Below are 56,181 nucleotides of genomic sequence, written 5' to 3'. Positions count from 1 at the left end.
GCGCGGTTGTCGTCGTCCTCGGCGCCGGCGGCGTCGCGGAGTCGGTGCTCTTCCTCGACCAGTGACTGGATTCGCTCCAAGAGATCCTGGTTGTCCATGGCTGTACTCCTCTGTGTGGTTTGCGAGGTTATCTAGAACGTAGTCCTGCCGATGGGGTGCGTCTACTGGTGGCCACCGGCATACTGGCCACATGAAATTCACAACCACCATCGTGGGCGATGGCAACAAAGCGGGCATCGAAGTTCCGGACGAGATCGTTGGCGGGCTGGGTGCCGGCAAACGGCCACCGGTCGTCGTGACCATCAACGGGCAGAGCTACCGCAGTAGCATCGCCGTGATGGGCGGAAAGTACATGGTGGGCGTCAGCTCGGCCAATCGTGAGCTCACGGGTGCTTCGGCGGGGGACACTGTTGAAGTTGGCTTGGAAGTGGACACCCAGCCCCGCGTCATCGAGGTGCCCGAGGACCTGGCCGCTGCCCTCGACGCCGAGCCCGAGGCGAAGGCCTTTTACGGAACCCTGAATTACAGCTCGCAGCGGCGTTACGTAGAGCCGATCGGGGACGCCAAGACGGAAGAGACCCGTGCACGGCGGATTGCGAAAGTGGTCTCGGACCTGAAGGCGGGAAAGAAGTAGCGCCGCACTAGTCCGGCCTATCCATCAGCAGGCTTCGGCACGCCAGCTGCAGTGCCAGCCGGGCTTCGGGCGTTAGGCTGGGGTTTTCAAACCGAGGGACTGATGGTGGTTTACGACCGGGAGCGTGAGCGTCGCGACGATGCAGTGTATGCCGAGCATAAAGCTGCCGTCGCCAGAGGTGAGGAACGCGTCCTCCGCAGGACCAGCACCGGCGAACTCCACAGTTATCCCGGAGATGAGATCGGGTTCACACCAGGCCGCGGCCAGGCGCAGGTGAGTTCCTGGTGGGGGATGGCGATTCTGTCGGCATTCGGGTGCCTTGGATTCGTTGCCTCGGTGGCGATGTTCCTTTCCCCGCTTCTTCACGGAGCAGGCCCTTCTTGGGGGGCTCTCTGGGTTGTGGGACTCGCGGGATTCATTGCTTGGTATGGGTTCAACTTGTCCAAGGACGAGTACAAAGCCATGCGGATTCGCAAGCAACGCGGTGCTCCCAAGCCTGGCAGTGGTTACGTTGATGTGGATCTGCTGGAGCTAGGCAGGCCCCGCTCCTGACCCAGCCACCCGCCGTCGTACGTTTTCGCGGGAGTCAACCATCTGCGCCCCTGTCATCACGCCCGAAAGTCCTCGCGACTTGGTGAGGGGCACCGCCACGAACGCTGCCAGGAGCAGCAGGCCGGTGAGCGCGCCGAACGCCGTGGTAGGCAGCAATGCGCCGAGGAACGACAACACCACATAGAGCCCGCCGGTGGCGCTCGCGCGGCGCAATGCCCGACGGCGGGTGGTTGGCCAGTGGGGTTGCAGCCATACGGCGCGCTGGCCGAGGGATGCACCGGAACCCACGAGCGCCGGAAGGTAGAACACCAGGAAGCCGGGCACGAGGTGCATGAGGACGAGGGAGGTGGCGTCGTCCGCATCGGGGAGGTCCGCGCCCAGCGCGAGCAGCCCAACCCGGTAGGTGACGACGAAGGCGAAGCCGAGGAACGCCAGCGCCACATAGTCGATGATCATCCCCAGCCAGCGCCGCCAAACGGTAACAGGGCGGCTCTGGTCGCGGGCTGCACGGAGCTCGCGTCGTTGGGGCATGAACCAGAGGACAAGGGGTGCGATGAGCGCGCCGACCAAGGCGCCCAAGGTGTTGGTGATGAGGTCGTCGATGTCGGCCAGGCGGTAAGCGCAGCCGTACAAGCCCCACAATCCGGTGAACTGTGTGGCTTCGATAAGCCCGGGGGCCAGGGCGCCGGTCAGCGTTGAAACCGCGATGTTCCACGAAAGGTAGCGCCGCGCGATGATGCCCCACGGAATGAACAGCACCACGTTGAACACAACCTGGAGCGTGGCGCGGCTGGTCAGCGTTCCGGTGATCCCAAGGCCCGACGTTTCACGTTGAATGTCGTCCAGGAATTGGAACGGGATGGCTTGGAACGTGCTTCCGTGTGGCCCGCATTTCAACAGATTGGGGTCCGGCAGCGGGAGCAACGTGTAAGCCACCAGGGCTACGCCGTAGACGCTCAGCCCCGCGGCGCCCAGAAATCGACGCCACGTGAATCTGCCGTACATCCTGTACTGAACGGCCACGATCGGCACCATGAACACGCCAAAGAGGACCACCCCTCCCAGCACACCCACGTAAGCCGGCCACACCCATTCCCCCATGATTCCCCTTCACTCGTTCCCTCCATGGTTTCAGGATGGGAGGTTCAATTCCTCCGTCCGCGTGGTGATGTTGCTCGCGGCTGCCTCGTGCCAAGGGTGGAGCCCCGCGTAACGAATCAGGGCTGACTCGCACATAGAACCAAGGAGAGAAACGTGGCTTAGGGGGACAGCCAATGACACAGCAGGACTGCCGGAACGATCATTGCCTGGAGGGGTGGATTTGGAAGCAAGTGGGCGAGTTCCCTGATGGGCCGTGCCCGGAATGCTCGGACGAGGAACCCCCTCCGGAACCAAGCGCGCAGCCCGCTCTTGGCCGGCGTCGGCGGGCCCTGCGTCAACCCCGTTAGGCCGGTACCGCCGTCGTCGTGGCTTTCCGCGCTATCAGCGCGACGCCCGCCGCCGAGGCAACAAAGACCGCTCCCAGGATGGCCCAACCCAGCGTGCCATGTTCGACGACGGTAGCGGTCACCACGAGCGGTGCGAGCATGGCCCCCAGGGCGGATCCCATGCCGAACATCCCTTGGTAAGCGCCGGCTTGGAGTGGGTTGGCGAGTTCGAAGCTCAGCCCCCACGCTCCCGCTTGCGAAAGGATTTCCGCCAACGAGTGCAGGAGTGCGGCGCTGCACAGGAGAATGATGGCCGCGACGGCCGGCATGCCGCCCGCCATAGCGTAGAGTGCGCAGGCGATGGCCATCAGCAGGCCACCGACCAGCACGATCTTTCCTGCACGGCGGGGCTGTTCGGTTCCGCGGGAGAGCGGCACTTGCAGCAGGACGACACACGCAGTGTTGATCACAAGGACAACGGAAATCAGAACATCCGGTGCGCCGGTGTCCTGTGATATCCACAGCGGAACGCCCATTTCGGCGAGCCCGAACTGCATGCCAAAAATACCTGAGAGCACGGTCAGCAGTATGTACCGGCGGTCCCGGAAGGGGGAGATTCCCCGCTTCGGAGCAGGGTTGGACGGATCGTGGCGCGGTGCGTCAACGCGGCCGGGCAGGCGGCGGAGGTGCAGCGCGCTGAGGACATAGACGACGCCGGCACTGATCATCATCACGCGGAACGCGTCGGCCGTCCCGGCCAGCAACGCCAATCCGGCGATCATGCCACCCGTCGCGATGCCCAGGTTTGTGATGGTGCGGAGGACAGCGCGGGCGTTGACGCGGTTGGGGCCCTCGAATGCCCGGGCGATGATCGCTGAGCGCGTGGCATTGGCGCCCCGGTCCACGCCTACAGTGATGCAGGCAATCACGACGGCGGTGCTGAAGTTCCCGGCGAACGTATAGCTTGCGATCGCGAGACCCTGGATGGCGACCATCCCCACCAGGAGCCGACGAGCGGAGAAACGGTCAGCCAGTCGACCGCCGACATACGACATCGCAACGCCGACCCCGCTGGAAACCGAGAGGATGACGGCGATCTCCATGGCGCTCAACCCGACGAAGCGGGTGAAGTACAGGACAGTAAGGGTGAGGAAGATGCCGCGCCCCACTGTAGACACGAGAATGGCGGAAGCGAGGATCTTGAGGGTGGGATCGGAGAGCGCTGCGCGGAGGGTGCGCTGCGGAGCGGGGACGGTTTCGGCGGGGGATTTAGTCACGTACACAGTTCTGCCAGTCGCTCAGGGCAAGCGGTATTGATGTAGCGTTGTGCTTCATGTTGAAGTACGTGTTGTCTGACACCGATCTGGGCGGCGTCCGCTTCGGCATCTCGCCTCTGTGCGAACTCGGGCTTTCACTGAGGGCTGTTCGCGATCCCAGCCAGTATCCGCTTCAGTTGCCTTGGCTGCGTCGGTCGGAGGGGGCCCGTTCGCGCCTGGATCTGGACGGTTTGCTGGCCTTGGTGGATGACCGGCTGTGGACGCCCGACTTCCTGAACCCCCGGCCAGCGTCCCCTCTCACCCGGATCGATGACGAATTCGCGGCACTGGAGCGAATCTCAGCCGAGCAGTTTCATGGCGACCTGATCAGGGTGCATGGTGCAGTTCCCGCGGTCTTCGCCGGACCGGCGCGACCAGCCGTTCGGCGAATGGTCCGTATCCTCCAGGAATTTTGGGACACCTGCTTCGCGCCGCATTGGCTGCGTATGCGCACCATCCTGGAGGCGGACATCGTCTACCGCGGCCGTCAGATCGCGCAGGGCGGGCTGTTCACGATGCTCAACGATTTGTCCGGTGCCGTGGAATTCGATGGCCGCATCATTTCCGTAAGGCTGAAGAATCCGGCGTCGCGGACCGAGAAGACCGACGGCTTGGGACTGACGCTTGTGCCCACCATGTTCACCCGCAGGGCCTCTGCCCCGGTGAACCATGGCGACCCGCCGATGCTGATGTACCCGGCCCGAGGGCAAGGGGCCATGTGGGAGGCCGAGCAGGTTCGGAACCCCGCCGCTGTTGTAGCGGTGCTCGGCGAGGTCCGGACCAGCTTGCTGACTGCGCTTGCTGCTCCTGCCTCCTCCACCGAGCTTGGAGTGCGCTTTGGTGTCACCACGTCCGCAGTCAATCAACACCTCAGGGTGCTCAGGGACGCTGGACTGGTGACATCCACACGCTACGGCCGCAGCGTGCTCTACTTCAGAAGCGAGTTGGGCGCGGCGTTGCTGTTGGGGTGACCGTCTTGGTGAGCCGGCGGTATGAGACGAGTCCCGCCGTCGCGGCTCTTTAGGTCGGTGACGAACTGCTCCACGTCGCCCTCGATCAGTTGCGAGTTCTCCCATTCCAAGGGCTCGGACAGAGTGCGGGATGCGACGAACTTCTCCACCGGATTGATGAAAGCCGCGAAGTCCTCGTCCCGGGAAGCGTTCGGCCAGTAGCCGGCCCACTCCTGGTAACTGACGCGACCCAGGACCACGGTGTCAACCGTGTTGATCATCTTGGTCAGTCCCTTGCCAAGCTCGTCGTCGAAGCTGTCGAACTGGAACTTGAACGGGTCCTGAACCACGCCGTCTACTGAGTGGAACAGGCCGGCGGTGACTTTGCGCAAGGGGTCCTCCTGCTAGGCGGCGCGGCTGGTTGTCTGAAGTTCGCGTGACGGCAGGGCGGTCACATTGCCGGGTGCGGCAGGAAGGCGGACGGGCAACTCGTGGAGCTCGGCGAATACTTGGAGCTGCTGCAAAGCGTCCGCATCAACCATCGCTTCCGTCAGGTCCATCTCGACGCCCAGGCCGCCGCCCAAGCTCCTGGTGCGTTGCACTACCGGGTACAGGCCCTGAAGGCTCAGGGTGGTGACGCGACCGGTCGCGGCGATCTGGATCTGTTCGCCGTCCACGTCGACACGAACAACTACGGAGAGCTTGTCGCTGGACAATGAGTTGCCTTTCATCAGGTTGCTGCCACGCTGCAGCGCCCCCCAGCGTAGACGTCGAGTGTGACGTGCGCAACATTGCGACGGTGGGAATGCTGCGAACGGCCCCAAATCCGCAATGGGCGGTGTCCCGCCAGGAGCGTCCCAGTTCCAAAGGAAGTAGAACACGCAGATCGGTGGAACATTTCAATTGGCCCATGCACTGCCCGAGCAGCCAGTGTGGTTCTCTGTGGTGATGAGAACCTTCCGAAAAGCGACAACCGCGCCTTTAATGTCGACGGAATCGGACCAACATACTTTCAGTAGGCCGAACGAGCCGAAGGTCGGCTGGATGGTGGGGGGGCCGTCGGGTTGTTATCGGTTACGCCGTACTTACGCCGGTTTTAGTCGTGCTGCTTTCCGGGGGCGGAGGCGGTCCGCTGGGGTTCCTTCTTGCTTTGGGTTTCGTCCCCGCGGTGACAATGGTGCTAACGTCCTTGGCCGGGCTGCCCTTGCGCCGCATCCCCAGGATCCGGCACTGGTGGATCCGTCATGGCGAGATCGCCGTGGTCGGTGTAGTCCTCAGCCTCGGACTGACCGCCTACGGCTATGCCACCGGGCACAATGTAACCGTTACGGATCCGGAACTTTCCGTTCCTATAACTCTGTACCAACCTGAGTGGGTTTACTCCCTGCCCGGCTGGCTCATGCTCTCATTTTTCGCAACGCACATGTGGATCCCTCCGAGGTGGAAAAAGCAAACAGTGACGCCATAATCCGCAGCTCCGCCCTCTTCTCGGGCCATCCCAGTTCAAAGGAAGTGGGACGGCTAACTTCACTGAACACTGTCAAGGGTGACACTCGTGGAAGTCGGTTCCGAGCTGCCGCCCGTAGGCTATCGTTCAGACTTTGTCGGGGGCGGAGCCTGTTTTTGTGCGGCTGGCGGCCTTGGCGGTGGATTCCCGTTGGAGCAGGACCGGGCCGGTTATGGAGTCGGGCACTTTCTCTTCGCCGGCGAGGCGCTGCTTGAGGAGGTTGAAGGCCCTGATGCCCAGATCTTTGAAGTCTGGCGCCACGGTGCTGAGGGCCGGCCAGGTGAATTCGCTGAAGGGCTGGTTGTCCCAGCCGATGATCGAGACGTCTTCAGGAACCCGTATGCCGTTTTCGTGAAGGGCTCGCAATGCAGCGACAGCGAGCCCATCATTTGAGCAAAACACGGCTGTGATTTCGGCGTTGGCGGCTATCCGGAGCCCTTGCTCATAGCCGGAACGTGCGGTGCGTGATGCTTCAAGAACGGCAGGAGGGGTGATTCCTGCGTCGGTGAGCGCGTCGTGCCAGCCTTGGTATCTTCCCGAGAATTGGGTGAGCGGGAAGAGTCCGAGGTGGTGAACGGTTTTGTGGCCGAGCTTGAGCAGGTGCTCTGTAGCTTCCCGCCCTGCCGCGTATTCATCGATGAATGCGTAGGGGTAGCCCGGTTGGCCGGTTGGGAAACCTGACGCTGCCACGGTTGGAATGCTGGCGGGAAGGTGTTTAAGTACCTCAGCTGCCGACGGATCAAAGTCCAGAACGATGATGCCGGCCAGTTGTTGCTGCAGGGCAACTTCGAGAGCGGCTTTGACGTCTGCTTCTTCCCGTGACCGCACCGCTGAGATAACTACCGTGTAGCCGGCTGCTTGGGCGACTTCTTCTATGCCTGCCAGCGTGTTCGCGTACCCGTATGCCGAGGTGCTGGCGGCAAAAATCGCGATCATGGTCCGTTCGCCACTCCGCAGGGCGCGGGCAACGGAGCTTGGACGGTAGTTCAGTTCCTTGACTGCCGCCTCAACCCGGGCGCGCAGTCCCTCACTGACGGGAATGTTTCCGGTAAGGACGCGCGAGACCGTTGGTACGGACACACCTGCCAGGCGGGCAACGTCGGCAATGACTGGTTGGCGAGTGTCTTTGGTGATTCTCATAGTCGATCCTCGAAATTTCCGTGTGCGTCTTCAGCGAGGTTATCCCGAAACACGACTTTCAGTGTTTGGTGCCTTTCGAACCATGAGCCAGGCGAGCATGGCGGGGACCAACCCGCTGCCCAAGGGGATCAACGTCGGAACGCGCAGCATCAGGAGCAGCCAGGTGGCCAAGGCAATCACGCACCCAGCGAGGGGCAGCGGCTTGGAAAGAATGATTCTGAGCGTCAAGTCGGTCAACCCCTGTCTGGTCGTCCCGTCTTCAGCCTTCATTGCCGCCACAAGCAAGGCAATATAACCTGCGGCGAGGATGCCGCAGAGCGGGATGATCACGCAGAGGGCCACGGCGCCCAAAGCACCCGGGGTTGAGAGCCAGAACAGAATGGAAAACGCCGCGGCCGCGACGACAAAGGGCGCTGGCCAGCTGATTTTTCCCACCCGGTTCCATGCCCAGGAAAACTCCCTCATGAAAGCCCGGGCAACGCCTGGCCTGTCTTCGAGCACCGTCTTCTGCAAGGCGCGCTGCAGGGCAATCGCAGCCGGAACGACCGTGATCAGGGGCAGGCTCGTGACGAGGAAAAGCAGTTGAAGGATCAGCATATCCCCCACGACATCGAGCGCTGCCAGGAGGGCGGTCCCTCGGGGCCGGCGTTTCTGCTGTTTCATGCATCCATCCGTTCATTGCAGCGACATTGCTGATTGCGGAGCCCCGCTGGTCCCTCATTCTATGGAACCGAGTCCTGTGACTTGCATCTCTGATATCGATATCATACAGTGGTTTCACACGCTATCCAATGCCGGATGGCTAAATCAGGAGGATTGATATGGCACGTCGACGTGCAGGATTTCTCGCGCTGGCAGTGGCCGGCACTCTGGCACTAGGGGCCTGCGGCTCAGGTGGTACTTCCACCGCCCCGGCATCAAACCCGGCCGAGGTCACTGGCACGTTGCGGGTCCTCGTCCCGAGCTACCCTGCCAGCAACGAAGGCAAAGCCGCACTGGAAAAGGTGGTTGCCTCCTTCAACGCCAAGTACCCGAAAGTCACGATCGAACCGGACTTCGCTACCTTCGATACGTTGAACCAGAAGATTTCGACGTCCATCGCAGGCGGCCAGGGCTATGACGTACTGGTGACCGGTATCGGCTGGGTACCGCCCTTCGCGGCGAAGAACGTCTTTGAAGATCTGTCGACCTTCGGGGCGACGGCTGATTCGCTGGGAAGTTCCTCGAACCCGGCCCTCGTCCCCGCATCTGAGTTCAAGGGCAAGGTTTACGCTGTTCCGTTGATCGCAGGCCCTAAGCCACTTGCATTGCGTAAGTCGCTTTTCGAGAAGGCTGGTCTGGATCCGTCCAAGCCGCCGACAACAATGGCTGAGATCAAGACCGCTGCCGAGAAGCTGACGGTCAAGGACGGGGCCGGGAACATCACCCAAGCCGGCTTCGACTTCTGGGCCGCTCCCGGCGGATACCGACAGGACTTCGTGGCCCTGCTGGGATCCCTTGGAAAACCGCTCTACAACGGTGATGGCGATGCGCAGTTCGCCGGCTCCGAAGGCGTCCAGACGCTTGAGTGGATGAAGAGCATGGTGAACAACGTCCAGAAGTATGGCGCCCAGAACGCGGCCAAGTCCCCGCTGGTCAACACTGGTGAGGCGGCTATGGGGTTCACCGGCGGTTACATCGACTGCTCCGACAAGGGCGTTGGCAAGGCTGTCTGTGACGATCTTGTCTACTTCAACCTCAAGGACAAAGAAGGCTCGATGTTCACCGGCGGACAGCTCGCCTCTGTCGGCAGGACCAGCAAGCTCAAGGCCGCGGCATGGGACTTCATCCAAGAGCTGAGCAAGCCGGAAGCAGAAGCCGACATCGCTGCCCTGAACTTCGCAGTCCCGGCAGCCAAGGACGCCTCGAACTCCGAGGTCGTGAAGTCGAACCCGGCCAGCACATTCGTGGCCGCCAATCTGGGTGATGCCAAGTTCGAAGGCGGAGCGGCAAACTGGCTGGAACTGCGCGGAACATTTGGCACCAGCCTCGATGACGCCCTGCTCGGAAAGAAGTCAGCACAGGACACGCTGACCGCACTGGAGCAGCAGTCCAAGTGAGCACGCTCCAAGAAAAGACGCCTCGGGTGCGCGCGGTACGTGGGGACAAAGCCCACACCGCGCGCCCCAGAGGGCGGAACGGTTCGCGCCTGACCCGTCAGCAGTCCCGGGCAGGTTGGTTGCTGCTGACGCCCGCATTGCTGCACTCTTCGTTCTTCCTCGCAGTTCCGGCACTGGCCGCCGTCTTCCTGAGCTTCACCAACTACGATTTCTCGGGTGCCTGGCAATTCATAGGTGCCGAGAACTACGTGGAGCTCTTCCAGGACGCCCGCTTCCAAGCTGCGCTGAGAAACACCATCCTTTACACGATCGTGGTCGTTCCCCTCGCCATGATCCTAGCTTTACTCATCGCCCTTGGCCTGAACCAGAAAATCCGTGGACTGGGCTTCTTCCGGACGGTCTACTACCTGCCGGTCGTTACCGCCACCGTCGCTGTCGCGTCCGTGTGGTTGTGGATCTACCACCCAGGCGCCGGCCTGGCCAACGCCGTCGGCAGTCTTTTCGGGATGGCACGATCGGAGTGGCTGAATGACCCCGGAACCGCGTTGCCGGCCCTGATGGCCGTCGGTATTTGGCAGGGCCTTGGCGCCAAGATGATTGTGTATTTGGCCGCACTGCAGGGTGTCTCCAAGGAACTGCTGGAAGCGGCAAACCTTGACGGCGCCAACCGGTGGCAGGTATTCCGCAACGTGATCTGGCCAGCTCTCGGCCCGGCCCACTACTTCGTGCTGATCACAGCGATCGTCCAGACCTTCCAGGTCTTCGATCTCGTCTTTGTCATGACCAAGGGCGGCCCCGTCAATTCCACCACGGTACTAACCTTCGATATTTACAACAACGCCTTTGAAGGTCTCCGGCTGGGCTACGCGTCCGCTGAAACCGTCATCATGCTCATACTCGTAGCGGCCTTCATCTACCTGGGCGGTCGTTCGCAAAGGAAGAACCAGGATGCGTAAGAAGAACCTCACGCCCGGCCGAGTGGTCCTGTACGCGGTGTTGCTGCTCGGCAGCGTACTGATGGTCGGCCCGTTCATCTGGATGGTCCTCACCGCGCTGAAGTCCACCGGCGAAGTCAGCACGTTCTCATGGCTCCCCACCGAGTTCCACTGGAACAACTTCATTGAAGCGATGAACGCCGCTCCCTTCCTTCGCTATTTCTGGAACAGCCTGATCCTGACCGTCGGCGAAACGGCCCTGACCCTGGTGTTCTGCACCATGGCCGGGTACGCGCTGGCGAAAGCACCGATCCGGGGCGCGAAGGGCATCATGAACTACTTCATCGCCCTGATGATGGTTCCATTCCAGATCATCCTGGTACCGCTGTTCCTTCTGGTGAAGTCCATCCCCCTGTTCGGCGGAAACGACATCTTCGGCCAGGGCGGTACCGGCTGGTTGAACACGTGGTGGGCGCTGATCATCCCGTTGGCCATCGCACCGCTGTACACGTTCTTGGCTCGCCAGTTCTACGTCACGCTTCCCTCGGAACTTGCCGACGCGGCACGGGTCGATGGGCTCGGCGAGTTCGGGATCTTCTTCCGGATCATGACCCCGCTGATCAAACCGGCGCTGGTCACCATCGGGGTGTTCCAGATCGAAGCGGCCTGGAACAGCTTCCTGTGGCCCTTGATCGTGACGAACTCGGACGAGCTCAGGCCTTTGCAGGTCGGGCTGGCCATCTTCTCCCAAGACCCGTTGAACGTCCAGTGGCCGTATCTGATGGCTGGCGCTACCCTGGCGACCCTGCCCATGATCATTCTGTTCATCTTTGCCCAGCGTCGCTTCGTTGAAGGTATGGCAAGTGCCGGCCTCAAGGGCTGAGACAGCTTCCCCCATCACACAAGGAAACACATGATCACGCCGTCGGCCTCCACCTTGGGAGCGCCCGGAACACCACTGCCCGTTGTGCTCGGCTGGTTCACAGACGTCCAATTCCCCGGTATCGAACTGAGGTTGGCTACCGGCGAACCCGCCGATCCGGAGCTGGACGTTGCGGGCCGCCGAGCACTTCGAAACACGATTGACGCTGCCGGGATGGAAGTCACCTCCATCGCAAGCTACGTCAGGGTCGCTGCAGCCGGTGACGATGAAGCCGTTATCGCCGAACTCATCCACGCAATCGACTTCGCGCGGGACCTGGGGGCAGCCATGGTGCGCGTGTTCCCCGGTGCCGAGACAATGCCTGCTTCATTCACCACCTCACCGGCGTTGTTGGACTCCGTGGTCGAGGTGGACGAACGTGCTGCCCGCCGGCTCACCGCGGTGGCCGGATACGCCGAATCGTTGGGCGTCCTTCCCGTTCTGGAAACGCACGATTCCCATCCCTCCGGCGCGGACATCGCCCGGATCCTTCAGCGCGTCGAGGGAAACGTCGGCGCCGTATGGGACCTTCTGCACCCGTGGCGGGTCGGCGAGACTCTCGCGGAGACCTGGAAGTCGCTGGGGCCGTGGCTTGCCTCGGACCAATGCACGGTGCAGGTCAAGGACGCAGCTCTTCCGGCAAGTGTGCCCGTACTTCTTGGCGAAGGAAATCTTCCCCTTGAGGATTTCGCCCACCTGCTGATCAGCCGGAAGTATCAAGGAGTCCTCACGCTCGAGTGGGAAAAGGCATGGTACCCAGAAGCCCGCCCCCTGGATATGGCATTGAAATCCACCCGTACCTGGCTGGACCGGCACTGGCGAGGAGAAGAAAAGTGAACGCAGCATTGCATAGCAGGGCCCAACCGGCCCCGGCCCTGTTTCGACCGAGAATAGGTCTGGCAATGCAGGATGCCGGCCTGAGGGACGCCCTGTTTTCCAAGCGCCTGCAGGCCCGCCTCGAATCCATCGGAGACTGCGATTTCAGCCACGTCATTCAGGACTTCTCCGACGTCCCGGACAGTGTCCTCAAAGAGATCGACGTTCTTCTCACCGGATGGTTTTCCCCTCGGATTGATGCCCCGGTTCTGGCTCGCATGCCACGCCTGCGCCTCATCACCCACGCAGGCGGAAGCATCAAGGGCCATGTGGCCCCTGAATGCTGGGAGCGTGGCATCGTCGTCACGACCGCAGCGGAAGCCAATGCCCTGCCCGTGGCCGAATTCACCTTGGGTCTGATCCTCATGGCCGGCAAGTCAACCATGGCTGCCAGCCACCTCTATACCAGCCGGCAGGCAAAAATCGACCGCGAACTGGAGTTCCCGGACACCGGAAACTACGGCAGCACGGTGGGAATCGTGGGTGCTTCCACCATCGGTCGCCTGGTCCTAGAGCGCCTCCAGCCTTTCGACTTCGATGTGCTGGTTTACGATCCAACCATTACGGCCTCCGAAGCCGAGCGCCTCGGTGCCCGCCTGGCCGGGCTCGATGAGCTGATGGCGGGCAGCGACGTCGTTTCCCTCCATGCCCCTGCCCTCCCGGAAACGGAAAAGATGATCGGCACTGTCCAGCTGACTGCCATGAAGAACGGCGCCACCCTTATCAACACTGCCCGCGGCGACCTTGTCGATCAGTCCGCGTTGGTCCGCGAGCTGGAGACCGGACGCATCAATGCGTTCCTTGATGTCACCAACCCGGAACCGCTTCCGGCCGGCCACCCCTTGTTCGAACTGCCCAATGTCCTGCTCACCCCTCACATCGCCGGGTCGATGGGCAACGAACTGCACCGGATGGCCGCCTACGCCCTGGATGAAATCGAACGTTTTGCCGCAGGCGAATCCCTGCGATTCCCAGTACAACTCAACGACCTCGCAAGGATGGCCTGACGTGGAAACCAACATGATCACGTGGTCCAACGGAACACTGCACGTAGCACTGACAGCCGGCCCCGATCAGCCCGTGGGCATCACCCACCTTCATCCGGGCGAAGCACCGGCAGAGCCTTCCTCCGCCGGTACTGCACTGGTTGAAATCCTCACCATGGAGGAAGGCCGGGCCAGAGCCAGTCAACGTTACGGCGAATCCGCGCTCGGCAAACGGCTGCGCCATACCGGCCACCGAAGCAGCGTGGACGGCGTGTGGCACACCCTCGAAGTGCAGCAGCGCGACCCGGAGACCGGTGTCGAAACCGTCACTGTTCTCCGGGCTGTGACCGGAGCCAGCGCGCTCCAAGCGAGGACCACGGTGCGAAACACCGGCCAGCATCCTCTCCACCTGCAGGCCGTCACGTCCCTGGCACTGCCGGTTCTCGCCGGCAACCGTGCCGTGATTCCGGACAACCTGCGACTTGCCTCGGGGACCTCCCAGTGGCTTGGCGAAAACCAATGGACCCTCGAGCCCGTTCCTGCCATCCTGCCGGACCTGAATCTGCGCTTCCACGACCAGGACCAGCGCGGCCACTACCTGCGTGCCTCAACCTCCTGGTCAACAGGTGGCCCCCTTCCAACCGGCGCTCTCGTAGACGAGGACGATAACTGGTGCTGGATGTGGCAGATCGAACATAACGGCGGGTGGGCCTGGGAACTTAGCGAAACCCGCCATGCTCTGAACCTGACCCTGCTCGGACCCTCCGATGACCAGCACCAATGGTTGCACCGTTTGCTGCCCCAGGAGTCCTTCACTACTGTCCCCGCCACGGTCGCCCTGAGCAGAACCGGACTCGAGGGTGCCCTGGAGGAAATGACACGTCATCGCCGGGCCCTTCGCGGGAACGCCGCGCTCTTAGGCCCGGCCGTGGTCTACAACGACTTCATGAACACCCTCATGGGAAACCCCAGCACTGAAAAGCTCCTGCCCCTGATCGAGGGCGCAGCCGCAGCCGGCGCGGACGCCTTCTGCATCGATGCCGGGTGGTTCGACGATCAGACGGACTGGTGGGATTCCGTCGGCGAATGGGAGCCTTGCGCTGATCGTTTCCCGAACGGCCTGAGCGAAGTCACTGACGCCATCCGCGCCCGGGGGATGGCCGTCGGAATGTGGCTCGAACCCGAAGTTGTCGGCGTCCGAAGCCCCATGGCCCAGAGGCTCCCGTCCGAAGCGTTCCTGCAGCGCCACGGCCAGCGTGTCGTCGAACACGGCCGATACCACCTGGACTTCCGCCACGCAGAGTCCAGGGCACACCTGGATGAGACCGTGGACCGGCTGGTCCGCGACTTCGGCGTTGAATACCTCAAGCTGGACTACAACATCACCTCAGGCCCAGGAACAGACCTCGACGCCGGCTCGGCCGGTGACGGGCTCCTGGGACACAACCGCGCCTATCTGGAATGGCTGGACGGCGTTAAAGCCCGCCACCAACTGACCATCGAAAACTGCGCGTCCGGAGCGATGCGTCAGGACTACGCCCTGCTGTCCCGCCTCGACCTGCAGTCCACCTCGGACCAGCAGGACCTGCTGCGCTACCCTCCCATCGCTGCCAACTCGTTCTTCAGCGTTCTGCCCGAACAGGCAATGCACTGGGCCTACCCGCAGCCGGAAATGACCGACGAGCAGCTCCGCTTTACGCTCGCCACCGGCATGCTCGGGCGGATGTGTCTCTCCGGTTTCGTGGACCGGGTTGACGCCAGTCAACTGGACATCATCCGCACCGCCGTGACCGCACACAAACAACTGCTTCCGGAGATCACCACCTCTGACGCTTTCTGGCCATCTGGGATTCCGGCCTGGGCAGATCAATGGTTGTCCGTCGGGCTTCAGGCAGCGGACAGGGACCTGGTCACGGTGTGGAACCGTGGCGGGCTGGCGAGCGAAGCGACCCTCCATCTTCCGCGCTGGGCCGACCAGGAGATTTCGGTTGAATGGATCGGAGCTTCCACGCCGATGGAGACCAAATGGGATGGCTCCGGATACCTTGTACTTTCAGCTCCCACCGGAACCCTGTCCGCTGGCACCTTCGCTGTGACTGGCAAGAAGGCCTAGCGGATGTACAGACTGAAAAACACCGTCCGGGACTACGCGTGGGGCTCGACGTCGCTGATGGCCGACTATCTTGGCCTCACTCCCACCGGCAGGCCGGAGGCGGAAATGTGGCTCGGAGCCCATGCTGGTTCGCCGTCGATCGCGCTGACGGGCAGCGGTGACACCAGACTCGATGAGCTGATCGCTGCCGAACCTGAGGCGACTCTCGGCGCCGCGTGCCGGAAAGCCTTCGGCGATCAGCTGCCATTTTTGATGAAGATGCTCGCCGCCGGGTCCCCGCTATCGCTCCAGGTTCACCCGACGCAGGAACAGGCTGCGGCAGGGTTCGCAGCTGAAGAAGACTCCGGCGTCCCGTTGACCGCCACGCAGCGCAACTACAAGGATCCGAACCACAAACCCGAAATGATCGTTGCCCTGACCGATTTCGAGGCACTGTGCGGCTTTCGTCCGGCAGCCCAAACGGCGGCGATCTTCGACGGGTTGGCAGCTCTCTGTACAACCTCCGCAATCCCGGTTCCGGAGGTCATCGACCAGATCCGGACAACGCTTCGCGGACACGACGAACATACAGCGATCAAATCGGCCTTCAGCCAGCTGATCCGGGGCGGTCCGTCGGTGACCGAAGCCGTCCGCGCTACAGCAGAAGTGATTGCAACAGGTGTTCCTGAGGGCCCGTTCGTATCGGCCCTCAAGACGGCGCATCAGCTCAACGACGCCTACCCTTCAGACCCCGGGGTCCTGATCTCGCTGATGCTTAACAGAGTCTCGTTGCGGCCCGGCGAATCGGTCTACCTGCCTGCAGGAAACACCCACGCTTACCTCCACGGGCTGGGCATTGAGGTGATGGCCTCCTCGGACAACGTCCTGCGCGGCGGACTGACCACCAAATACATCGACGTCGACGAACTCATGCGGACAGTGGATTTCACGCCCCTGCCCGTTCCGCGGCTCGAACCCGACAGTCCCCGGAACGGCCACCGCGTCTGGAGCCCGCCCTTTGACGAATTTCAACTGCACCGTATCGAACTGCAACCGGGAGCGGACAGCATTGATCTACCGGTCGGCACCCCGGCGGTGATCCTCGTCGTGGCCGGCACCAGCACCCTGCACACAGCACAAGCTTCGATGGTCTTGGGCGCTGGGGACAGCGCCTTCCTCACCGCAAGCGAACAGTCAGTCAGCATGACCGCTGCCAGCGACGAACCCGTCGTGGCGTTCCTGACAACCTCGGGTCCCCCATGCTCCACCGGACCTCTGGCCGCCATGTGACCGGGTTCCACACCCCCATCCAAGGACAGCCGTGATTTACACCAAAGACCAAGCCTTCCAGGCACCGATTTCCCCTACCCGCAGCAGCCTCGCCGGAACAGTGATCGGGCTCGATATCGGAGGCACCAAAACCCACGGAGTCCGCTTCCATAACGGCCAGGCGGTGCAGGAAACGATCACGGGCAGCGCCAACGTCCAGAACGTCAGCCGCGAAACCGCCCGGGCAAACCTTGGGGAACTCTTCAGGGAACTCGGACACAGCCCTGTTAACCGTGTCTGCGTCGGAGCCGGCGGGATAGACACGGCCCATGACGCCGACGAGCTGAGCGCACTGATAGCCCCCTTCGTTCCGGAAGCCCGGATAACCGTGGTCCATGACTCCCGACTGCTCCTGGCTGCGGGGCAGGTCAGCACAGGAGTGGCTGTTATCGCAGGAACGGGCTCCGCTGCCTGGGGCCGGAACCCCCGAGGAGATGAAAGCCGGGCCGGGGGCTGGGGCTATCTGCTCGGGGATGAAGGAAGCGGCTACTGGATTGGCCGCGAAGCGGTGCGCCATAGCCTGCGCCGGATGAATCAAGGCCACCAACCCGACCCGCTCACCCGGGCGCTCCTGAGCGCATCCGACCTGACGGAACCAAGCCAGCTCATTGCCTTGTTCCACTCGATCGGCACAGGCCGCCGCTTCTGGGCCCAGCAGGCCCGATTGGTCGTCGCCGCCGCTGAGGCCGGTCATGCGCCGAGCCGGCACATCCTGGAACAGGCCGGAATCGATCTGGCGCACCTGACCTCCCAGACGCTCTCACAACTCGGAATCTCCGGCCCCGTCATCCTCGGTGGCGGACTCGGCATGCACGTCCCCCGGCTGCAGTCAGCATTCCGTGACGCCTTGGCCAACAAAGGGATTACCGATGTCCGCCCCGTGACGCAGGACCCGGTGTACGGGGTAACCCACCTCCTTTCAGAGCCCGGCAGCTCGTAGCGTTTCGCATATAGGAAGAGGCTGGGTGAGACGGTTTATACCGTCTCACCCAGCCTCTTCTGTTTGGGTCTGAGCTAGCTGGTCTTCAGCAGTACCAGTGCCTGGCGGGCTGCGACGTTCGCTGTGGTTCCGTTAAGGGATCCGCTCTCGGCCGCTGTGGCGGGAGACCACTGCCCGGGAACATCCAAGGAGGTCTGGACGCTGGAGTCTCCACTGTTGAGGAACACCATGGCTCGTTCTCCGTTGGCGGCGACCAGTTCGAAGGCCTTCAAGGTAGCCGAGCCGGTCCGGTGTTCGATGGTTTCGATCGCTTTGGCGTCCGCGGCCCGGGGGTGCATCAGGACGGTGTGGTCGGTCCCTGCCGCTTGGCCCAGTTGGATCCATTGCTGGTTTTTTTGAGGCCAGTCCCCGGACACGCGTCCGGTGTCCAAGGTGACGGTGGGCTGTGCGGCACCGAGCAGGTGAACATCCAGATCCACGCCCTGGTAGCCGTGGGCCGTGAGCTTACCCGGTGCCTGGTCGACCGAGGTGGTCAGGGTGTGGAGGTTGAACCGGCTCGGGGCTGCGGACTTGATGCGGTCCCAGGCCAGGTAGGAGTTGAAGCCGCCTTTGAGCTGGATGACGTTGCGCTGGTAGTCCGTCGCGCCTGGTGTTGCCCCACCGGTCTGGATGACGTCCACTTTGTCAGAGTAGTAACGGATGGGCGTGGTGACAGTCGGGGCCGTTCCCTGCCAGGTGCCTTCGGTCTGGAACTGGACAACATTGTGCGCGGCCGCGCTGTTGAACCAGACGTTGTCACCGTTGAAGTAGCCTCCGGTGCCTGAATCCAGGGCCAGCGGGACCGACTTTCCCCAGAGCGAGAACCCGGTACGGTCATCGTGGTTATGGCCGAGCGGGCGCGGGGTGTCGGACATGATTAGGTAGTTTTCGTCAGCTGTGCCTCCCTTGTCGCGGAGAATGTCGTAACCGACGCTCTCAATAGCCGAGGATGTCAGGTTCGGGGCCTTGGCCGGCAGTCCTGGGTCGGTGTTCAGCAGCGGCGGCAGAGCCCAGGGGTTGGCTCCGGTGTCGGCTACCGGTGAGCCGGCCCGCTGCCAGGTCCATTGCATGGTGGCTGACAATTCCGGGTCCGATTCCTTGTACAGGGAGGCGTTCCAGCCGAGGATGCGGTACGGCTTCTCGTTGTAGTCCGCGTCTCCGATGGCTGGCATCAGGACGGTTCCAGGAGCTGCGGTGTTGGTCGAGTCCACCGGCGTCTGGACGTTGATCAGGAAGGAATGCATCTTTTTCAGCTTCGGATCGTTGACCATGTCGGTGCCTCCTGCCCGTTTCAGCGCCTGGACGAAGGGCACGAGCCTCACCAACGGAGCCGCGTGGTAGCGGATGGTTTCAGGGAAGGCTCCGTCGTCACCAACGACGTTATCCAGCGTCCAGCGGACTTCTCCTTGGGCGTGGCCCCGGTAAACGGAAGACGAGGTGAGGTTGGGCAGAGCCATGCTGACCATTCCGACGCCGATGGCGCGGTCAAGGTTCCAGTTGGAGATCCGTCCAGCGTCCGTGGAGCGGTCGTAGTAGGCCAGGTTCATCTGGGTGTCCTGCATCCAGCCGAGTCGGTCTGTGAGCCATGCGCGGTCAGTCTCGCTCATCGACTTGGAATTGATCACCAGATCGAGTGCTTGTGCGAAGCCTCCCATGGCGCGGCCGAAGTGGACTGCTCCGTACCCGTCTTCGCCGTTCGGTTTGCCACCTGTTGTCAGGGCGTAGGTCATGCCCCAGACGGATTCACCAACCAGGTATTTCAGGCCAAGAATCGCTTTCTTCGCCGCTTCCTCGTTGCCCGTGACGAGGAAGACGTTGGCACTTGCCTGGGTTGCTTCGAACAAGGGCGAATCCCACCGGGTGTGGGTGTCCCAGTTGTAGGCGGGTGCCTTATAGGCAGCACCTACACTCGCTCCCGCATCGTTGGTGTAGGAAACCGTCCATACCAGGCCGGTGCCTTCGATCAGTCCGCGCTGGCTGATCGTAGCGGCCAGCGAGTAGCGTCCGCCCGGCGTGGCAGGCAGTTCCTGTGTAAGGGCCACGGATGCCTTACTGGCGGCCGAAGCACCGGCGTACTGCAAGGACGCGGCATCGGCGAAAGCCCATTCGGTGGTCTTGGTCACCACTGCGTCGGTGGTTCCTGAAGTGGCCGCCCAGCCGCTTGTACCTGATCCGAAGTTTTCAAAGCTGTTGTCAGGGATGGTCAGGGGCTGGTTGTTGGCCAGGGACGTGAGGCTAACCCCGTCGACCATCATCGATCCCTTGCCAGCAAACTCCGCCGAGAGGCGCATCTTCGTGGCCCCGGCGGGGACAGTGTAGATGTTGCTTTGCGCGCGGAGGGGATTGACCAGGTATGACGGGTCGGTCAGTTGCTGCGTGGTCCATTTGTCCGACAGGGACAGTTGCCGCTGGTACTCGTCCCCCACGACTCCATTCTTCACCCGGTCCTTCAGGGCATTGACGTCTTTGGCGCCCAAGAGCAGGGAGGGGCGTGCGATATTGGGGTTTATGGCGGCATCGATTACTGTGCTCCGCATCAAGGAGATGTCATCGAACCATGCCTGCCCTTTACCGGCGAGGCGGACAAATGCTTTGGCGTCGGTAGCCGCCGCCGGCGGGAAGGCCTGTACCTTTGCGCTACCCCAGTCAGTTGTGCCTTCCACGGGGCCGGTGAGTTGTTCGCTGAGGGTCCGTCCGTTGGCGTCGAGGTATTTCAGGCCGGCAATTGCCTTGGCACCGGTCAGGGCGGTCTTCACCGCGGCCGACAGGTCATATCCTGCGAGTCGTTCGACGGGGAAGGGAGCCGATTCCAACACGGACTGGTCACCCTCGGACTGGTTGATCAGGGTCAGGGAGTTCTTTCCCGCTTTGGCCGTCCCTGAATCCGCTCCGGCGGTATTGCCCTGGGCAACCCCATCAGCGGTCACCTGCCGGGCGATCGAGACGTCGTCAAACCAGGCGGTTCCGCCGTTGTACAGGCGGTAGTCGATTCGGACTGAGACTGCACCGGTTGGAGCTGTCAGCACGGATTCGACGTAGGTCCAGTCAGAGTTGGTCACAGTGTTCTGGACAATTTTGTCCCCTCCCACTGTCTGGCCGTTTGCGTTCCGGAAAATAACGAGCGGGCGGATATCCCCCGCCGCGACGTTCTGGCCTTTGACCCAGAACCCGAACCTATACGTTCCAGGTGTGACGGGCGCATAGTTGATCTGCTGCCAGTCCCCGATACTTCCTGGTACTCCGTCGATCCGCAGGGACTTGGACCCGGTGTGCGCCACGCTGGTGTCCCACACCATGGCCGCTTTGGTAGTGGCGTAGTTGAACGTCTTCCAGTTCTCCGGCGTCGAAGCACCCGCTTCGGCCGACGGGTTAGGAACCACCAAAGGCTCCCACTGTGTCGATGCCGCTGTCCAGCCGGTCGGTGCAGCCGGCGCCGGTGCCGTCAGGGTTTCGGCGCCACCGTTCGGCACTAGCTCGCGCCTCTGGCGTACATCGGACGAGACGTCGTCAACGTCAACCGAACCGGCGCCCAGAACCTGCACAAACACCTGCACGTTCTTGGCATCCGAGGGGATGGCCGCCGTCGTGCTCAGCTCAGCCCAGGCGCCGGTCTTCAATGCCGTCGCCCTGGCTACCTGCTGGTTGATCTCCGTGCCGTTCGCCGCCGTAAACCTCACATGCAGTTCTACCCGCGGAGACCCTTCAACAGGGCGGAGCATCGCACGGAAATACACGACGTTACTGGCCTTCTTCAGCTTCACCTCGGGAGAGGACAGGATCGTGGGATCCGTGTCCGATACCGAGGCTATTCGGGCCCCGTATTGTCCCGTTCGCGCGGACGCCGAGTCAGTAAGCGCCGAGCCTGGACCACTGGCCGACCACCCACCGGACAGGGCGGGGATGGCCGCTTCCTCGAAAGAGCCTCCCGGTATCTCCAAGCCGGAGGACACATCGGTCCCCGGCGCTTGCGGCATCGCCGCCGTAGCGGCAGCTGTTCCTGGGCCGATCAATAGGCATAGTGCCAAGGCTCCGCCTAATGGGCGGCATAAGGCTGGGTATCTCAAAGGTGAACCCCTTCGTTCGTGATTCGGGACGATATTCGACGCAGGCTGGCCTAAGCGCATCCAAAACATGACTTGGATCACTGATATCGATATCACAGTAGTGTGGAGACCGCGCCTGGGCAAGGGGCAGTGAATTTAAGTCCTATTGGTTCCGGTCGACGATCTAGTCAGCCCCGTGAGACCTTACCGACTTGGAAAGGACCCCGTGGAATAAATGGAGGTCAATATTGTTCCGGAACCGGAGTCGCCTTCCGGCCCTGGGCCAGCATTTCATCCCGACGTCGCCGCAGGTGTAAGAGGCTCTCCTCCAAAGCGCTCACCTCGCCGAGCCACTGGTGCTGTTTGGCCTCCTCCATACGCTCTTCCGCGTTAGAGGTCATCGCTTCTATCCTGCCGCTTTGAGCCGGGTCGACTTGCAGGAACCGGCATTTGATACAGGCGTGTTCGTGCACACACGGTGTGGCGTACGGGCGGTGGCAGGTACCTAAAGCGACTCTTCGCAGGAGGAAATGTTGCTCGAATTCGGTCCACTCCGATTCCGTCGCCGGCCGCAGTTCATAGTCCGGGCGGGTTTGCCTGCGCCGTTCGATGAACTCATGGTGGGCTTGGATGACCTGCTCAGGAAACACTGCCGTATATCCGTGTGTGGTTTCCAGGTTCAGGTGACCAAGAAGGGTCGACACGATGTGCAGCGGCAGGCCGGATCCCACGAGTTCCGTGGCAAACAGTCGCCTGAAATCGTGGGGAGTAAAGTTCACGGCAGACCCGGCATCCTTGAGCCCTGCATGCGCTGCGACCCGGTTCAGGACAGTGCTGATGTAGCTGTGGGAGAGAACATTCTGTGTGGGTCCGACGAGCCGGGAGAACAGGTGTGGAAGTGGATCGCTGAAGGTTTTCTCATTCGGGTCGTAGCGGACAGACAGAGGTACGTTCTGGCCTGTTCCTCGGGCCCTTCGTTGGACTTCTACGAGGATTTTGACCAGTTCCGGGGACATGGGGATGAGGCGTTCCTGATCGGTCTTCGAAGGCACGACGTGCAGTAATGGGACAACGGTGTTCGTGGTCGGTGCAACGTAGTGCCGAAGGGAGAGCTGGGTCAGTTCCTGGAGTTCTTCGACCCTGAGGCCTGTCTCCTTCAGCGTTGAGACTACAGCCCATCCCCAGAAGCCATCGGCTTCCACCGAACTGATGTCTGCGCGCTTACCCACGGCCGTAGGGAGGTGTGCGCCATCTTCGGCGGCAACGATCTCAGCCCAGGCGCGGGTTCTGGTGTTGATCTTGGACCTAACAGGAGGGTCGTGACGGCGGTAGGTAACTCCGTCAACGCAGTAAACTTCATCGTGCGTGGCGGCCAACGTGGCCTGAAGCAAGCGCGCACCAGCGTCCCGCAAGGCTAGAGCGGATCTGATGAAGGCCGGCAGCAGTGGCGTCAGTGAGCGGGTGCGTTGCTGCATGCGCGCTTCGACATGCTTGCGCTGTTTTGAGACGGCCCTCGTTTCGGTACGGGCGAAGGGAATGGGCGCGACCCAGGCAGCCCACCGTTCGGGTTGCTCAAGTGCCCATTCTGAGATGTCCCGATAGAGGGCGCGGACCGCAAAGTATGTGGATGAAGTTTCCCGGCGTGGTGCCCCTGCCAGAGTTACCTGGATCCGCTGACGCCATTGCGCGGCCACGTCCGGTGCCAGCCGCAGGTCTTGTTGCTCGGGGTTGATGTCAACGACTTCGCACCAGAACAGGCGTACAAGCCGGTAGGCCATCCCTTCCAGAGACCCGTAGTCCATGTTCGGTTTCAATTCCTCCAAGTAACTAATCAGGAGGTCACGGACCCCGGAGTTCGGGACGTTGTAACGGTCCACGAGCGTCTTAACCGTGTGCCGGCGGGAGCTGACACTGGCATGCCACGCCGCCCGAAGCGTCGGTGGTTCATCCGCGAGAGGACCAAGCGCGACGAGGATCTCCCAGGCCAGGTGCTCTTTGGCGTGTCTGGTGGAGCGGGCTATATGCGAGTAGGCCAGCACGTCCTCACCGGTCAGGTTTCGCAGCCGCTTGCCGGTGCGAAGCAAGACCCCGGAAATAGCGCTTTCGGCGTTCCGGCGTACCAGTTCGTGACCGCGCTGGTACTGCGGCAAAGCCCGAAGATCAGAAACAGCTGCCGGTTCTGAAACCTCAAAAAAGGAAGGTAGATCACTGGTTTGCAGCCATCCATTCGAAGAGAACATCCACTCATAAGAAGGGCGCACCAGACGAGCGCGTACCACCGTGCTGACACCGGAACCAACAAAACCCTGACCAAATCCGAGCCGCTGGCCGAGTTGCGCGTAGCCTTCACGCGGCGCCTGATCGAGCCCTGAAGCGAGCCATCGTTCATTCATCCCAGGTACCGCCCGGGAACTGATTCAACCAGTGCAATACGCGCCCGGCAGCATTGGTCCACTTTTGGTAGGTGACCGGCTTCGGATTGTAGGAAAGCGCTAACTCGCTCGCCCAGGCCAGGGCCTCATCAAGACCCAAGTGTTGAAGGCGCGCAATTTCCGCATCCTGGCCTGCTGGAGCCGGGACCCCGCCATCGAAGGCCTGCCTGGACCATGCTCTCCGGGTGGCGGTCACCGCATTGTCGGAAGTCAGGCGGAGCTCCCTTCCCCGTTTGTACGTGGCAGCCGCAGCCACACTGGACGGCGTTCGGACATCCACTGTTCTTGCTGGTTCAGTCATTCGCCCAGCCCCAGTAGCTCCCTAACAGCTGCATGGTCGTATTCGGGTTCTATGGTCGGCGCTCGGCGGAGCTGGTCGGGAGTAGTGCTCGAGTACCTTCTGCAATATGTCGTCCATCCGAGGCTGGGTGTAGATCGTTGTGGTGGTGACATGGGCATGCCGGAGCACGGTTTGAACATCCACCAGTGTGAACGCTGGGTCTGCAATCATTCGTTCTGCCGCCGTGTGACGGAGGTCGCGCAACGTCCAGTTGGATCCCAGCGCAGCCTGCGCTCTATCGAACATTCGCCGGGCCGCGTTGTAGGTCAGTGGGCGCTGATTCTTGGGATGAAGAGTCCACCGCACGGGGTCACCCGGTGAGGTCGGCAGCCCCTGGCGCATGTAGAGCGCTAGCCAGACAAACGCATCGGCGCTGGCTGGGACTACATCGCGGTTTCGTGTGCCTTTGCTGGTCACCACGACCGTATGTTCTCCGAAATCGTAATCACCGTGGCTCAGGCCGAGCAGTTCCTCAGCCCGAACCCCGCTGCTGAGCCAGAACGAGAGTAATGCCCGGTCCCGGTGGTTGCGCAGCCCTTTGAAGATCGAGGAAATGGCCTCCTCCGGTATACCCCGCCATGCAACTTTGGGAACCCTTTGCCGATACGTCCCGCGGCGGGGTGGCCGGAACTGCCATGGGATTGTGGTGCGCATAAGCTCGTGGTCCAAAGCCGCGCTGCCGAGGAGCAGGGTTAAATAGAGGCCCCAGAATCATTTCGAGGGCGAAGTCGTAGAAGCTGGAGAGGACCGTCAGCTGGTGATTGATGGAATTGGCTGAGAATGTCGTTCCTACGCCCCGTTTTCGGGTCACGACGTTTGTGGCCGCAGCCTGATCAGTCCCCCGTCGCAGGGCATTGGCTGTCGGTGATGCCCGCATGTGCTCCACCAGAGCCCTGACATCCAACCGTTCTGCGTGTTCCCACGGGATAGAACGATCATGAAGAAACCTGAACCACCGCAGCAGATCGTAGGCGTAGCTCCGCAACGTGGCCGGCGAACAATCAGACGCTGCCAGATCACGCAGGAACGATGTGACCACTTCATGCTCTGTACCCGGAAAGATCAGGCGATACGCAGGACCATTCTCCGACCGTACAACCTTGCCCAAGCTCCCAGTCATGCCCTCCACCATTCCTGCCATTGATTGCCAACAGACCAACACAGAGTGCAGTTAACATGTCTGTGTAGCGTTTAGGGCACCCCCCGTCACCGTGCATTTCATCGTGCGGGTCTTACGTACATGGCCCAAGCCAGCAATGGTGTAAAGCATGGCGACAGGCTTTGGCAGCACGGTGATCGACCGGCTTACGGGCGCTTAGGATAGCCGGCCAGAGCGCGACCATAATATTTCGGGCGTCATGGGCTTTGTGGGAGGCTTTACGAGATCAGGCTCTCAGCATTAGCTGAATCTTGCCTGACTCTCGAGATGTTCCTGAGGAGCCGCGAATGCCGCCACGACAGAGTCCAGCCCAAAAACTTGCTGCCAAGCTGCTGCTTGGTGGGGAATGGGCGCCGGTCACCAACAAGATTGGATTCCTGCAAAGGCCTCTTGATGAGGCGACCGTTGAGTGGAGGCAATGGGCTCAAGAGAGCCACCACCAGCCATTGGCTGGTTTCGGGGTCACTGAACACCGAGGTGCTCTGAGGGAGTTACTGGGCAAATTATTACCACTGGGCTACGGTCAGCGATGGCTTCTTCTGGAGACTGCTAACCCTGAGTGGACCGCTGTCATGGAGAACACTCATGACACCGCATACTTCTGGCCGCTGCGAGACCACTTCCCGTTTTCCAGGGGTATCCCCACGGTGGAAGTGGAGGACGTACCAAAAAACATCAGACGCATGCCGGACGAGCCTGCCAGGGGACGGTGGGGCGGCAGGAACTTAATGGTCTTTGACGAGAACGAATGCCGGAGGTCTTTGAGCCTGTATGGCTCCGAGCCTTGGCAATTCAGCCACGGCGGCGAGCCCTACGACTTTGAGGACACGGAACAGTACCTACTGCCGCGGCCTTTGGACTGCTTCCCTCACGAGACGTTGGTTGATATCTGCAGGAACTTGGGCCTTGACCCCTTCTCTGAGGACTTTTACGTACCGAACGGACGGGCGTTCCTTATCGAATCGCTCCATACACCAACCGGTGATGAGCCATGGGCCAAGAGGTACACCTTGGCTGAAGCTAGAGCCGGATATGAGGACCTTGAGCACCCCAGGGTTGATGACCCTGTCCTAGGGAATGCGCTATATCCCTTGGGCGCTGCAAACCCGCACCCCGACACCGTCTACACCGCCATGGGCCATAAACCTTTCCGAAAGCCAACGCTCTGGGACGAAGCCCTGAAAGAATTCGAAAAGAGCGTTCAGCGCTACAGCAGCTACCCTGCATCGGCATCGCTAAGTGAAGGGCTGGAAGAGTATGGCATCCTCGCTTCGCCCACCTATTCCACCGGTGGGACAGGTAGCGAGAGCATCAGCGTGAGCGCCACGCCACCGCTGCTCGAGGCGCCACCGGAGATCCGGGAATACACGGCAGCGTACGCGGTCCTTCAATGGAGACAGGCCAATGGCAGATCCACCTCAGAGTTCTACCCGAACCGGAAGCAGATGGGGATCATCCGTAACCTCTACAAGGAAAATGGTCTGTATCCCTTCGATGTAACTTCGGACCAGGTCTACAGAACACTGGCCATCGACAAGATGGTCCGCGATGTCACCGACCTGCGAATCACTCAGCAACTGGTGGACTGGGAAAAACAATCAAGCGCGGGTTCCCCGAAGGAGAGAACCCACAAGTACGACCGACGGAATAACAGCTGTGCCTGGGAGATCCGCAGAACCATCCAGGATCAAGAGCACCTCATTTGGAACGTGCAAGTCGACGAACGGCAGCACTAAAGGGACATCCATTTCGCCAGAACGCGGCGCCCGGTAGAGGATCCCTTACCGGACGTCAACGCATATACCGCCGGAACTTCGGGGTCAGTTTTGAGCATGTGCGAGTCCTTCGCTCAAAGGACTCGGGACGGCTGACTGTTGTACGTGAGCGCGCCAGAGGTAGGGTGTCAGGTTCAAACCTGAGTGCGTAAACACTGCAATAGCGAAATTTGGGGGACATGTGTTCTGGATGCAAGCCGGACTCGAAAGTACCAATCCGATCATTCCGACGACTGTTGAGACCACGGTCCTCTTAGCCGGCCTCGTTCTCATCGCGCTGTTAGTCACTGCGTTGGTCAGTATCCTGCGGAGCAGGAGGCTGACCCCAGGCGGCACCGTGCTGTGGATCCTGATCGTGTTTGCCTTCCCTGCACTGGGCCCTCTTCTTTGGTTCATTGCCGGGCGCAGCGCGTCCGACACTTAAGAAGCCAGTTCCTGAGCGTGCACATTGGCCCTCTGCAGCCCGATGGGGCAGGACTCTCTCCGACCTCAACCGTCCTGTATACCGGTGGTTCAGCGCCATACGGAGCTGCCCGGTAGAGGATCCCCTTGCGGGCACCCGTGCGGCATCGAGCGACAGCAAGGAGCCCGCCACTGAGGGCGCGAACCAGGCTGACCTGCCGGCGAAACGGCAAGTGCCGCCGTCGTACTTCTTGTGAAAGTACGACGGCGGCACTCGCGTTCAGGACGCTGGTGGCCACTAAGCGGTCTGGCCGGCGTGCTGGCCTTCCGAGATCTCTTCAACAACCTTGGCGTTGAAGGCTGGGAGGTCGTCTGGGTTTCGGCTGGTGACCAAACCCTGATCGCACACCACTTCTTCGTCGGTCCAGTTGGCGCCAGCGTTCTTCAGGTCCGATTGGAGGGTGTGGTACGAGGTGACGTTGCGGCTCTTGATCACGCCGGCGTCGATGAGGATCCACGGTCCGTGGCAGATCGAAGCCACGGGCTTGTGCTGCTCGAAGAATGCGCGCGTGAAGTTCTGTGCGTCCTTGTCCACGCGGAGGTTGTCCGCGTTCACGACGCCACCCGGGAGTACCAGTGCGTCGAAGTCGGCGGCGTTAGCGTCAGCCACTGCGAGGTCGACGTCGAACGTGTCGCCCTTGTCCACGCCGTTGAATCCTTGGAGTTTTCCTTTGGAGAGGGCCACAAGGGTGGGCTCGCCGCCGGCGTCCTTGACGGCCTGCCACGGGCTGGTGAGCTCCACTTGCTCAACGCCGTCCGTCAAAAGGAATGCGACCTTCTTGCCTGCGATGTTGTGTTCTGACATTGTTCCTCCTCGTTGCGCAGCGGGGTGCTTTTTGGGCGAGGCCGCCGCTGTGAGAGTTGTTTGTCTGACCTGTTCCACCCTAGGGAACCTCGCTTTAGTAAGCAAGCTGACTAATTTCACGAGGGCACTGATGTCTTGTGTTGGAGTATCGAATATCGATAGAATCTCATTGTTGTTCGATAAAGGAGGCGTTCCATGGGAAAGCTGACGATTCTCGCGCTGAGGATTGTGATTGCGATGGTGCTGGCGGGTTCGCTGTTCGTGCAGGTATGGATGGTGCCGCTGCTCTCGGCTGACCTCGTGGAGGCGGGTGCCCCCGACGGTCCACGGATTGCCTTGCTTGCCATCGTGGTCCTGGGGATCCTGTGTGTGCAGGTGGTTGCGGTCTGCGTGTGGCGATTGCTGACGATGGTGCGCCGCGGGACGGTGTTCTCTCACGGGGCTTTCCGGTTCGTGGACCTAATCTTCGGGGCCATTTCTTTTGCCGCCCTGTTGATGTTTTCCATTGCGGTGCTGTTGGCGCCCGGGGAGACTGCGCCGGGCATTGTGATGCTGATCTGCGGGGCTGCGTTGATGATCGGGGGAGTGGCGCTGCTGGTGCTGGTATTGCGGACGCTGCTGGCCCAGGCCGTCAAGCGCGACGTCGAAGCCGCTGGCTTGCGGGCAGAGCTGGACGAGGTGATCTGATGCCGATCATCGTGGATATCGACGTCATGCTGGCCAAGCGCAAGATGGCGGTGGGCGTACTCGCGGAGCGGGTAGGAATCACGCCGGCCAACTTGGCTGTTCTCAAGAATGGGAGGGCGAAGGCTGTCCGATTCACTACTTTGGAAGCACTGTGCGAGGTGCTGGAGTGCCAGCCGGGAGACTTGCTGCGGTGGGAAGCTGAGGGGGCCGCTTCCACGGTGGAAATGGACGACGACGGCGCGCGGCCGGCTCTGCGGGGCGGTTCAGAAGCGTAGGCCGGTCCCTCGAAAACGACCAGCGGGGCTCGTTCCTCCAGGCCAAACCGAAGCGGGGCCTGAGATCGACAGCGCAGACGCTGTGGCAAACGCCGTTGCCTTGTTTGCTCGGGAGACTTTCGGCGATGAGGAGTTTGCAGTCCTCGGGAATTCCTTCGGGGGCATGATTGCCCGTCATTTGATAGGCGAATTTGGGGAGCAAGTGCTGGGGGTTGCACTCCTTTGTCCGGTGGTGGTTGCGGATCACGGCTTAAGAACGCTGCCCAACCGGACAGTCATTGAAACGGATCCAGCGCTGTTAGCGACGCTGGAACCGGCAGACGCTGCGGAGTATGAATCCATGGCTGTGGTCCAATCCCCGGAGAACTGGTTTCGTTTCCGGATGCGGTGCTCCCAGGGCTGCGGATCTTTGACCAGGCTGCGATAGAGCGAATTTCGGATAACTATGTGCTCAGTGAAGAGCCGGAGGGACGGTTCGCCACCTTTCAAGGGCCCGCTCTGATCGTGGCAGGGCGCCAGGACCACGTGGTCGGGTTCCAGGATCAGATTGCCTTGGCCAACAGTTACGCGCAGTCCACAGTTGTTGTTCTCGACCATGCTGGCCACAACGCGCACTTGGATCAGCCCTTCCTCACAGGGGCCCTCGTCAGTTGCTCTCAACTCACTCGGTCAGCGACCCAACCACAGAGAGGTAGAGCATTTCCTCCGTGTCATGCGTACCCGCGACGGCTGCCTGGTTCTCACCGATCCCTTCTATGCCGACGGCCCCAACCTGTACGCCGCTGCTGCGACCACGCCCGGCCTCGTTGCCGCCCGGATTCCGAAGGACGGAGCCAAGCCCGACGGCGGTCCTCGCCTTAGGAGAAGGTGAGGACCGCCGTCGTGGTTCAGCTATCCACGGGCGTCCCGCGTGCTGAACTTGAACCCTGCGACGGCCACGAGGCCGGCTGTCCAAGTGAAAGTGACTATCGCAGCGGTGAGGGTACCCAGGTCCGCGTCCGGGTAGGACCCCGTAACCAAGCCTGGGTCGAAGAGCAGGACCCCGGCCACGGTGGGTAGATAGGCAAAAGCCGGGGTCAGCAGGAGCAACATCAGCGACAGTTGTGAAACCACAATCAGCGCAAACAGCGGTATCAGCGTCTGCTTGAGCAAGATGCCCAGCGCGAACCCAATGAGGGCTATGGCATCCCAGAAAGCGATGGCACCAACCCAGCGGAGAATAAGGCTTGCCGGAACGGTCCCGTTCACCACGGAAAGTTCGCCGAGACCGGATTGGGACAACAGGCTCAACAGCGGGATGGTCACCAGGCCCAGCAGCGTGACGAACGCTGTCAACGCAGTGCATTTCGCCAAGTACAGGCGCTCGCGGTTCGGCGCGGCCACCAGGCTGGTCCGCAGTTGGCCCGACACGTACTCACTCGATGCGGAAATGACGCCGATAACAATGATTCCAATCAGTCCCAGCGCAACCCAGTCGAAGCCCACCGTCTCCGGACTCGCCCCTGGGGCAAGCCCGGGGTCATTGGTTCGGAGCGCATCCCCCACCGGGGCCGCCTGGGACCATCCGATGAGGACGACGATGAGCCACGTCAGGGCTGCAGTGATCCACACGGACCTTAATGTGATGAGTTTGGTGATTTCGGCGCGGAACAGACTCGGCTTTCGGGCAGTGGCCACCAGGGTACTCATGCGGCGTTTCCCTTAGCTGCGTTGCCGGTCCAGTCGAAGTAGGCGGCTTCCAGGTCATGATGACCGGCGACCAGGTCATCGACGTTTCCGGACCGAACAATGCGGCCACCGGAAATGACGACGATGTGGTCAGCGACATGCTGGACCTCATTAATGAGATGGCTGGAAATAAGGACAGTCTTGCCGTTGGCTGCAAGGGTCCTCAGGAGGCCCCGGATCCAGCGGATACCTTCGGGATCCAAGCCGTTGGTCGGCTCATCGAGAACAATAATGCGTGGATCGCCGAGAAGGGCCGCGGCGATCCCCAGCCGCTGACCCATACCGAGTGAGTAGGCTCCCACGCGCTTCCGGGCGGCGTCCGAAAGTCCGACGAGCTCCAGAACTTCACTGATCCTCGAGTGCGGAATGCCGTTGGATTGAGCCAGCCACGTGAGATGGGCCTTGGCCGTGCGGCCCTTGTGGGCTCCTGAGCCATCGAACTGAGCCCCGACGGTCCACAGAGGAGCGGTGAGGTCCCGGTATGGCTTTCCTTCGATGAGAGCGGACCCGCTGTCCGCCCGATCGAGGCCTAGAAGCAGTCGGAAAGTGGTCGACTTTCCGGCCCCGTTCGGGCCGAGAAAGGCGGTGACTTTCCCGGGCTCTGCCGTCAGTGAGACGTCGATGATTCCATCCGACTGCCCGTATTTCTTGTTCAAGTTCTTTATCTCGATCACTGTCTGATCTCCTTGGTAGTCGATGTCACTTAGCGGCGAACTGGCTGGCGGCGGAACAGCACAAGAGCAGCGACCAGCGCCGCGACCACCCACGCCGCGAGGACCAATCCACCCGTTGCAGGTCCCAAGTCGCCCGGCGCAGAAGGTGGCAGTTGGTAGAGCTGGGCTCCCGCCTGATCCGGCAGGAACTTGGCGAGGGGGGTGATGTTCACCATGTAGGTGGAGACAATGAGGGCCATCGCCAAGACCGTGCCCATGGCCGCCAATCCGCTGCGAAGGACCACTGACAAGGCGTAGGTGAACAGGGCGATGAGTATCCAGTAAAGGACCACGCCCCACAGGATTCCTGATGCCGCTTGTGGAGTTGCTGTTATCTGGCTTGTTTCGGTGGTGCAGTCGATGACCACGCAACGAATCCCTGCCGACCCGAACACGCTCAGGACAGCCGTGATGAAAACGGCAGCGACAATCACGATCGCTTTGGCCGCCAACACGGCACTGCGCTGCGGGAGGCTGATCAAGGTGCTCCGAAGAGAGCCGCTGTCCGATTCCTGGTGCATCGACCACGCCGCAAGAAGGATGACCCCTATTTGTCCATAGTGAAGGATGACCAGAAAGGCTGTGCCTCCCTCAAGGCCAGCTGCCTCCTCCGGCCTCCCTGCCTTGTGGGCAGCGTCGATCAGGTTTGTCAGTATCCAGGAAAGAAACACCGTAAGCAGCACCGTTCCTGCCATGGTGTTGAAGCAAAGACGCAGTGTCAGGAGTTTGGTGGTTTCGGCCCTGACGGCGCGGGCCATGGTTGTTCGTGGCCCCGGCTGCACGTCGAAGGTCGCTCTGGAAGATGCTGGCATTACTCAAGTCAATCCGGCCCAGCATCGCTTGTCTGTCTGCAGGTGTTGACAGTCGTGGCACGTTCTAAACGGGCGAAGGGCCCACCAGGCCGCCTTCGTAGGCGATGACAACGAGTTGGGCTCTGTCCCGTGCGTCCAGTTTCGTCAGGATTCTACTCACGTAAGTCCGCACAGTGGTTCGCGTGAGAAACAGGGCGGCTGCTATCTCGTTGTTGGAGGCACCTTGTCCGATGAGGGTCAAGGTTTCGCGTTCGCGGACTGTCAGTTCACTGAGGCGGTCGTGTGCGGCTGGGCGCAGGGTGAAGCGATCTATGAGACGGCGGGTAATCTCCGGGGCGAGGAGCGCGTTTCCCTCATGTGCTGTACGGATTGCCTTGAGGATGTCGGGCAGCGGCGCGTTCTTGAGGAGAAAGCCGGAGGCGCCCTGGCGAAGTGCTTGGTACACGTAATCGTCCATATCGAAGGTGGTCAGCATGACCAACCGGGTGCGGGACTGCCGTGAGGCCAGAATGCCAGCAGCTTCAAGGCCTGTCATCCGCGGCATTCGAACATCCATGAGCGCCACATCCGGTTGATGCTCCAGGATGGACTCCACGGCCTCCGCGCCGTCCACAGCCACGGCAGACACCGCCATGTCCGGCTCATCGTCGATCAACAGGCGCAGTGACGTCCTGATGTGAGGATCGTCGTCTGCGATGAGGACACTGATCTCATTCATCGGCTGTGCACCCTCCCTGCAGTTCCCGGCAGTGAAACCGCCACACGGTATCCATTGGCGTCCCGTCCGGCTTCAAAGGTTCCGCCCAATAACTGAGCCCGTTCACGCATTCCTGTGAGGCCGTGACCGTTCTTGGAAGCCAAAGGCGCCCCCGGACCGTCGTCGAGGACGCTGATTCTCAGGTCACCTTCCTCAGTCCTGATGGTGATCCGGCAGGTTCCTGCTCCGGAATGCCGAATCACGTTCGTCAGGGCTTCCTGAATGATTCGATACGCGGTGGTTCGCTGGATGGCAGGAAGGTCCTGGGCGCTTTCATCGGCGTCGATCACGACAGATATACCGGCCCTTATGGCCGGCTGCGACAGCTCCCGCACCAGTTCAGGAAGGCTTCCCGGCGGTGCGTCATCACCCGTTTCGCTACGTTCCTGGCGCATTAAGACCTGCAGTTGGCCCAACGCATCACGGGCATCGGACTCGATGCCCTGCAGCGCAGATCGCAGATCGTCGGTGGTGGACGACTTTACATGCGCCACGACGCCCGCCCGCACCCCAATCCCACCCAGGGTGTGGGACAGCACGTCGTGGATATCCCGGGCGAGGCGAAGCCGTTCCTGCGCCCGGGCATTGCGCTCGGTTTCATAACGCATGCGTTGGGTGCGGATTCCCAAGACCCACGCTGCCCCGATGATGACAGCGCCCAGGATGATGCCCCGGATGCGTGCTTCGGCACCCTCCGCGGAGACCAGAAGCAAGGACGTGAACAGAAGAATTTCCAGCACGATCAGCCATGCAGGAAAGAGGCGTGTCCCGAATCGTTCCGCGGCAACGTACAGGCAGAGCCCTGTTACCAGGAAAGGATCCTCTGTCATTCCCAAGCTCCAGCCAACGGCCGTCACAACACCGGTCCACGCGGCGGCAAACCAAGGAAACCTTGACCGAAGGCAGAGTCCCAGGACAACAAGGCCACCCAAAGCCAGTTGGAACAGCCTGCCGGGTGATTCCGGCGGAACCACGGTGATCCAAAGCCCTGCCACCACGATGAGGCCGACCAGAACGTTCAGTAGAACGGGAATGATCGTTTCCCGGACTACGGAGAGGCGAACGTTTTCTGGATCAGCGCTTTGCGTCGTGCTCGGGTGTCGTTGCGTCATAGGCCATCTCACTTGTCAGGAATTGGTTCTGAGCGAGTTCCCGATAAAGAGGCGACGTCTGCATCAATTCTGTGTGGGTACCGCTTGCCACGACCTTGCCTTCATCGAGCACCAGGATCAAGTCAGAGCTTTGCACGGTGGCGAGGCGGTGGGCAACGATGACCAAGGTGCAACCCGAAGTTACGTCGGCGATGAGCTCCCTCACCTTTTCCTCGCTCACCCCGTCCAGGTTGGAGGTTGATTCGTCCAGGAGAAGCATTGAAGGGTTTGCGAGCAAGGCTCGGGCCACAGCAATTCGCTGCCGTTCTCCCCCGGAGAGGAGCACGGCTCCCTCGCCGACTTCCGCGTCGAGGCCAAGTTCTGACCTCTGAAGGACAGCCGTGAGATTCAGCCGTTCCAGAATGGCCATCATGTCCTCGTCGGAGGCATCCGGATTCCCTATATTCAGGTTGTCCCGGAGGGTTCCGGCAACAGCGGGAGCGTCCTGCTCGACATAGGCGATATTGGCCCGGACCGCCGACCTTGCTACTTGGTCAACGTCGGTTCCGCCGAACAGGATTTGCCCATCGGAAGCATCGTAGAAGCGGGCTATAAGGTTCAGGATGGTGCTCTTGCCGGCCCCGGATGGGCCGACGATTGCAACCCGCTGACGGGATTCGATCTGGAATGAGACATCGCTCAACGTTGAACGCCGACTGGGCCCCTCCGTCTCCCCGGAAGGATGGTCGTACTCAAAGCTCACCCCACGGAAAACCAAGCTGGAATCCCTGATGGTGGGGACCACGTTGCCCACAACGACGGGCGCGTCCTGTTCGGTGGGGAGCTGCAGGATCTCGTTAATGCGCGCCACGCCTCCAAGCGCCTCCCCGATGGCACTCACGGTTCCGAAGAGTTGGCCGAGGGGCATGATGAGGAGGAACAGGAAGAGTATGAACGAAACGAGGTCTGCCACCGTCAGTTCGCCCGATGCCACTCTTAGCCCGCCAACTCCGATAACGGCAAGGAAGGTCACTTGCATAGCGATGGAGGAAATCGGCGATACCAAGGCTGTGGTGGCCGCAACACGCAGTCCAATGGTCCAGACGCCGTTCGCGTCTTCCTTAACGCGTTGGGATTCACGTGTACTTGCGTTGGCTGCACGCACAGTTCGTGTCGCCCGGATGGCGCGGTCCATGGAGGACGAGAGTTTCCCCAGGGCAGTTTGAACCCCGAGGCTGGCGCGTTCGATGTAGGAGGTGACCCAAACGACCGCTGCGACCGAGACCAGGGCGGCTCCAAGGGCAATGATCACCAGAACCGGATCCAGGAAGAGCATTGCCACGAGCGCGCCGATGATGGTGAAAACGCCTGCGAAGGATTCCACAAAGCCCTGGCTGAGCATGTTCCGGATGACTGTGGTGTCGGTGGTGACACGGGCGACGAGATCGCCTACTCGGCGCTGGTCCAATGTGGGCACCGGCAGGTGAAGTATGTGGTCGATGAGGTTGTGGCGCGACCTCCTAATGGCCGTCTCGGCGGTGCGCTGGATCAGGTACTGCCTGATGCCACCAAGAACTCCCCCCACCAGGATGAGCCCGCCAACAAGCCACGGCAGGACTTCCAAGGGCTTGGATGCGCTGACCCGGTCGATCACTTCACGGACCAGCAAAGGTTGCGCCAAGGAAAGCGCAGATCCTAAAAGGCTGAGAAGAACGATGAGGACAACGAGTCGGCGTTGAACGGCTACGTGGCGGAATAGTTCGGTCAGCCCGGCGCGTCGAGAGGTATTGGCTGTGGTCTTCATTTGTTACTCGCTTCTCCGGGCTGAGCCACGGTGAGGACGGGGACGTAGCTGCGGATACGATGGGGCTCGTCGATCGGCACCCCGTCCACTTCAATCCATGCATGGGCGGCGAATGGCTCAAGTTGATAGCCCGTTTTCCATCCCGGTGAGTGGCCTTCCATGCGGCACAGCATGAAGGCTGCGATCGACCGCTGCAGGCACCCCTCGCCGGCGCAGCGGGCGCTGACGGCACAGACGGCTGCCCGCATGAGGCGTGCTTGATGGGCGGTGGTGGAACGGTGCGAATGTGAAAGACCATGGAGAACTGACTGAAGAAGCGCCGGTGGCAGCAAGGTCATGACCCAAGCGACGCCGACCACCGCGTGGGTCCGCAACCGGAACAGCCCCTGTGGCATGACGGTTGGCTGTGGACTGATGGGAAGGCTCATGGGCTGACCCTCCGAATAATTCCGGAACGCTGCAGTTCATCAATCAAAGTGTGGACGTCCTGACGCACCCGGTGGTGGTCAACTCCATAGGATTCAGAGATTTTGTCGACGACGTCTCCCACCTCGAGATTTTGCTCGATTGCAGCTATGGCGTCGGCTGCTGTGGCGTTTCCACGCCAGTAAGTGCCGCCTCGGGCGTCGAACACCGTTATCCCGTCATCATCTACGTTGAAGGTAATTTTCGGTGATGGTTGGAATACGTCTCCAGCTTGGACGGTGCGGGTTGTCTTCTTCCTCATTGAATGGCCCTGACCCATCTCTCGACGCCGGCGAGTTGTTCGATTTCAAAGAGTTCGTCCGTGCTGACTACCGGCATGCTCAAGGCATCGCGTACAGCGTCAGCGTTGATATGGCCCATGTCCACCAGATAGCTTTCGTCGAAAAGGCGGGACAGATCGTGTCGGCGCTTCTTGTACTCGGTGAACAGGTCGGAGCTGTATTCACCCTTGTCTTCGCGGGTGAACAGCCAACGGGGGGCAACAGGCTCCGTCGCCCGCGCCAGGAGCGGTTTGCTATCGCGGGTTCCAACGAGGATGTCAGTAGGCAGGCTCAGAATGAGACGGACTACCGCATCGTCCAAGAAGGGCGCCTCCCAAGCGACGCCGAGGTGTTCGTAGGCATGGCCCACTTGCCGCACAACTTCGCCTTGGAACATGACTGCCTCGGTCATCTGATGCCTGAAGCGATCCTTATGGTGCGGGCGGGCTCCCTGTGTGAGCGCATCCTTCACTTTTTGTGCCACTACTTCCCGGGTTTCTGCTGTGGCGAATTTAGAAATGCCGAAGCCGGGCGCCCATGAGAAGGCCTCGGCCGGCCCCACGATGTTCCCCGCCTGGGCTTCAATACGCCGTAGCATCTCAGTTTCAAAGTTGACGTTGGACCCCACCGCTCGGGCTACTGCCAGCGTGGACCACCGCTGCATTTTGCCTAGCCGGCGAATGATCCGGAGGCCGGCCTTCCACGATGGAGTCGTGAGGAGATCCAAGGCGGTTGCGGGAAGTGGATCAAACAATTCGTCGCCACCAACTCCCGTCAGGTGAGCCTTGACGCCACGCCGGGAGGCATCTGTGAGCAAAAATCCGAGGTGCTTGGAATTCCCGGCCCATGCCAGCGGACCGTCATCGAGGCTCTGGATGTTCTGGTCGAATTCGCTGAACGCGCCTGATGTGGCGGTCAGTGACTCCAGCTCAGTGAATTGCCCGCGTAGTTCCGAAGCTGCTCGACGCGCGTACTGGCTATCCCGGTTATGGGGATCGTCCGTACCCGCATGGTAGTAAATGCTCTCTTCCTGAAGTGAATCCAGAATGTAGGCCAGGCTGGTTGAATCCATGCCGCCGGACACATCAGCGCTCAATTTCCCGTAGGACAGGATGCGGCGTTCCATGGACCGTGTCAGTTCAGCCAGCAGCAGTTCAGCCGCCTCGGATAGATCCAGGGTGGGGTGGTCCGCCGCAACTGCTTGGTCCAGTACCTTGGGACGCCCATTGTGGTAGGTGAGCGTGGAACCTGGTGCCACTGCATTGATTCCTTCCCAGAACGGAAGGTGGCGCAGGAAGCCAGGCAAATTTGTGCACAGGGCCAGACGGACCCTGCTGTCATCGAGCTTGCTGTGGGCAATTCGCCGCAGTGCTCCCTGGGACGTCGAGGCAACCGGCACTCCGCCGACGTCGGTCCAGTACAGGGCCTCTGCCGTTGAAATTGATCCGGTGGTGGCGCGTGCGTAGCCCGGGGTTGCGCCATGGTCATCACGCAAATGTTGGCGGGAGACAGCGGAATCCCTCACTTGCCGCTCACTGAGCCTGGAATCGAGGATGGTGACATCGGCGCTGGACGGCAACGCCGTTGATTCGTCGATCAATCCCGAGGCACTGCCCCTGTTGGCTAAGAAGAGTTGTGGCATTGAGTCCTGGCACCTGACGTGTGATGGAGCGAATGAAAGCCTGATGCAGAACGGGAGCCTCGTCACTATGACGAGGCTCCCGCTCGTACCTCTGTACTGCTATCAGCCGATGTCGACCTTAACGAATGCCCGACCGCCGAAGATGTCGCGCCAGCGCCCGAACCAAACACCGTTTGTCACTTCACGGAACGAACCCACCCGCGCTACACGCGGAGCAGAATAGTTGCTTTTCATCATCATCCCTCCTCCCTAGGTGATAATTACACGGCTACTTTGCCGGTTGTAACTCGAGTATCACTTCTGGTCGAGAACGTGACAAGAGCCATCAAGGGCTTTCTTAAAGTTGTTTTAGTTTCTAATTCCGTTATGTCATACTGGCGAGGCGGATGCTGTGGTCCCAGCCATGGCAGGATCGCTGTTGCGCTTCCCAGAAGTCATTATCTGGCTCCTGTGAAGGCTGTATACCCGCTGAGCCTAATTGCAGATAGTTATGCGTCAAAACTCAATACGGTATTCAAATAATTTCAACTCAAAAATGGGGGTTTTTGGGAAATTGGAAAGACTCAATATTTCTATTGGTTACGCCAGGGAAAGCACGTTTGGGCCGTCCCTTGAGGACCAGGTCCAAGTGCTCAAGGCAGCCGGAGCAGTGGATGTCTATGAGGAGCGAGCAACCGGGGCCACTGAACTCAGGGGGCAATGGGAAGCCTGCTTCGAGGCGCTCAAGCCGGGGGACTCGCTGCTCGTGAGCGACTTGACGAGGCTGGGCCGCAGTACCTCGGACTTGGTGGGCATCATTGCACTGCTGGCCGAGCGGAGCGTGAGCTTTCGGGTAGTGGCGGAACCGTGGTTGGATACCGGAGGCGAGCACGGTCGGGTGATCCTTGGGTTGTTCGAATCCATAGCGAACTACGAACGCAGCAGGTTGTCCGAGCGAACCACGGTGGGGCTCGCGGCAGCCCGGGCCCGTGGGCGCCTGGGCGGGCGGCCGCCGGCGATGACCCCGCACAAACTGGAAGCGGCGCGGAACCTCAGGAGCAAGAAGATGACTCTCAGCGAGATCGCTGACACCTTGGGAGTCAGTACGTCCACAGTCGCAAGAGCGCTGAGCGGTCCCCTCCAGGCCGCTGCGGATCGGCGGGCTTAGTACCCCAGCTGCTCGCGCAACGACGTGAGCTGGTGCGACGATTCCACCGCTTGCTCGTGGTCCACAGAGACCAGGGCCTGCACCAGGACGTCGCTAAGGACTATCGAGGGCAGCGCTTCCGTGGTCATGCCGGTCGGGGTGTGCGGGGCGAGAATGACGGTATCGGCGAGGTCGTGCAGTGCGGAATCCGGCTCATCGGTCAGGAGAACTATGGAGGCACCTACTGAGCGGGCACGCTTAAGCAGCACCTCGACGTCGACAGTTACTCGTCCCGGAGCGAAGACCACCACAACGTCCTGGCTCCCAAGCTGGAGCAAATCATCCGCGAGCCGGAAGCCGTCACTGGAGATGCACCGTGCCCGCCGGCCGATCCGATTGCAGCGCAGGGCAAGGTTGAGGGCGGCGATGCCGGATGCGCCCACGCCATAACTGACAATCGTGGAACCTCTCATGAGAAGTTCGACGGCGGGAGCGATCGCCTCCGCGGGGTCGGCGCTGGAGGCGAGTTCCAGCCGGTCCTTGGCCTCGGACCATACGTTTTGCCAGATGTCTTCGATGCTGGCACCCATATGGTCGATTCGCTGTTGCATGCGAACTTCCGGGGCCACCGTTGAGGTGAAGGGGGTTGCGATGTCCCTTTTGAGCTCTTGCAGGCCTGAATATTCCAACGACTGTACGGTGCGGACGACCGTGGCGCTGCTGGTGCCGCTCTCCGCGCCGAGTTCCTGCGCGCTCGCGTAGAGGAGCCGTTCCGGCGAGCTGTTGGTGAGGAACGTGCTCACTGTCCGCTCGGCCTTGGAGAGCCTCTCCCAGTGCTCGCGAACGCGACCGCGCAAATTAATCATGCCCCGATTTTTCGTAACGTCTGTTACAGAAGTCACATCGGATGTACTATTCATTCTAAAGAAGCCCTCACTTGTAACGGTTGTTCCAAAGATACCCCTTCCACACACGGATGACAGTGAGCCCCTACCGAATGAAAGGCCCTACGGATATGAGCAACACATCCTTGCGGATCGTGGAGATCTCCGGACCTCCGCTGGAGCGGGGGAGGCAGTACGGAAGTGCTGCCACAGACCTGATCACCAAAGCCATCGATTTTTACACCGAGGCTTTCCAGCAGCAGACAGGTTTGACCTGGGACCAGCTGCGCCACAGGGCGGAACGCTGGATGGGCCTGTGCACACAGACGGCCCCGGACCTGGTGACTGAAATGCGCGGCATTGCCGAGGGCAGCGGCCGGGACGTCCTGGACATCATGGTGCTGAACCTCAGGGGCGAGATCATCTACGATGCTGGCTTCGCCAAGGCCTCCCAGCCGGAGGAGCGCGACGATGTGGACGGATGCACCTCCTTCGTCCTGACGGATGGAGCTGCAGGCGACGGCCACATGTACGTGGGCCAGAACTGGGACTGGCGCTTCGGGGCCCAGGACACCGTGATGATCCTCCGGATCGTGCAGGACCCAAAGCCCACGTTGATCATGCAGGTTGAAGCCGGTCAGATCGGCCGCCACGGAGCCAACTCAGCAGGCATCGCCCTCAACGCGAACGGACTCGGAGGGCGGTTCACCGACGAACTCGGCATGCCGCAGACCTTCATCCGCCGCATGGTGCTGGATCAATCAGAGCTGCCGGATGCGTTGAACACGCTCTTCCGCCAGAAACCCCACATCGCCAGCAACGCCGTACTGTCCCACCGTTCCGGCTTCTCCATCGACGTGGAAACCACCCCCGGCAGCAACGGCTGGATGTACCCGGACAAGTCCGGGGTACTGGTTCACGGCAATCACTACGAGGCCTTCATGCCGGTGCAACTGGCAGCCACCTACCGTCCGGTTTCCGTGGATTCGCTCTTCCGGGTCCCGCAGGCACGGCGGGGGCTGGAGCGGGTCAGTGCAGCCACAAGCAGCACTCAGTCCCGTGAACTCATCAAAGCAGCAATGTCGGACCACCTTGGCTTTCCCGAATCCGTCTGCACCCATCCGGACGAGCGACGTCCCCACGTCCGTCAGTGGTCCACCCTGCTCTCAAGCTGCGTAGACCTCACTACAGGCGAATACCTGGTCACCAACGGAACCCCGTGCGACCACGACTACGAAGTAATCCCTTGGAACCTCTACGACGGACCCGGTTCCACCCACGACTCCTTCAACCCCACCATTGCAGAGGTATCACTGTGAAACGCAACGATAGCTTCAAGCCGTTCGCCAGAGCCGGCATCCTTGCCGGGGCCACGGCCCTCACGCTGGCGATGAGTGCCTGCGGTGCATCCAGCCCGCAGGCCCAGAGCACCCCCACGGATGTTTCCTTCGGCCCCACCACCTCTGAAGCCGCAGGCAAGATCGCTTCCTTCACGTGGATGATCACCCAGGAACCGGCCACCTTTGACCTGGACATCGACAGCGCCACGGCCGAGAACACCATCATGTCCAACGTGTGCGAACGCTTGATGCAGCTCCAGCCGGACCTGACCACCAAGCCGCACTTGGCGGAGAAAGCCGAATGGACCTCAGACACCACAGTGGTGTTCTCGCTCCGCAACGATGTCACCTTCCACGACGGCACACCCATGACAGCCGACGACGTGCTGTGGAGCATGCAGCGGCACGCGGCCAAGGGCGCTGACGAATCCGATGAATACGCCAACGTCACCGACATGGCCAAAACCGGTGACAACCAAATCACCGTCACCCTCAAACAACGCGACGCCATCTTCCTCCAAGCAATGGCCGGTAACGGCGGAATCATCCTCAACCGCAAAGTGGTGGAAGCCCAAGGCGCCAACTACGGGTCGCCGTCGGCTCCTGACGCTTGCTCAGGTCCGCTGAAGCTCGAGAAGTGGTCCGCAGGTTCCAACATCACCCTCACAAAGGCCGCTGACTACTGGGATGCTGACAAAGCTTCCCTGGCAGACAGCATCACCTTCCGCTGGGCTGACGACAACGCGATCGTCAATGCGCTCACCAGCGGTGAAGCCCAAGGCGCGTACCTGGACAGCCCCGCGACTGCCGGACCGCTGCAGAAGAGCGACAAAGTTCAGATCGCCCAAGGACCGTCCACCAACGTATGGTCGCTCATCGCCACGGAACGCGGCGCCCTCAAGGATGAACGGATCCGCCAAGCACTGTCTCTGGCGTTGAACCGGCAGGGTGTTGCCCAGGCCGCGTTCGGCGGGCTGGCCAAGCCGTGGAAGACGCCGGTAGGCCCGGGAGCGTGGGGCTACGAAGAGCCGACGTTCAACAGTGCCTACGAAGCTCTGGCAGGCGCACCGGCACAGCCGTCCAAGGACGACCTGGAGAAAGCAAAGAAGCTGGTGCAGGAAGCAGGCGTGCCGGCAGAACCGATCGTGGTGGCCAACAGCGGCGACTCCATCCGGAACGTCATCTCCAGCGCCTTGGTGGAAGCCGCGCAGAAGATCGGCCTGAAAGCCGAGATCGTCACCATCCCGCGCCAGCAGTACGGCGACTTCTACTCGGACGCATCCCTGAGGGCGCAAGCCGACCTCTTCTCCGACGAGTACTACATCTCCAAGAACGACCCCGTGGGCTTTTACAAAAACGGTGCCTCCACAGCGAAGGTCAACTTCGTGAAGTTCACCGGAGAGGGCTACGACAACAAGGTCAAGCAAGCCCAGGCCACCACCGATGATGCCGCCCGCGCCAAGCTCGCCATCGAGCTGGAGAAGCAGTGGACCGACGCCGTGGTCTGGATCCCGGTGGCTCACACGCCGGCAACCATCGCCATGGCCAAAGACATCACCGGGGCTCCGTCATCAGCGTCGTTCCTCTACTACCCGTGGGCCGCGGACGTCGGCAGCAGCAAGAAGTGACGCCATGATCCGTGCAGCAACCCGCCTGGCGGGAATGATCCTGACCTTGGTGGTGAGCTCGTTCATCATCTTCGCCGCAATGTATGCGGCGCCCGGAGACCCCGTCACGTTCCTGATCGGCAACCCGGAGAACATCACCCCCGAACGTGTGGCCGAGGTCAAGGCACAGTACAACCTGGATCAGCCGCTCCTTGTGCAGTACGGGCTGTGGGCTTCCCAGGCCTTCGTCGGAAACCTTGGCACGTCCTTCCAGTACCACCAGCCAGTGGCTGAACTGATGGCCACCCGGCTTCCCGCCACCCTCGCGCTCGTAGCCATTGCGTCGGTCCTGTTCATCGTGGCCGGTGTAGGCCTGGGCATCCTGTCCGCTCTTCGTCAAGGCAAACGCACCGACTCCACTATCACTGCGGCCACTACGCTTGCGGCGTCGGTTCCGTCGTTCGTGATCGGCCTGCTGCTGGTGTCCATCTTCTCGGTCCAACTGGGATGGTTCCCCGTCTCGGGTGCCGGCGAAGGGTTCCTGGACCGGCTGCACCACCTCGCGCTGCCCGCAGTGGCACTGGCCGTTGGCGCCGTCGCAATTGTCAGCAGGGTGACCCGGCAATCCATGGTGGAGCAACTGTCCATGGACCATGTGGAAGCGGCCCGCAGCTTCGGGCTGGCACCCGCCAAGTTGATCCGCCGGCATGTGCTGCGCAACGCGTGGGGACCCATCCTCACCATGGTGGCGCTGGTGGTGGCCAGCATGCTGGCCGGGACGGTCGTCGTCGAAAGCGTCTTTGGCATCAGCGGCGTCGGCAAGCTGCTGGTGGACGCCATCAACACCCACGACTTCCCCGTGGTGCAGGCGGTACTCCTCTACATGGTCATTACGTACATGGTGGTGACCACCCTGGTGGACCTGGTCCACCCGTTGCTTGATCCGCGCATCAAGGCAAAGGACAAGAAATCATGAGCTCCCTCTCGACGTCCACGCTGGCGTCCACCCCGGTAATCGGCAGGAAGAAGCGCGACGTTGCCTACCTTCTGAGCCTCGGATTCCTCCTCATTGTGGTGGCCGCGGCGCTGCTTGCCCCGTGGGTTGCGCCCTATGCCGCCAACGCCGTGGACTTCACCGCGATCTGGCAAGCACCGGGCGCCGGGCATCTGCTCGGTACTGACCAAGTGGGCCAGGATCTGTTCTCGCGACTCATCCACGGCGCCCGCGAATCGCTCCTCGGACCGCTGGCCCTCTTGGCGTTGGCGACGCTGTTTGGGGTGACCATCGGCACTGTTGCTGCCTGGAACGGTGGCTGGCTCGATGTCCTCCTGGCGCGCATCACCGATGTCATGTTCGCCTTCCCCGGGCTGCTGTTCGTGGTCCTGGTGATTGCCGTCTTTGGCAAAGGACCCGCGACGGCGATAGTCGCCTTGGCGCTCGCCTACGCACCCGTGATCGCGAAGTTCACACGGTCCCTTGCGCTCGCCGAAATGGCCCGGCCGTACGTGGATGCGTACCGCGTGCAAGGCGTGGGCGGATTCCTCCTCTGCGTCCGCTACATCATCCCCAACCTGACCCCGCCGCTCCTGGGCTACCTTGTGGTGCTGTTCGGCGAAGGCCTGATGAGCCTGGCGACACTCAGCTTCCTTGGGTTCGGCGCCCAACCGCCCAGCTCCGAATGGGGACTCATGGTCCAGGAAGGCCAGTCCGGCATCATCCAAGGCCACATCTGGCCGACGCTGGTTCCCGGCGCAGCCATCGCCGCCGTCGTGGTGGCCGTCAACGTGGTGGGCGTGCGGCTGTCCGACCGCCTGAACTCACGGTTTGAGAGGTAAGAAATGCTGCTCGACATAGACAATCTCAGCCTGACCATCACGGCTAACGGGCTCGTTAACCCCATCTTGGACACCGTGAGTCTCTCCGTTGACGCCGGGGAAGTGGTGGGCCTGGTGGGCGAATCCGGTTCCGGTAAGTCCACCACCGCCCGAGCCGTGCTGAGGCTGTATCCCCATACGGCCGCCGTCGAAGGTTCCATCACGGTGGGCGGGACGGAAGTCCTTTCTGCCTCCCGGGATGAGCTTCACCGCGTGCGTTCCTCCGAGGCCGCGATGATTCATCAGGACCCGCGGGCGGCGCTCAACCCGGTCCGGCGGATCGGTGACTCGCTGACCGAACGGCTGGTGCACGTGCTGGGAGTCAGCCGTTCGGACGCTGCCGCGGCCGGGCTGGAACTCCTTGCCGCCGTCGGGATCCGGCAGCCTGAAGAGCGGATGCGCCAGTACCCGCACGAGCTCTCCGGCGGCATGCTTCAGCGCGTCGTGATCGCTGCAGCGCTCACCGGACAGCCCAAACTGCTGCTGGCAGACGAGGCCACCAGTGCGCTGGACGTCACTACCCAAGCCGAAGTCCTGGCGATCCTGCGGGACCTTCAGGTGCAACGGGGGCTGGGCGTCCTGCTGATCACCCACGACCTCCACCTGGCTGCCGCCTACTGCGACCGCGTCTATGTGATGTACCGCGGGCGGATCGTGGAGGAACTGCGCGGCAACGACCTCTTTCACGGGGCGCAACACGAATACACCCGCCGGCTGTTGTCTGCCGTTCCGGCTATCGGCCATCTTCCCAACTCAGAAAGCAGGGCATCATGAGCGAGTACGTCCTGGAGGTCGACGGCCTGCAGAAGGCCTTCCGCGTGGGAGCGGGCGAGGTTGTGGCCTGCAACAACGTGAGCTTCACCATTCCGCCTGGCGGCTCCATGGGACTGGTGGGGGAGTCCGGGTCCGGCAAGAGCACCATCGCACGTATGTTGGTGGGCCTTGAAACGCCCGACGCCGGCACTATCCACGTGCGGGGACGGCAGCTTGGGCTACGGGAGCGGGGACGCGCAGCCCGCCTGCGGCGTGCCAAGGAGATCCAGATGGTGTTCCAGGATCCGTACGGCTCATTGGATCGTCGGCTGACCGTGGCGCAGTGTTTGGACCAGGCGATGCGGTTGCATGGTGTTTCTGGTTCTGCGCGTGTTGCTGCGCTGCTGGATCAAGTTGGCTTGCTGGCGAAGCATGGTGACTCCAAGCCGCACCAGCTCAGCGGCGGTCAGCGGCAACGCGTGGCCATTGCCCGATGCTTGGCGATTGAGCCGTCGGTACTGGTGCTGGACGAGGCTGTGTCCGCGCTGGATGTTTCGGTACAGGCGCAGATCCTTGCCCTGTTGAACGAGATCCGAGCCTCTTCCGGGATCGCGCTGTTGTTCGTGAGCCACGACCTTGCTGTGGTTTCCGAGGTCACCGACGATGTCCTGGTCATGTACCGGGGATCGATCCTGGAGCAGGGTCCTACGGGCCGGGTGCTGAATGCGCCGGAGCACAGTTACACGAAGCTGCTCATTTCCTCGATGCCCGGGCCGGGGTGGGATCCTGCCGATGTGCTGGAGCGGCGGGCGGCGTTCGAGGCGGAGGTGGGGGTTTGAGGTTGGTGGTTTAGGTTCGTTCCTTGAAGTACTTGAAGAGCCGGGACTCGCGGGTTAAAGCAGCGAGAAGGAGGCTACCAGTGATAGCGCCGAGAATGCCCAGCCCACCAATCACGAGCAAATGTCCATAGAGTGCGTCAGCGATCAATGGCGCGGCCAGACGTGCGCCCAAGAGCACGCCAGCTATTGCGACAAGCCCGGCGACGCCAGCCCAAATCACTGATTCAAACAAAGCGATTAAGGTGAGATCCCCACGAGCAACGCCTGCGTGAAGCGACGACGCGTATTCGAGTCGTCGGCGGGCCCCACCCAAGAGCCCGATGATCATTCCCAGTGCGGACGAAGTGGCCGGCGCAAAGCGCGTGATACGGCCTTCGTATTGGTCAGCACCCGTGAAGACAAGGCCGAGGGTAGGGTTCAATGTCGAAACAGCCGTGGACGCTTCGCCGGGACCTTCGTTTCGAGAGGTGCGAATAAGAGAGTCCATGCCCGCTGTAGAAGGCCAAACATCAGCCCAGCATTCGTCAAACATTCCGGCCCCCAAAGACGGGAACAGTACCGTATTGGCAAGTCGGCTGTCTCGACCATCATCTTCGGCATAGGGGAACACTGCTGCCACGGACATCGAGCCGCGATCGGTCTCCAAGGTGTCTCCTCTTTGAATCTTCCAGCGCTTTGCGAGCGGTTCTGGGATGAGCACTCCGGCGTTCAATGCCACTTCCAGGCCAAGGACGGCTTGAAATCCGAGCGTCGTCTCAAAGGCCGGCACTGCGACTCCGGGCAGACTGGAGATGCCAAGTGGTGGCGCGGCCTTCATGGCCCCGGCAGACTGAATGCCTCTTGTCTTCGAGAGAGCGTCACACCGTTTGGGATCAATGCCCGCCTCGGCTTTCAGCACGCGAACTGAAGCCGCGGCTGAGTGGTAGTCCCGCGCACGTTTGTCCAGAGCTGAGACAGTCCATAACTCGGCACAAGCTGTAAGCGTGATGGCGAGTAGGAGCGCGACGGACAGCCAGCCAGCCTTGGATGCGCCGCTTTGTACGTTACGCCAGGCCTCGCGGAGAACTTCAGGTAGGCGCATCACGTGATGCGGTTCCCTCTGCCAAGAAGAGAGAGGTCCAGAACGTCCGAACACGCATCCAGCGTGTCCTGGTCGTGGCTGGCCACGATGACAATTGCACCACGTTGAGCGAGTCTGCCAAGCACGCAGTTGATGGTGGCAGCTGTGGCACGATCAAGCTGTGCTGTTGGCTCATCTACCAAGATGAGGTCTGGATTCCCCGCTGCTGCACGCGCGAGCATCAGGCGCTGTGCCTCTCCGCCTGAAAGGAGAGAGAAGCGCTTGCCGGCACTTCCCTGTAACCCAAATTCCGCAAGCCGCTGAAGGGCCAGATCCTCGCTGTGAGCCCGTGAATGTCCTACAGCCAAGTATGGCAAAGTGACATGATCCAGGGCAGTCCGCTGGGGAACGCCCAGAGGATTCTGAAAAACCCAGCGAACCGTAGAAACTTTGGTCCGCTCTACATATCCTTCTTTAGGAACTTCCCAACCTGCAATGATGGACAACAGGGTCGATTTTCCCGAACCCGAGGGTCCTCGAAGGCCCCACACGGAATTGGATGTGAACTCTGCCTTCAGGTTGCGGAAAAGGAAGCGATCTTCTTCGAATCCGTGACCGACGCCGTTAAGGTTCAACCTTGCGGAGGGCGGAGCATGGCCCAACGCGCTATCTAGTGGCATTGTTTTTCTCCGATAGCCTCGCCCAGGAGGACTTCATCCGGAACTGTGCTCTGGAACATTGCGAGCACAGACCCGGCACTCGACCCCGCAATGGCGATGTGGAGAGTGGTGCCGTCTGTCGATTTGACGCAGGCAGTCTCTTGCCGGGCGCCGAACACAGCGGAGACGGGAACTCTTGCAACCATTAGAGGAGAGCTTAGAGCCGTCTTGATACTTAACGGCTTCGGCCCGCTACCCGATTGTGAAGCAGCAAACTCAGGACTCGAAGACACTTCCGCCAGCAGGGCCTTATCTGTGACCAGACCATCAACAGACACCGATGCCGAGACAGTGCTGAAGGAAGCGATCCTTGGCCCGGAGGTTGGTGGCTGGCCAGGTGGAAAGACAACACGCAGGCTGCTCACAGAACCAACGATGGTAATGAACGGGGAACCGGGAACGTATTGCGATCCGAGCAGGGCATTACAGGACTTCACTCGCACGCTCGCAGCAGGTAGCCAGAGAACTTCTTCCCTGTGCAGCATTCCATCACGATTCTTCAGGGACAGGTCGGTCTGGATCTTGAAAATAGCGTCCCTGAGGTCTTGGCCGTATGCGCCCTTCTCCTGCAGATCAAGCCCCATCTCCTTGAACTGTGCCCGGAGCGCTTCCACGTCCGATCCCGCTGTTCCCGGCCCGATGTCTCTATAGAACGGCACCGCCGAATGGAGCCCGAGAACGGGCTGACCATTCAGCGACGCCACCACGTGTCCAGATTCGATCGTGCCACCAGCCATGCAAACCGACGATGTGACGGTACCCGGGAGGGTCAGAGTGGCTTCAACGGGCTGATCTGCTTCAATTTCCGCGGCCACTGTACGCTCATCACGATATTCGGTCAGGGTGACCGCCGCAGAAGTCGCTTCGCCCGCTGGGCTGAGGGAGGCGGGCGGGGCGAGGGCGGTCGCTCCAAAGAGCACCACTCCAGCCGTAGCCGCACTTGAAATACCAACGAGCGCATAAGGCAACCATGGCTTTCTCACACCTAGGGCACCGCTTTCGCGATAGTCATGTTTGCGCCGATGAAACAAGCTTGCGCTTCATCCCCATGAGCGTCGAAGGGAAGGGAATCACCGAGAGCGCTTCCTCCTCCGTTTCTTTCCGAGCCGATGGCTTTTCTAAGATCCTCTGCTGAAAATGTCGAGTCCACCATGCCTTTGGCTTCGAGGCACTTGTGCGCGATTTCGTAGGGGTTCGCCAGCAATTCGGGATTTCCTTGCTGAATGCCGTAGAGCTCGCCGACCTCATTGGTTGTACCCTGCTGACATTTAGTCACGAGTGACATCGCGGATTCAACTGATTCCCCGTCTGATAGAGGCGTGTTCTCAATCCGGTAGAGTCCGTTGCTAAGGCGAGTCAGTGTGACAGGCTTTCCGGACGTTGCCATGCAGTGCGCGAAACGGCTATATGCCTCGTCGTAATCCGCTTGTTCTATTCGTCCTGAATTCTTAGCCCTCTCCAGGACTTCCCTGTCGAACTCTTGGAGTGTGGGGTCCTTGAGTGCGTTAACCACCAGTTCGGTGAAGTTGTTCGCAATGTGCCGCCGCTCGGAACCCCCTTGGTCGCCGCCTGAGCATGCGGCGACCAAAGGGAGGGTGCAAGCGAGGACGACTAACGAAGTGAAGGATGTGATTTTCATCGACGTCATCGAACGGAGTCCGTCGTTATGCGATGCGAATTTGGTAGGCCTCGTGGGTCCAGCTGTAGCCGCTAACGTGACCAACAGAATGAGACCATGAGGGTGCCCCGTAGTACCAAAAGTTGCCAAGGCGCGCAACAGACTGAACGCGTTGACTATTGTTGAAAACCCACACTTCGGCGTGTGCATCCCACCAATTCGACCAATTGTTGGTCATGCCATTGACTGCAGCGGATGAGGGAATTGCTGCTGAAACAGCAATTCCGCCAGCGATGGCGACAGCACTCACGCCTGAGACTAGCTTCTTCAAAATGGATAAAGTCAAAGTAGATCCCCAATGTTAGTTCCGGATCGCCGTCCGGATGGGGAATGTCTACCAATTCGAACTGGGTGACGCAAATTTGGAATGTTGGTCGGCCTTGTTAGTTGCGAGTTTTGCATCCGTAATCACGGGAATAACTTTCAGATATGTGATTTCCATCACATATCTGTTCCGTCGGCTGGTTCGGAGCGAAACGTCATTGTCGTCCGGTCATCAGGCTATGCTGCGAGGCGACTGGGGCGCACATCAAATTGTGCAGCGACGGCTGTTTCAAGCCAGCCTGATAAAGGTAGTAAGAGAACGTCAGCTTGTGGAGAAATGCCCCCGCGTGGCGATATGCGTGACATGGTGCACCTGAAGGTTCATCCCAGCAAGATCAGGATGGTGGCCGTCCCGGCTGAACGAAGTCCCGCGCGACTAATTGCCCGTTGGCGTCGTAGGTCTCAGTCCAGCCCTTATACGTCGTTCCACTAAAGCCCATCTCGCTATCGCCAAAGGAGGCCCAGGGGTCTCCTGCGTCGTGAGGTGCTACGAGAACACCACTTGGCAGCAACACTGAACTCAGGTTCCCATTCGAATCTCTGATGATGGTCGCGCAACGTTCGCTGGGCGGCCACTCCGTCACCACGTCGTCGTAGTACACGCATTCCAGATTTGCGATGTAGCCGTCGTTGTCGAGGAGACAGAGCACTGAACACCCAACACCTGAAGGCCGTCCAAGTTCAAACAGCTCAACAGGCAGGAGGCGGAGCCGAGAAGCCAACGGAGCCTGTGAGCGGTCCACGAAAAGTCTGATCGAAGGACACCCGCAAATGCAGTCCGGTTCGACTCCGCGGATGTTCATCGCCTGCCTGCGGAATTCGCTGGCACCCTCGAACTCTATGGAAAGAAGTCGGTTGAGGATCTCTTGCTCGATGCCGGTGATGGAGCGCATGCCCCAGCATCGCACGAGAATGCGACGCCCATCAGCATTCCCGAAGACTCCCCTACTTCCCCTTCTTTCCTGTCCGCTTAGCCGCAGCATTCATCGCCGACTTCACCGCAGGCGGCAGCCCCGCCGTCTCGGTCTCCGGCTCAGCGACGGTCCCGCGCCAGTGGGCCAGCCCCTTCATGCCGTGGTAGATCACCAGTGCAGCAGCGGAGCCAAGGGCAATGCCCGTGAACTTCAGCTCACCAATGGTCCAGGTGTAGTCAGCAATGCCGATAATCAGAGCCACGGCGGCCGTCGTCAGGTTGATCGGGTTGGAGAAGTTGACCTTGTTCTGTACCCAGATCTTCACACCGAGCACGCCGATCATGCCGTACAGCATGGTCGCGGCGCCGCCCAAGACACCCGGCGGGACGGTCGCGATCAGTTCGCCGAATTTCGGGGAGAAGCTCAGCAGGATGGCGAAGATACCGGCCACCCAGTAGGCCGCCGTCGAATAGACCTTTGTGGCGGCCATGACGCCGATGTTCTCCGCGTACGTCGTGGTACCGGAGCCGCCGCCGAACCCGGCAAGGACCGTCGCGGCGCCGTCGGCCATCAGCGCGCGGCCGGAGACGCCGTCGAGGTTCTGGCCGGTCATCGCGGCCACTGACTTCACGTGCCCCACGTTCTCAGCAACGAGCACCAGCACCACAGGCACGAACAGACCCACCACGCCGATGTGGAACTCAGGCGTCTGGAACAGCGGCAGGCCAACCCACGCGGCGCCGTCCATCTTTTCGTAAGAAACCTCGCCGCGCATCATCGCCACGAGATACCCCACTACAACGCCTACGAGGATGCTCAGGCGCCCAAGGATTCCGCGGAACAGAACAGATACCAGAATGATCGTCACCAGCGTGATCAGCGCGGTAACCGGCGCGAGGTCGAAGTTCGCCTTCGCGGCCGGCGCCAGGTTCAGGCCGATCAGCGCCACAATGGCGCCGGTGACGATCGGCGGCATGAGCCGGTTGATCCATTCGGCTCCGAACTTCTGGACCACCGCACCTATAAGCGCCAGTACGACGCCGGCAAGCACCACGCCGCCCAAGGCGCCACCAACGCCGTACTGCTGCTGGGACGCCATGATCGGGGCGATGAACGCGAAGCTGGACCCCAGGTAGCTGGGCACTCGGCCCTTGGTGATGACGAGGAACAACAGCGTGCCGATACCCGAGAAGAACAGCGTGGTGGCCGGTGGCATGCCCGTAATGATGGGGACCAGGAAGGTGGCGCCGAACATGGCAACCACGTGCTGCATGCCGATGCCGATGGTCAGGGGCCACGCCAGCCGCTCGTCGGGAGCCACCACGTGGCCGGGGCGGATGGACTTGCCGTTGCCGTGAAGCTTCCATTTGATGCCGAGCATGCTCATGGCGGGCCTTCCTCAGAAGAGTGTTGGGATTCGGTGCAACATTACCGCCATTGCGGGGCCCGCTCTACGCGCCTCGCGCGCTGAATAGGGCGCAAATCGGGCCCCGCAACGCAGATCCCGCAAGGGGCTATGTGCCCAACGTCACGGGCCGTCACGGGAAGAGGACAAGGGAAGTTGAAGTTGCAACCATGGAAAGCAGTAGTGCCCGGCCGGCTCAGGGCCAGGGCCCAGCGAAAGGTTTACCCATGACGATTGCACACGAAGAAGCAGTCATTGACGCCGCCGCCGTCGACGCCATCTTTGCCGAAGCCCGTACGGCCAACAGCTTCGCCGGTGAGGTCACTGAAGAGCAGGCCCGCGCCATTTACGAGCTCACCAAGTTCGGTCCCACCGCCTTCAACTCCCAGCCCCTCCGCGTGACCTACGTCCGTTCAGATGAGGCCCGCGCCAAGCTGGTAGACCACCTCTCGCGCGGCAACCAGGCCAAGACTGCTTCCGCTCCGCTGGTTGCCATCCTGTCCTACGACACCGACTGGCAAGGTCAGTGGGACAAGTTCCTGCCCGCCTATGGCGCGCCCAAGGCCATGTACGACGCCGATCCCGCCTTCGCGGCCTCCACCGGCAACAACAACGCCCACCTGCAGGCCGGCTACTTCATCCTCGCCGTGCGCTCCCTCGGTTTCGCCGCTGGCCCGATGACCGGCGCTGACTTCGCCGCCATCGACGCCGAGTTCTTCCCTGCCGGCGACCAGAAGAGCTTCCTCGTGGTCAACATCGGCCAGCCCGGCCCGGACGCCTGGGGCGAAGCCAAGCCGAAGTTCGCCTACGACGACGTTGTTCGCACCGTCTAAGACTCCACAAAAAACGCCCGCTCACACGCATGTGAGCGGGCGTTTTGCGTTGCTGGGGGTCAGGCCGCTTCGTCGAAGTCGCCAACCCCTGCGGAAACCCAGAAGCCGATGGTGAGAGAGCGTCCGGAAACCTTGGACGCTCTCTCACATCCCAGCCTCTTTTTCGGAACGCTCCATCACATCCCACATCGAAGGGCATGGCTCCAACTATTGGCGGGGTGCACCGGCCCTTGGTCGTCATCCCGTCGGGCAGCAGTTCCTATGACCGGATGGAGATTTCCGCTTGCCCCGACCGTAGGGATGTGAGTGAGGGTTGGGGGTTTGGGGGTGGGATGTGAGTGAGGGTTGGGGGGGTGGGTGGCACACTATGCCTATGCGGAACCTCATTTGGGTGTCGTTCACCGAGCCCGTGCAACCGGGGCTGGTGTTTCCGCGCAGCGACTGGCCGCTTCACATCACGCTGTTAAGGTTCGACGTCGGCGATGACGTGAGTGCCGACGTCGCCGGTGTTTTGGCGGACTTGGCCGAAGCGCCTGTCAGGGGAGCCCTGGGAACGCAGCTGACCGTAGGAGAAGAGGCGGGCTTTGGGCACTTGGGGTCCATCCCGGTGAGCCTCATCCACCACAACCCGCTGCTGCAGGGACTGCATGAAGAGATCGTGGATGCCGTGACCAGCATTGGTGGGAGGATCGCTACGCCGAACTATGTCCTGGAACGGTATCGGCCGCACATCTCGCATCACGACGGCAAGCGCCCCAAGTCCGGAGACGTCGTCGTCCTTGATCAAGTAGCGCTGGTAGACATGGCTCCACAAGGTGACCACACCATTCGGAGGATCCTCCGGCTCTGGACCCAGGACACGCACAACGCCTGACGACAAAGAAACGGGCTGATGACACCCGAATTCAAGTGTCCTCAGCCCGTTTCAGTGGCGCCAGCAAATATGCGCGTCGCCAGCGTTTCCAGCTAGGCGGAACCTAGGCAATAACCCCGTCCACCAGCGCCTTGGCTTCCTCCTGGACGAGGGCAAGGTGGTCAGCGCCCTTGAAGGACTCGGCATAGATCTTGTAGACATCCTCGGTGCCGGAAGGGCGGGCCGCGAACCAGGCGTTCTCAGTGACAACCTTCAAGCCGCCAATGGAAGCGCCGTTGCCCGGGGCCTCAGTGAGCTTGGCAGTAATCTCTTCGCCGGCAAGGGAAGTGGCGGTGACGTCGGCTGCGGAGAGCTTGCCCAGCTTGGACTTCTGCTCACGAGTCGCGGCAGCGTCGATGCGGGCGTAAACGGGTGCGCCGAACTGGTCGGTGAGCCCCTTGTACAGCTGCGACGGGGACTTGCCAGTGACAGCCGTGATTTCCGAAGCCAGCAGGGCCAGCAGGATGCCGTCCTTGTCCGTGGTCCACACGCTGCCATCAAGCTTGTTGAAGGAAGCGCCTGCCGATTCCTCGCCACCGAAAGCGCCTTCGCCGGAGAGCAGGCCGGGCACGAACCACTTGAAGCCAACGGGCACCTCCACCAGCTTGCGGCCGAGTCCGCCAGCCACGCGGTCGATGATGGAGGACGAAACCAGCGTCTTGCCCACCACTGATTCCGGGTTCCAGCCGCTGCGGTTCCGGTACAGGTAGTCGATGGCGACGGCGAGGTAGTGGTTGGGGTTCATCAGCCCGCCATCAGGTGTGACGATGCCGTGGCGGTCGGCGTCGGCGTCGTTACCGGTGGCGATGTCATAGGCGGCAGTGCCATCGGCACCGGCGGCCATCCGCTTGATCAGCGACGCCATGGCCGACGGCGACGAGCAGTCCATGCGGATC

At 61.4% G+C, this 56,181-nt stretch carries 56 protein-coding genes and 1 pseudogene (2 of these 57 only partly in view); 26 read left to right on the top strand and 31 right to left on the bottom strand.

Going from position 1 to position 56,181, the window contains the following annotated elements; genetic code table 11:
• A protein-coding gene (locus ACR30Z_RS11520; protein ID WP_434372674.1) for a DUF2630 family protein crosses the window boundary here: on the bottom strand, window positions 1-98 show its 5' end (the start). The gene continues 139 nt to the left of window position 1, outside the view; the window shows 98 of its 237 coding nt (coding positions 1-98); it begins with the start codon at window positions 96-98; the stop codon falls past the left edge of the window.
• Between the two features lie 92 nt (window positions 99-190).
• On the opposite strand from ACR30Z_RS11520, the gene ACR30Z_RS11515 reads away from it, so the two are divergent.
• Complete coding sequence (locus ACR30Z_RS11515) at window positions 191-634, top strand: YdeI/OmpD-associated family protein (RefSeq protein WP_434372673.1); 444 nt, start codon at window positions 191-193, stop codon at window positions 632-634.
• Between the two features lie 102 nt (window positions 635-736).
• Window positions 737-1,186: a hypothetical protein gene (locus ACR30Z_RS11510; protein WP_434372671.1), complete on the top strand. Its 450-nt coding sequence runs from the start codon at window positions 737-739 to the stop codon at window positions 1,184-1,186.
• Here the strand turns inward: ACR30Z_RS11510 and ACR30Z_RS11505 are convergent.
• Both ACR30Z_RS11505 and ACR30Z_RS11500 read right to left on the bottom strand, forming a co-directional pair.
• Window positions 1,166-2,287, bottom strand: coding sequence for a VanZ family protein (locus ACR30Z_RS11505; protein ID WP_434372669.1), 1,122 nt, complete (start codon window positions 2,285-2,287; stop codon window positions 1,166-1,168). The two genes, ACR30Z_RS11510 and ACR30Z_RS11505, sit on opposite strands and share 21 nt — an antisense overlap.
• A gap of 343 nt (window positions 2,288-2,630) precedes the next feature.
• Window positions 2,631-3,890, bottom strand: a complete 1,260-nt coding sequence (locus ACR30Z_RS11500; protein WP_434372667.1) for an MFS transporter — start codon at window positions 3,888-3,890, stop codon at window positions 2,631-2,633.
• 56 nt (window positions 3,891-3,946) lie between these two features.
• Here ACR30Z_RS11500 and ACR30Z_RS11495 point away from each other — a divergent pair, with 56 nt between their 5' ends.
• Window positions 3,947-4,900 carry a DUF5937 family protein gene (locus ACR30Z_RS11495; RefSeq protein WP_434372666.1) on the top strand — a complete coding sequence of 318 codons (954 nt, stop codon included), beginning with the start codon at window positions 3,947-3,949 and terminating at the stop codon, window positions 4,898-4,900.
• Between the two features lie 32 nt (window positions 4,901-4,932).
• On the opposite strand, the pseudogene ACR30Z_RS11490 reads toward ACR30Z_RS11495, so the two are convergent.
• From ACR30Z_RS11490 to ACR30Z_RS11470, 5 genes and pseudogenes are all read right to left on the bottom strand, one after another.
• Window positions 4,933-5,271: pseudogene (locus tag ACR30Z_RS11490) on the bottom strand (dihydrofolate reductase family protein); the annotation flags it as partial.
• Between the two features lie 12 nt (window positions 5,272-5,283).
• Window positions 5,284-5,610, bottom strand: coding sequence for a hypothetical protein (locus ACR30Z_RS11485; RefSeq protein WP_144649052.1), 327 nt, complete (start codon window positions 5,608-5,610; stop codon window positions 5,284-5,286).
• Window positions 5,611-6,059: 449 nt separating this feature from the next.
• Entirely contained in the window at window positions 6,060-6,194 is a 135-nt protein-coding gene (locus ACR30Z_RS11480) for a hypothetical protein (RefSeq protein WP_434372664.1), read from the bottom strand.
• Between the two features lie 279 nt (window positions 6,195-6,473).
• Window positions 6,474-7,526, bottom strand: a complete 1,053-nt coding sequence (locus tag ACR30Z_RS11475) for a LacI family DNA-binding transcriptional regulator (RefSeq protein WP_337340165.1) — start codon at window positions 7,524-7,526, stop codon at window positions 6,474-6,476.
• 39 nt (window positions 7,527-7,565) lie between these two features.
• Window positions 7,566-8,189 (bottom strand): DUF624 domain-containing protein, encoded by a 624-nt coding sequence (locus ACR30Z_RS11470; protein ID WP_434372661.1) that lies wholly within the window; start codon window positions 8,187-8,189, stop codon window positions 7,566-7,568.
• A gap of 158 nt (window positions 8,190-8,347) precedes the next feature.
• Between ACR30Z_RS11470 and ACR30Z_RS11465 the strand changes: the two genes are divergently transcribed.
• From ACR30Z_RS11465 to ACR30Z_RS11430, 8 genes are all read left to right on the top strand, one after another.
• Entirely contained in the window at window positions 8,348-9,625 is a 1,278-nt protein-coding gene (locus tag ACR30Z_RS11465; protein ID WP_434372660.1) for an extracellular solute-binding protein, read from the top strand.
• Window positions 9,622-10,581, top strand: coding sequence for a carbohydrate ABC transporter permease (locus ACR30Z_RS11460; protein ID WP_434372658.1), 960 nt, complete (start codon window positions 9,622-9,624; stop codon window positions 10,579-10,581). Before ACR30Z_RS11465 ends, ACR30Z_RS11460 begins: the two co-directional genes overlap by 4 nt.
• Window positions 10,574-11,443 (top strand): carbohydrate ABC transporter permease, encoded by an 870-nt coding sequence (locus ACR30Z_RS11455; RefSeq protein ID WP_434372657.1) that lies wholly within the window; start codon window positions 10,574-10,576, stop codon window positions 11,441-11,443. Before ACR30Z_RS11460 ends, ACR30Z_RS11455 begins: the two co-directional genes overlap by 8 nt.
• Before the next feature lie 30 nt (window positions 11,444-11,473).
• Window positions 11,474-12,319: a sugar phosphate isomerase/epimerase family protein gene (locus tag ACR30Z_RS11450; RefSeq protein ID WP_337340170.1), complete on the top strand. Its 846-nt coding sequence runs from the start codon at window positions 11,474-11,476 to the stop codon at window positions 12,317-12,319.
• 65 nt (window positions 12,320-12,384) lie between these two features.
• Complete coding sequence (locus ACR30Z_RS11445) at window positions 12,385-13,365, top strand: hydroxyacid dehydrogenase (RefSeq protein ID WP_337340171.1); 981 nt, start codon at window positions 12,385-12,387, stop codon at window positions 13,363-13,365.
• A 1-nt stretch (window position 13,366) separates the two neighbouring features.
• The gene (locus tag ACR30Z_RS11440) at window positions 13,367-15,457 is read left to right on the top strand and encodes an alpha-galactosidase (protein WP_434372653.1); all 2,091 of its coding nucleotides are present in this window, start codon (window positions 13,367-13,369) and stop codon (window positions 15,455-15,457) included.
• A gap of 3 nt (window positions 15,458-15,460) precedes the next feature.
• On the top strand, window positions 15,461-16,726 hold the full coding sequence (manA, locus tag ACR30Z_RS11435) for a mannose-6-phosphate isomerase, class I (RefSeq protein WP_434372651.1): 1,266 nt from the start codon (window positions 15,461-15,463) through the stop codon (window positions 16,724-16,726).
• Between the two features lie 34 nt (window positions 16,727-16,760).
• Window positions 16,761-17,705, top strand: coding sequence for an N-acetylglucosamine kinase (locus tag ACR30Z_RS11430; RefSeq protein ID WP_434372913.1), 945 nt, complete (start codon window positions 16,761-16,763; stop codon window positions 17,703-17,705).
• Window positions 17,706-17,779: 74 nt separating this feature from the next.
• On the opposite strand, the gene ACR30Z_RS11425 is transcribed toward ACR30Z_RS11430, so the two are convergent.
• From ACR30Z_RS11425 to ACR30Z_RS11410, 4 genes are all read right to left on the bottom strand, one after another.
• The gene (locus ACR30Z_RS11425) at window positions 17,780-21,769 is read right to left on the bottom strand and encodes a carbohydrate binding domain-containing protein (RefSeq protein ID WP_434372649.1); all 3,990 of its coding nucleotides are present in this window, start codon (window positions 21,767-21,769) and stop codon (window positions 17,780-17,782) included.
• A gap of 260 nt (window positions 21,770-22,029) precedes the next feature.
• Window positions 22,030-24,027: a tyrosine-type recombinase/integrase gene (locus ACR30Z_RS11420; protein ID WP_434372647.1), complete on the bottom strand. Its 1,998-nt coding sequence runs from the start codon at window positions 24,025-24,027 to the stop codon at window positions 22,030-22,032.
• A 514-nt stretch (window positions 24,028-24,541) separates the two neighbouring features.
• Window positions 24,542-25,105 carry a tyrosine-type recombinase/integrase gene (locus ACR30Z_RS11415; RefSeq protein WP_434372911.1) on the bottom strand — a complete coding sequence of 188 codons (564 nt, stop codon included), beginning with the start codon at window positions 25,103-25,105 and terminating at the stop codon, window positions 24,542-24,544.
• Window positions 25,032-25,679, bottom strand: a complete 648-nt coding sequence (locus tag ACR30Z_RS11410; RefSeq protein WP_434372646.1) for a site-specific integrase — start codon at window positions 25,677-25,679, stop codon at window positions 25,032-25,034. The genes ACR30Z_RS11415 and ACR30Z_RS11410 overlap by 74 nt, the downstream gene beginning before the upstream one ends.
• A 326-nt stretch (window positions 25,680-26,005) precedes the next feature.
• Between ACR30Z_RS11410 and ACR30Z_RS11405 the strand changes: the two genes are divergently transcribed.
• Together ACR30Z_RS11405 and ACR30Z_RS11400 are read left to right on the top strand one after the other, a co-directional pair.
• Window positions 26,006-27,454, top strand: a complete 1,449-nt coding sequence (locus ACR30Z_RS11405) for a hypothetical protein (RefSeq protein WP_434372645.1) — start codon at window positions 26,006-26,008, stop codon at window positions 27,452-27,454.
• A 229-nt stretch (window positions 27,455-27,683) separates the two neighbouring features.
• Window positions 27,684-27,917 (top strand): PLDc N-terminal domain-containing protein, encoded by a 234-nt coding sequence (locus tag ACR30Z_RS11400; protein ID WP_434372644.1) that lies wholly within the window; start codon window positions 27,684-27,686, stop codon window positions 27,915-27,917.
• Window positions 27,918-28,193: 276 nt separating this feature from the next.
• Here the strand turns inward: ACR30Z_RS11400 and ACR30Z_RS11395 are convergent, their stop codons facing one another.
• Complete coding sequence (locus tag ACR30Z_RS11395; protein ID WP_434372643.1) at window positions 28,194-28,760, bottom strand: type 1 glutamine amidotransferase domain-containing protein; 567 nt, start codon at window positions 28,758-28,760, stop codon at window positions 28,194-28,196.
• A gap of 195 nt (window positions 28,761-28,955) precedes the next feature.
• On the opposite strand from ACR30Z_RS11395, the gene ACR30Z_RS11390 reads away from it, so the two are divergent.
• The 4 genes from ACR30Z_RS11390 (at window position 28,956) to ACR30Z_RS11375 (ending at window position 30,593) form a co-directional block, all read left to right on the top strand.
• Window positions 28,956-29,447: a DUF2975 domain-containing protein gene (locus ACR30Z_RS11390; protein ID WP_434372642.1), complete on the top strand. Its 492-nt coding sequence runs from the start codon at window positions 28,956-28,958 to the stop codon at window positions 29,445-29,447.
• Entirely contained in the window at window positions 29,447-29,722 is a 276-nt protein-coding gene (locus ACR30Z_RS11385; protein WP_434372641.1) for a helix-turn-helix domain-containing protein, read from the top strand. Before ACR30Z_RS11390 ends, ACR30Z_RS11385 begins: the two co-directional genes overlap by 1 nt.
• A gap of 82 nt (window positions 29,723-29,804) precedes the next feature.
• Window positions 29,805-30,149, top strand: coding sequence for an alpha/beta fold hydrolase (locus ACR30Z_RS11380; RefSeq protein WP_434372640.1), 345 nt, complete (start codon window positions 29,805-29,807; stop codon window positions 30,147-30,149).
• Between the two features lie 285 nt (window positions 30,150-30,434).
• Window positions 30,435-30,593 carry a hypothetical protein gene (locus ACR30Z_RS11375; protein ID WP_434372638.1) on the top strand — a complete coding sequence of 53 codons (159 nt, stop codon included), beginning with the start codon at window positions 30,435-30,437 and terminating at the stop codon, window positions 30,591-30,593.
• A gap of 20 nt (window positions 30,594-30,613) precedes the next feature.
• Here the strand turns inward: ACR30Z_RS11375 and ACR30Z_RS11370 are convergent, their stop codons facing one another.
• From ACR30Z_RS11370 to ACR30Z_RS11325, 10 genes are all read right to left on the bottom strand, one after another.
• Window positions 30,614-31,411: a hypothetical protein gene (locus ACR30Z_RS11370; RefSeq protein ID WP_434372637.1), complete on the bottom strand. Its 798-nt coding sequence runs from the start codon at window positions 31,409-31,411 to the stop codon at window positions 30,614-30,616.
• A complete protein-coding gene (locus tag ACR30Z_RS11365) occupies window positions 31,408-32,124 on the bottom strand; it encodes an ABC transporter ATP-binding protein (RefSeq protein ID WP_434372636.1) in 717 nt (238 codons plus the stop codon). Before ACR30Z_RS11365 ends, ACR30Z_RS11370 begins: the two co-directional genes overlap by 4 nt.
• Before the next feature lie 29 nt (window positions 32,125-32,153).
• Entirely contained in the window at window positions 32,154-32,975 is an 822-nt protein-coding gene (locus ACR30Z_RS11360; protein WP_144649078.1) for a hypothetical protein, read from the bottom strand.
• A 64-nt stretch (window positions 32,976-33,039) separates the two neighbouring features.
• A complete protein-coding gene (locus ACR30Z_RS11355) occupies window positions 33,040-33,693 on the bottom strand; it encodes a response regulator transcription factor (protein ID WP_144649079.1) in 654 nt (217 codons plus the stop codon).
• Window positions 33,690-34,844 (bottom strand): sensor histidine kinase, encoded by a 1,155-nt coding sequence (locus tag ACR30Z_RS11350; protein ID WP_144649080.1) that lies wholly within the window; start codon window positions 34,842-34,844, stop codon window positions 33,690-33,692. Before ACR30Z_RS11350 ends, ACR30Z_RS11355 begins: the two co-directional genes overlap by 4 nt.
• On the bottom strand, window positions 34,807-36,627 hold the full coding sequence (locus tag ACR30Z_RS11345; RefSeq protein WP_144649081.1) for an ABC transporter ATP-binding protein: 1,821 nt from the start codon (window positions 36,625-36,627) through the stop codon (window positions 34,807-34,809). Before ACR30Z_RS11345 ends, ACR30Z_RS11350 begins: the two co-directional genes overlap by 38 nt.
• Window positions 36,624-37,055 carry a lasso peptide biosynthesis B2 protein gene (locus ACR30Z_RS11340; protein WP_144649082.1) on the bottom strand — a complete coding sequence of 144 codons (432 nt, stop codon included), beginning with the start codon at window positions 37,053-37,055 and terminating at the stop codon, window positions 36,624-36,626. The genes ACR30Z_RS11345 and ACR30Z_RS11340 overlap by 4 nt, the downstream gene beginning before the upstream one ends.
• On the bottom strand, window positions 37,052-37,354 hold the full coding sequence (locus ACR30Z_RS11335; protein ID WP_434372634.1) for a PqqD family protein: 303 nt from the start codon (window positions 37,352-37,354) through the stop codon (window positions 37,052-37,054). The genes ACR30Z_RS11340 and ACR30Z_RS11335 overlap by 4 nt, the downstream gene beginning before the upstream one ends.
• On the bottom strand, window positions 37,351-39,015 hold the full coding sequence (locus tag ACR30Z_RS11330; RefSeq protein ID WP_434372632.1) for an asparagine synthase-related protein: 1,665 nt from the start codon (window positions 39,013-39,015) through the stop codon (window positions 37,351-37,353). The genes ACR30Z_RS11335 and ACR30Z_RS11330 overlap by 4 nt, the downstream gene beginning before the upstream one ends.
• Before the next feature lie 102 nt (window positions 39,016-39,117).
• Entirely contained in the window at window positions 39,118-39,249 is a 132-nt protein-coding gene (locus ACR30Z_RS11325; RefSeq protein WP_235036171.1) for a lasso RiPP family leader peptide-containing protein, read from the bottom strand.
• Between the two features lie 301 nt (window positions 39,250-39,550).
• On the opposite strand from ACR30Z_RS11325, the gene ACR30Z_RS11320 reads away from it, so the two are divergent.
• The gene (locus tag ACR30Z_RS11320) at window positions 39,551-40,162 is read left to right on the top strand and encodes a recombinase family protein (protein ID WP_280115951.1); all 612 of its coding nucleotides are present in this window, start codon (window positions 39,551-39,553) and stop codon (window positions 40,160-40,162) included.
• On the opposite strand, the gene ACR30Z_RS11315 is transcribed toward ACR30Z_RS11320, so the two are convergent.
• A complete protein-coding gene (locus tag ACR30Z_RS11315) occupies window positions 40,159-41,007 on the bottom strand; it encodes a MurR/RpiR family transcriptional regulator (RefSeq protein ID WP_144649085.1) in 849 nt (282 codons plus the stop codon). The genes ACR30Z_RS11320 and ACR30Z_RS11315 overlap by 4 nt on opposite strands.
• 149 nt (window positions 41,008-41,156) lie before the next feature.
• Here ACR30Z_RS11315 and ACR30Z_RS11310 point away from each other — a divergent pair, with 149 nt between their 5' ends.
• Genes ACR30Z_RS11310 through ACR30Z_RS11285 form a run of 6 tightly spaced genes read left to right on the top strand, consistent with a single transcriptional unit; the run spans window position 41,157 to window position 47,439 of the window.
• Complete coding sequence (locus ACR30Z_RS11310; RefSeq protein WP_208759958.1) at window positions 41,157-42,344, top strand: C45 family autoproteolytic acyltransferase/hydolase; 1,188 nt, start codon at window positions 41,157-41,159, stop codon at window positions 42,342-42,344.
• The gene (locus tag ACR30Z_RS11305) at window positions 42,341-43,993 is read left to right on the top strand and encodes an ABC transporter substrate-binding protein (RefSeq protein WP_434372629.1); all 1,653 of its coding nucleotides are present in this window, start codon (window positions 42,341-42,343) and stop codon (window positions 43,991-43,993) included. Before ACR30Z_RS11310 ends, ACR30Z_RS11305 begins: the two co-directional genes overlap by 4 nt.
• Before the next feature lie 4 nt (window positions 43,994-43,997).
• Entirely contained in the window at window positions 43,998-44,948 is a 951-nt protein-coding gene (locus ACR30Z_RS11300; protein ID WP_434372628.1) for an ABC transporter permease, read from the top strand.
• A complete protein-coding gene (locus ACR30Z_RS11295) occupies window positions 44,945-45,808 on the top strand; it encodes an ABC transporter permease (RefSeq protein WP_144649088.1) in 864 nt (287 codons plus the stop codon). The genes ACR30Z_RS11300 and ACR30Z_RS11295 overlap by 4 nt, the downstream gene beginning before the upstream one ends.
• A gap of 3 nt (window positions 45,809-45,811) precedes the next feature.
• Entirely contained in the window at window positions 45,812-46,621 is an 810-nt protein-coding gene (locus ACR30Z_RS11290; RefSeq protein ID WP_144649089.1) for an ABC transporter ATP-binding protein, read from the top strand.
• Window positions 46,618-47,439 (top strand): ABC transporter ATP-binding protein, encoded by an 822-nt coding sequence (locus ACR30Z_RS11285; protein WP_434372626.1) that lies wholly within the window; start codon window positions 46,618-46,620, stop codon window positions 47,437-47,439. Before ACR30Z_RS11290 ends, ACR30Z_RS11285 begins: the two co-directional genes overlap by 4 nt.
• Before the next feature lie 10 nt (window positions 47,440-47,449).
• On the opposite strand, the gene ACR30Z_RS11280 is transcribed toward ACR30Z_RS11285, so the two are convergent.
• From ACR30Z_RS11280 to ACR30Z_RS11255, 6 genes are all read right to left on the bottom strand, one after another.
• The gene (locus ACR30Z_RS11280; RefSeq protein WP_434372625.1) at window positions 47,450-48,523 is read right to left on the bottom strand and encodes a hypothetical protein; all 1,074 of its coding nucleotides are present in this window, start codon (window positions 48,521-48,523) and stop codon (window positions 47,450-47,452) included.
• Window positions 48,520-49,179 (bottom strand): ATP-binding cassette domain-containing protein, encoded by a 660-nt coding sequence (locus tag ACR30Z_RS11275; RefSeq protein ID WP_434372623.1) that lies wholly within the window; start codon window positions 49,177-49,179, stop codon window positions 48,520-48,522. Before ACR30Z_RS11275 ends, ACR30Z_RS11280 begins: the two co-directional genes overlap by 4 nt.
• Entirely contained in the window at window positions 49,170-50,186 is a 1,017-nt protein-coding gene (locus ACR30Z_RS11270; RefSeq protein WP_434372622.1) for a hypothetical protein, read from the bottom strand. Before ACR30Z_RS11270 ends, ACR30Z_RS11275 begins: the two co-directional genes overlap by 10 nt.
• Before the next feature lie 17 nt (window positions 50,187-50,203).
• Window positions 50,204-50,857 (bottom strand): hypothetical protein, encoded by a 654-nt coding sequence (locus ACR30Z_RS11265; protein WP_434372621.1) that lies wholly within the window; start codon window positions 50,855-50,857, stop codon window positions 50,204-50,206.
• Window positions 50,858-51,555: 698 nt separating this feature from the next.
• Window positions 51,556-52,113 carry a hypothetical protein gene (locus ACR30Z_RS11260; RefSeq protein WP_434372620.1) on the bottom strand — a complete coding sequence of 186 codons (558 nt, stop codon included), beginning with the start codon at window positions 52,111-52,113 and terminating at the stop codon, window positions 51,556-51,558.
• 52 nt (window positions 52,114-52,165) lie between these two features.
• Window positions 52,166-53,521 (bottom strand): uracil-xanthine permease family protein, encoded by a 1,356-nt coding sequence (locus tag ACR30Z_RS11255; protein ID WP_434372619.1) that lies wholly within the window; start codon window positions 53,519-53,521, stop codon window positions 52,166-52,168.
• A 245-nt stretch (window positions 53,522-53,766) separates the two neighbouring features.
• Here ACR30Z_RS11255 and ACR30Z_RS11250 point away from each other — a divergent pair, with 245 nt between their 5' ends.
• Window positions 53,767-54,372, top strand: coding sequence for a malonic semialdehyde reductase (locus ACR30Z_RS11250; protein ID WP_434372618.1), 606 nt, complete (start codon window positions 53,767-53,769; stop codon window positions 54,370-54,372).
• A gap of 373 nt (window positions 54,373-54,745) precedes the next feature.
• Window positions 54,746-55,246 carry a 2'-5' RNA ligase family protein gene (locus tag ACR30Z_RS11245; protein WP_434372616.1) on the top strand — a complete coding sequence of 167 codons (501 nt, stop codon included), beginning with the start codon at window positions 54,746-54,748 and terminating at the stop codon, window positions 55,244-55,246.
• Window positions 55,247-55,349: 103 nt separating this feature from the next.
• Here the strand turns inward: ACR30Z_RS11245 and pgm are convergent, their stop codons facing one another.
• Window positions 55,350-56,181, bottom strand: partial view of a phosphoglucomutase (alpha-D-glucose-1,6-bisphosphate-dependent) gene (pgm, locus tag ACR30Z_RS11240; RefSeq protein ID WP_434372614.1) — the 3' portion only. 830 nt of this gene lie beyond the right edge of the window; the window shows 832 of its 1,662 coding nt (coding positions 831-1,662); its start codon lies off the right edge, out of view — the gene reads right to left on this strand; the stop codon is at window positions 55,350-55,352.

It is taken from the genome of Paenarthrobacter sp. FR1, assembly GCF_051106045.1.
In the GTDB taxonomy this organism is placed as follows: domain Bacteria; phylum Actinomycetota; class Actinomycetes; order Actinomycetales; family Micrococcaceae; genus Arthrobacter; species Arthrobacter nitroguajacolicus_A.
This window is presented reverse-complemented; position numbering and strand designations above follow the sequence as displayed.

Bases quoted from the DNA above. Each gene is read 5' to 3' on its own strand.
- ACR30Z_RS11515 (WP_434372673.1), top strand. From the start codon at position 191: ATGAAATTCACAACCACCATCGTGGGCGATGGCAACAAAGCGGGCATC.
- ACR30Z_RS11510 (WP_434372671.1), top strand. From the start codon at position 737: ATGGTGGTTTACGACCGGGAGCGTGAGCGTCGCGACGATGCAGTGTAT.
- ACR30Z_RS11505 (WP_434372669.1), bottom strand. From the start codon at position 2,287: ATGGGGGAATGGGTGTGGCCGGCTTACGTGGGTGTGCTGGGAGGGGTG.
- ACR30Z_RS11495 (WP_434372666.1), top strand. From the start codon at position 3,947: ATGTTGAAGTACGTGTTGTCTGACACCGATCTGGGCGGCGTCCGCTTC.
- ACR30Z_RS11485 (WP_144649052.1), bottom strand. From the start codon at position 5,610: ATGAAAGGCAACTCATTGTCCAGCGACAAGCTCTCCGTAGTTGTTCGT.
- ACR30Z_RS11475 (WP_337340165.1), bottom strand. From the start codon at position 7,526: ATGAGAATCACCAAAGACACTCGCCAACCAGTCATTGCCGACGTTGCC.
- ACR30Z_RS11470 (WP_434372661.1), bottom strand. From the start codon at position 8,189: ATGAAACAGCAGAAACGCCGGCCCCGAGGGACCGCCCTCCTGGCAGCG.
- ACR30Z_RS11465 (WP_434372660.1), top strand. From the start codon at position 8,348: ATGGCACGTCGACGTGCAGGATTTCTCGCGCTGGCAGTGGCCGGCACT.
- ACR30Z_RS11455 (WP_434372657.1), top strand. From the start codon at position 10,574: ATGCGTAAGAAGAACCTCACGCCCGGCCGAGTGGTCCTGTACGCGGTG.
- ACR30Z_RS11450 (WP_337340170.1), top strand. From the start codon at position 11,474: ATGATCACGCCGTCGGCCTCCACCTTGGGAGCGCCCGGAACACCACTG.
- ACR30Z_RS11445 (WP_337340171.1), top strand. From the start codon at position 12,385: ATGCAGGATGCCGGCCTGAGGGACGCCCTGTTTTCCAAGCGCCTGCAG.
- manA (WP_434372651.1), top strand. From the start codon at position 15,461: ATGTACAGACTGAAAAACACCGTCCGGGACTACGCGTGGGGCTCGACG.
- ACR30Z_RS11420 (WP_434372647.1), bottom strand. From the start codon at position 24,027: ATGTTCTCTTCGAATGGATGGCTGCAAACCAGTGATCTACCTTCCTTT.
- ACR30Z_RS11410 (WP_434372646.1), bottom strand. From the start codon at position 25,679: ATGACTGGGAGCTTGGGCAAGGTTGTACGGTCGGAGAATGGTCCTGCG.
- ACR30Z_RS11405 (WP_434372645.1), top strand. From the start codon at position 26,006: ATGCCGCCACGACAGAGTCCAGCCCAAAAACTTGCTGCCAAGCTGCTG.
- ACR30Z_RS11400 (WP_434372644.1), top strand. From the start codon at position 27,684: ATGCAAGCCGGACTCGAAAGTACCAATCCGATCATTCCGACGACTGTT.
- ACR30Z_RS11395 (WP_434372643.1), bottom strand. From the start codon at position 28,760: ATGTCAGAACACAACATCGCAGGCAAGAAGGTCGCATTCCTTTTGACG.
- ACR30Z_RS11390 (WP_434372642.1), top strand. From the start codon at position 28,956: ATGGGAAAGCTGACGATTCTCGCGCTGAGGATTGTGATTGCGATGGTG.
- ACR30Z_RS11385 (WP_434372641.1), top strand. From the start codon at position 29,447: ATGCCGATCATCGTGGATATCGACGTCATGCTGGCCAAGCGCAAGATG.
- ACR30Z_RS11375 (WP_434372638.1), top strand. From the start codon at position 30,435: ATGCGTACCCGCGACGGCTGCCTGGTTCTCACCGATCCCTTCTATGCC.
- ACR30Z_RS11370 (WP_434372637.1), bottom strand. From the start codon at position 31,411: ATGAGTACCCTGGTGGCCACTGCCCGAAAGCCGAGTCTGTTCCGCGCC.
- ACR30Z_RS11360 (WP_144649078.1), bottom strand. From the start codon at position 32,975: ATGCCAGCATCTTCCAGAGCGACCTTCGACGTGCAGCCGGGGCCACGA.
- ACR30Z_RS11355 (WP_144649079.1), bottom strand. From the start codon at position 33,693: ATGAATGAGATCAGTGTCCTCATCGCAGACGACGATCCTCACATCAGG.
- ACR30Z_RS11350 (WP_144649080.1), bottom strand. From the start codon at position 34,844: ATGACGCAACGACACCCGAGCACGACGCAAAGCGCTGATCCAGAAAAC.
- ACR30Z_RS11345 (WP_144649081.1), bottom strand. From the start codon at position 36,627: ATGAAGACCACAGCCAATACCTCTCGACGCGCCGGGCTGACCGAACTA.
- ACR30Z_RS11340 (WP_144649082.1), bottom strand. From the start codon at position 37,055: ATGAGCCTTCCCATCAGTCCACAGCCAACCGTCATGCCACAGGGGCTG.
- ACR30Z_RS11335 (WP_434372634.1), bottom strand. From the start codon at position 37,354: ATGAGGAAGAAGACAACCCGCACCGTCCAAGCTGGAGACGTATTCCAA.
- ACR30Z_RS11330 (WP_434372632.1), bottom strand. From the start codon at position 39,015: ATGCCACAACTCTTCTTAGCCAACAGGGGCAGTGCCTCGGGATTGATC.
- ACR30Z_RS11325 (WP_235036171.1), bottom strand. From the start codon at position 39,249: ATGAAAAGCAACTATTCTGCTCCGCGTGTAGCGCGGGTGGGTTCGTTC.
- ACR30Z_RS11320 (WP_280115951.1), top strand. From the start codon at position 39,551: ATGGGGGTTTTTGGGAAATTGGAAAGACTCAATATTTCTATTGGTTAC.
- ACR30Z_RS11315 (WP_144649085.1), bottom strand. From the start codon at position 41,007: ATGATTAATTTGCGCGGTCGCGTTCGCGAGCACTGGGAGAGGCTCTCC.
- ACR30Z_RS11310 (WP_208759958.1), top strand. From the start codon at position 41,157: ATGAGCAACACATCCTTGCGGATCGTGGAGATCTCCGGACCTCCGCTG.
- ACR30Z_RS11300 (WP_434372628.1), top strand. From the start codon at position 43,998: ATGATCCGTGCAGCAACCCGCCTGGCGGGAATGATCCTGACCTTGGTG.
- ACR30Z_RS11295 (WP_144649088.1), top strand. From the start codon at position 44,945: ATGAGCTCCCTCTCGACGTCCACGCTGGCGTCCACCCCGGTAATCGGC.
- ACR30Z_RS11290 (WP_144649089.1), top strand. From the start codon at position 45,812: ATGCTGCTCGACATAGACAATCTCAGCCTGACCATCACGGCTAACGGG.
- ACR30Z_RS11285 (WP_434372626.1), top strand. From the start codon at position 46,618: ATGAGCGAGTACGTCCTGGAGGTCGACGGCCTGCAGAAGGCCTTCCGC.
- ACR30Z_RS11275 (WP_434372623.1), bottom strand. From the start codon at position 49,179: ATGCCACTAGATAGCGCGTTGGGCCATGCTCCGCCCTCCGCAAGGTTG.
- ACR30Z_RS11265 (WP_434372621.1), bottom strand. From the start codon at position 50,857: ATGAAAATCACATCCTTCACTTCGTTAGTCGTCCTCGCTTGCACCCTC.
- ACR30Z_RS11260 (WP_434372620.1), bottom strand. From the start codon at position 52,113: ATGCGCTCCATCACCGGCATCGAGCAAGAGATCCTCAACCGACTTCTT.
- ACR30Z_RS11255 (WP_434372619.1), bottom strand. From the start codon at position 53,521: ATGAGCATGCTCGGCATCAAATGGAAGCTTCACGGCAACGGCAAGTCC.
- ACR30Z_RS11250 (WP_434372618.1), top strand. From the start codon at position 53,767: ATGACGATTGCACACGAAGAAGCAGTCATTGACGCCGCCGCCGTCGAC.
- ACR30Z_RS11245 (WP_434372616.1), top strand. From the start codon at position 54,746: ATGCGGAACCTCATTTGGGTGTCGTTCACCGAGCCCGTGCAACCGGGG.